This window comes from Streptomyces flaveolus (assembly GCF_014648815.1).
Taxonomy (GTDB): domain Bacteria; phylum Actinomycetota; class Actinomycetes; order Streptomycetales; family Streptomycetaceae; genus Streptomyces; species Streptomyces flaveolus.
In genome coordinates, this window is the sequence record NZ_BMRV01000003.1 from 612524 (window position 1) to 669950 (window position 57427).

The 57427-nt window shown below is 69.6% G+C and carries 45 protein-coding genes, 1 tRNA gene and 8 pseudogenes; 26 read left to right on the forward strand and 28 right to left on the reverse strand.

All coding sequences use genetic code 11. The features are described from left to right. The first annotated feature begins 176 nt into the window (after window positions 1-176). Window positions 177-803 carry a TetR/AcrR family transcriptional regulator gene (locus tag IEZ05_RS10585; protein ID WP_229869654.1) on the forward strand — a complete coding sequence of 209 codons (627 nt, stop codon included), beginning with the start codon at window positions 177-179 and terminating at the stop codon, window positions 801-803. Between the two features lie 41 nt (window positions 804-844). Here the strand turns inward: IEZ05_RS10585 and IEZ05_RS10590 are convergent, their stop codons facing one another. From IEZ05_RS10590 to IEZ05_RS10605, 4 genes are all read right to left on the reverse strand, one after another. Further along, complete coding sequence (locus IEZ05_RS10590; RefSeq protein WP_189229748.1) at window positions 845-2845, reverse strand: neutral/alkaline ceramidase; 2001 nt, start codon at window positions 2843-2845, stop codon at window positions 845-847. Between the two features lie 170 nt (window positions 2846-3015). Continuing rightward, window positions 3016-3549, reverse strand: coding sequence for a type III PLP-dependent enzyme domain-containing protein (locus tag IEZ05_RS10595; RefSeq protein ID WP_189229749.1), 534 nt, complete (start codon window positions 3547-3549; stop codon window positions 3016-3018). Window positions 3550-3563: 14 nt separating this feature from the next. Next, window positions 3564-3809, reverse strand: coding sequence for an aldehyde dehydrogenase family protein (locus IEZ05_RS10600; RefSeq protein ID WP_189229750.1), 246 nt, complete (start codon window positions 3807-3809; stop codon window positions 3564-3566). A 261-nt stretch (window positions 3810-4070) separates the two neighbouring features. Next, on the reverse strand, window positions 4071-4640 hold the full coding sequence (locus tag IEZ05_RS10605) for a TetR/AcrR family transcriptional regulator (RefSeq protein ID WP_189229751.1): 570 nt from the start codon (window positions 4638-4640) through the stop codon (window positions 4071-4073). A gap of 173 nt (window positions 4641-4813) precedes the next feature. Between IEZ05_RS10605 and IEZ05_RS10610 the strand changes: the two genes are divergently transcribed. Then, window positions 4814-7033: an MMPL family transporter gene (locus tag IEZ05_RS10610; RefSeq protein WP_189229752.1), complete on the forward strand. Its 2220-nt coding sequence runs from the start codon at window positions 4814-4816 to the stop codon at window positions 7031-7033. 157 nt (window positions 7034-7190) lie between these two features. Further along, complete coding sequence (locus IEZ05_RS10615) at window positions 7191-8159, forward strand: NAD(P)H-quinone oxidoreductase (RefSeq protein WP_189229753.1); 969 nt, start codon at window positions 7191-7193, stop codon at window positions 8157-8159. Window positions 8160-8187: 28 nt separating this feature from the next. On the opposite strand, the gene IEZ05_RS10620 is transcribed toward IEZ05_RS10615, so the two are convergent. Then, window positions 8188-9381, reverse strand: a complete 1194-nt coding sequence (locus tag IEZ05_RS10620) for a PucR family transcriptional regulator (protein WP_189229754.1) — start codon at window positions 9379-9381, stop codon at window positions 8188-8190. 145 nt (window positions 9382-9526) lie between these two features. Between IEZ05_RS10620 and IEZ05_RS10625 the strand changes: the two genes are divergently transcribed. From IEZ05_RS10625 to IEZ05_RS10635, 3 genes are all read left to right on the forward strand, one after another. Beyond that, window positions 9527-11014 (forward strand): long-chain-fatty-acid--CoA ligase, encoded by a 1488-nt coding sequence (locus tag IEZ05_RS10625; RefSeq protein WP_189229755.1) that lies wholly within the window; start codon window positions 9527-9529, stop codon window positions 11012-11014. Window positions 11015-11028: 14 nt separating this feature from the next. Beyond that, the gene (locus IEZ05_RS10630) at window positions 11029-13206 is read left to right on the forward strand and encodes a SpoIIE family protein phosphatase (protein ID WP_189229756.1); all 2178 of its coding nucleotides are present in this window, start codon (window positions 11029-11031) and stop codon (window positions 13204-13206) included. Between the two features lie 61 nt (window positions 13207-13267). Then, window positions 13268-15439 (forward strand): ATP-binding SpoIIE family protein phosphatase, encoded by a 2172-nt coding sequence (locus tag IEZ05_RS10635; RefSeq protein WP_189229757.1) that lies wholly within the window; start codon window positions 13268-13270, stop codon window positions 15437-15439. Between the two features lie 87 nt (window positions 15440-15526). On the opposite strand, the gene IEZ05_RS10640 is transcribed toward IEZ05_RS10635, so the two are convergent. From IEZ05_RS10640 to IEZ05_RS10650, 3 genes and pseudogenes are all read right to left on the reverse strand, one after another. Then, complete coding sequence (locus IEZ05_RS10640) at window positions 15527-16306, reverse strand: SDR family NAD(P)-dependent oxidoreductase (protein ID WP_189229851.1); 780 nt, start codon at window positions 16304-16306, stop codon at window positions 15527-15529. Window positions 16307-16339: 33 nt separating this feature from the next. Continuing rightward, window positions 16340-17032: pseudogene (locus tag IEZ05_RS10645) on the reverse strand (type 1 glutamine amidotransferase domain-containing protein); the annotation flags it as partial. 165 nt (window positions 17033-17197) lie between these two features. Next, entirely contained in the window at window positions 17198-18172 is a 975-nt protein-coding gene (locus tag IEZ05_RS10650) for an alpha/beta hydrolase (RefSeq protein WP_189229758.1), read from the reverse strand. Window positions 18173-18469: 297 nt separating this feature from the next. Between IEZ05_RS10650 and IEZ05_RS10655 the strand changes: the two genes are divergently transcribed. The 4 genes from IEZ05_RS10655 (at window position 18470) to IEZ05_RS10670 (ending at window position 21769) form a co-directional block, all read left to right on the forward strand. Further along, the gene (locus IEZ05_RS10655; protein WP_189229759.1) at window positions 18470-19390 is read left to right on the forward strand and encodes an acetoacetate decarboxylase family protein; all 921 of its coding nucleotides are present in this window, start codon (window positions 18470-18472) and stop codon (window positions 19388-19390) included. A gap of 360 nt (window positions 19391-19750) precedes the next feature. Continuing rightward, window positions 19751-20167, forward strand: coding sequence for an aldehyde dehydrogenase family protein (locus IEZ05_RS10660; protein ID WP_189229760.1), 417 nt, complete (start codon window positions 19751-19753; stop codon window positions 20165-20167). A gap of 23 nt (window positions 20168-20190) precedes the next feature. After that, window positions 20191-21108, forward strand: a complete 918-nt coding sequence (locus IEZ05_RS10665) for an NAD-dependent epimerase/dehydratase family protein (RefSeq protein ID WP_189229852.1) — start codon at window positions 20191-20193, stop codon at window positions 21106-21108. A gap of 430 nt (window positions 21109-21538) precedes the next feature. Continuing rightward, window positions 21539-21769: a hypothetical protein gene (locus IEZ05_RS10670; RefSeq protein WP_189229761.1), complete on the forward strand. Its 231-nt coding sequence runs from the start codon at window positions 21539-21541 to the stop codon at window positions 21767-21769. Between the two features lie 64 nt (window positions 21770-21833). On the opposite strand, the gene IEZ05_RS10675 is transcribed toward IEZ05_RS10670, so the two are convergent. The 3 genes from IEZ05_RS10675 to IEZ05_RS10685 form a co-directional block, all read right to left on the reverse strand. Then, entirely contained in the window at window positions 21834-22682 is an 849-nt protein-coding gene (locus tag IEZ05_RS10675; protein WP_189229762.1) for an SDR family oxidoreductase, read from the reverse strand. A 14-nt stretch (window positions 22683-22696) separates the two neighbouring features. After that, window positions 22697-23026, reverse strand: a complete 330-nt coding sequence (locus tag IEZ05_RS10680; RefSeq protein ID WP_189229763.1) for a hypothetical protein — start codon at window positions 23024-23026, stop codon at window positions 22697-22699. 346 nt (window positions 23027-23372) lie between these two features. Next, the gene (locus tag IEZ05_RS10685; RefSeq protein ID WP_189229764.1) at window positions 23373-23822 is read right to left on the reverse strand and encodes an Lrp/AsnC family transcriptional regulator; all 450 of its coding nucleotides are present in this window, start codon (window positions 23820-23822) and stop codon (window positions 23373-23375) included. Between the two features lie 93 nt (window positions 23823-23915). Between IEZ05_RS10685 and IEZ05_RS10690 the strand changes: the two are divergent. From IEZ05_RS10690 to IEZ05_RS10700, 3 genes and pseudogenes are all read left to right on the forward strand, one after another. Continuing rightward, window positions 23916-24728: pseudogene (locus IEZ05_RS10690) on the forward strand (LLM class flavin-dependent oxidoreductase). Beyond that, window positions 24725-25165 carry a nucleoside deaminase gene (locus IEZ05_RS10695; protein ID WP_189229765.1) on the forward strand — a complete coding sequence of 147 codons (441 nt, stop codon included), beginning with the start codon at window positions 24725-24727 and terminating at the stop codon, window positions 25163-25165. Before IEZ05_RS10690 ends, IEZ05_RS10695 begins: the two are co-directional and overlap by 4 nt. A gap of 128 nt (window positions 25166-25293) precedes the next feature. Continuing rightward, complete coding sequence (locus IEZ05_RS10700) at window positions 25294-25755, forward strand: hypothetical protein (RefSeq protein WP_189229766.1); 462 nt, start codon at window positions 25294-25296, stop codon at window positions 25753-25755. Between the two features lie 18 nt (window positions 25756-25773). Here the strand turns inward: IEZ05_RS10700 and IEZ05_RS10705 are convergent. Then, window positions 25774-26603: pseudogene (locus IEZ05_RS10705) on the reverse strand (IS5 family transposase). A 115-nt stretch (window positions 26604-26718) separates the two neighbouring features. On the opposite strand from IEZ05_RS10705, the pseudogene IEZ05_RS37060 reads away from it, so the two are divergent. Next, a pseudogene (locus IEZ05_RS37060) lies at window positions 26719-27592 on the forward strand (IS5 family transposase). Window positions 27593-27596: 4 nt separating this feature from the next. Here the strand turns inward: IEZ05_RS37060 and IEZ05_RS10715 are convergent. Further along, window positions 27597-27956 carry a hypothetical protein gene (locus tag IEZ05_RS10715; RefSeq protein ID WP_229869656.1) on the reverse strand — a complete coding sequence of 120 codons (360 nt, stop codon included), beginning with the start codon at window positions 27954-27956 and terminating at the stop codon, window positions 27597-27599. 327 nt (window positions 27957-28283) lie between these two features. Here IEZ05_RS10715 and IEZ05_RS37210 point away from each other — a divergent pair. The 5 genes and pseudogenes from IEZ05_RS37210 to IEZ05_RS10735 form a co-directional block, all read left to right on the forward strand. Continuing rightward, window positions 28284-28470: pseudogene (locus tag IEZ05_RS37210) on the forward strand (IS701 family transposase); the annotation flags it as partial. Next, window positions 28470-28613 carry a hypothetical protein gene (locus IEZ05_RS37215; RefSeq protein WP_189229767.1) on the forward strand — a complete coding sequence of 48 codons (144 nt, stop codon included), beginning with the start codon at window positions 28470-28472 and terminating at the stop codon, window positions 28611-28613. The pseudogene IEZ05_RS37210 and the gene IEZ05_RS37215, both read left to right, overlap by 1 nt. Further along, a complete protein-coding gene (locus IEZ05_RS36920) occupies window positions 28610-28738 on the forward strand; it encodes a hypothetical protein (protein ID WP_308426913.1) in 129 nt (42 codons plus the stop codon). Before IEZ05_RS37215 ends, IEZ05_RS36920 begins: the two co-directional genes overlap by 4 nt. A gap of 143 nt (window positions 28739-28881) precedes the next feature. Continuing rightward, window positions 28882-28953, forward strand: a tRNA-Gly gene (locus tag IEZ05_RS10730). 2 nt (window positions 28954-28955) lie between these two features. Next, a complete protein-coding gene (locus IEZ05_RS10735; RefSeq protein ID WP_189229768.1) occupies window positions 28956-31313 on the forward strand; it encodes a hypothetical protein in 2358 nt (785 codons plus the stop codon). A gap of 54 nt (window positions 31314-31367) precedes the next feature. On the opposite strand, the gene IEZ05_RS10740 is transcribed toward IEZ05_RS10735, so the two are convergent. Continuing rightward, a complete protein-coding gene (locus tag IEZ05_RS10740) occupies window positions 31368-33527 on the reverse strand; it encodes a cellulose binding domain-containing protein (RefSeq protein WP_189229769.1) in 2160 nt (719 codons plus the stop codon). Window positions 33528-33733: 206 nt separating this feature from the next. Between IEZ05_RS10740 and IEZ05_RS36770 the strand changes: the two genes are divergently transcribed. Then, window positions 33734-33856 (forward strand): hypothetical protein, encoded by a 123-nt coding sequence (locus IEZ05_RS36770; RefSeq protein ID WP_268255178.1) that lies wholly within the window; start codon window positions 33734-33736, stop codon window positions 33854-33856. A 226-nt stretch (window positions 33857-34082) separates the two neighbouring features. Here the strand turns inward: IEZ05_RS36770 and IEZ05_RS10745 are convergent, their stop codons facing one another. The 4 genes from IEZ05_RS10745 to IEZ05_RS10760 all read right to left on the reverse strand — a co-directional run bounded on the left by IEZ05_RS10745 (window position 34083) and on the right by IEZ05_RS10760 (window position 40391). Further along, a complete protein-coding gene (locus IEZ05_RS10745) occupies window positions 34083-35462 on the reverse strand; it encodes a cellulase family glycosylhydrolase (protein ID WP_189229770.1) in 1380 nt (459 codons plus the stop codon). 1477 nt (window positions 35463-36939) lie between these two features. Then, window positions 36940-39054: an FG-GAP-like repeat-containing protein gene (locus IEZ05_RS10750; RefSeq protein ID WP_189229771.1), complete on the reverse strand. Its 2115-nt coding sequence runs from the start codon at window positions 39052-39054 to the stop codon at window positions 36940-36942. A gap of 273 nt (window positions 39055-39327) precedes the next feature. Then, window positions 39328-39543, reverse strand: a complete 216-nt coding sequence (locus IEZ05_RS10755) for a hypothetical protein (protein WP_189229772.1) — start codon at window positions 39541-39543, stop codon at window positions 39328-39330. A 338-nt stretch (window positions 39544-39881) separates the two neighbouring features. Next, complete coding sequence (locus IEZ05_RS10760; protein ID WP_229869657.1) at window positions 39882-40391, reverse strand: GMC family oxidoreductase N-terminal domain-containing protein; 510 nt, start codon at window positions 40389-40391, stop codon at window positions 39882-39884. 59 nt (window positions 40392-40450) lie between these two features. Between IEZ05_RS10760 and IEZ05_RS10765 the strand changes: the two genes are divergently transcribed. Next, window positions 40451-41041: a DUF6461 domain-containing protein gene (locus IEZ05_RS10765; RefSeq protein WP_229869658.1), complete on the forward strand. Its 591-nt coding sequence runs from the start codon at window positions 40451-40453 to the stop codon at window positions 41039-41041. Between the two features lie 5 nt (window positions 41042-41046). Here IEZ05_RS10765 and IEZ05_RS10770 read toward each other — a convergent pair. Further along, a pseudogene (locus tag IEZ05_RS10770) lies at window positions 41047-41795 on the reverse strand (transposase); the annotation flags it as partial. A gap of 44 nt (window positions 41796-41839) precedes the next feature. Between IEZ05_RS10770 and IEZ05_RS10775 the strand changes: the two are divergent. After that, window positions 41840-42322: a hypothetical protein gene (locus IEZ05_RS10775; RefSeq protein WP_229869659.1), complete on the forward strand. Its 483-nt coding sequence runs from the start codon at window positions 41840-41842 to the stop codon at window positions 42320-42322. On the opposite strand, the gene IEZ05_RS10780 is transcribed toward IEZ05_RS10775, so the two are convergent. After that, window positions 42314-43146, reverse strand: a protein-coding gene (locus IEZ05_RS10780) for an IS5 family transposase (protein WP_373298741.1) whose coding sequence is annotated in 2 segments (ribosomal slippage) — window positions 42314-42813 and window positions 42813-43146 — 834 coding nt in all. Because the reading frame shifts where the segments join, the coding sequence is not laid out codon by codon here. The genes IEZ05_RS10775 and IEZ05_RS10780 overlap by 9 nt on opposite strands. 61 nt (window positions 43147-43207) lie before the next feature. On the opposite strand from IEZ05_RS10780, the pseudogene IEZ05_RS10785 reads away from it, so the two are divergent. Next, window positions 43208-43585, forward strand: a pseudogene (locus IEZ05_RS10785) (ATP-binding protein); the annotation flags it as partial. Window positions 43586-43770: 185 nt separating this feature from the next. On the opposite strand, the gene IEZ05_RS10790 reads toward IEZ05_RS10785, so the two are convergent. Further along, complete coding sequence (locus tag IEZ05_RS10790) at window positions 43771-44331, reverse strand: TetR/AcrR family transcriptional regulator (RefSeq protein ID WP_229869661.1); 561 nt, start codon at window positions 44329-44331, stop codon at window positions 43771-43773. A 124-nt stretch (window positions 44332-44455) separates the two neighbouring features. Here IEZ05_RS10790 and IEZ05_RS10795 point away from each other — a divergent pair, with 124 nt between their 5' ends. Next, on the forward strand, window positions 44456-45220 hold the full coding sequence (locus IEZ05_RS10795; protein ID WP_189229776.1) for an SDR family NAD(P)-dependent oxidoreductase: 765 nt from the start codon (window positions 44456-44458) through the stop codon (window positions 45218-45220). 840 nt (window positions 45221-46060) lie between these two features. On the opposite strand, the gene IEZ05_RS10805 is transcribed toward IEZ05_RS10795, so the two are convergent. From IEZ05_RS10805 to IEZ05_RS10835, 7 genes are all read right to left on the reverse strand, one after another. After that, entirely contained in the window at window positions 46061-46357 is a 297-nt protein-coding gene (locus IEZ05_RS10805) for a transposase (RefSeq protein ID WP_229869673.1), read from the reverse strand. Between the two features lie 215 nt (window positions 46358-46572). Continuing rightward, entirely contained in the window at window positions 46573-47169 is a 597-nt protein-coding gene (locus IEZ05_RS10810) for an isochorismatase family protein (protein WP_189229778.1), read from the reverse strand. After that, a complete protein-coding gene (locus IEZ05_RS10815) occupies window positions 47123-48043 on the reverse strand; it encodes an urease accessory protein UreD (protein ID WP_189229857.1) in 921 nt (306 codons plus the stop codon). Before IEZ05_RS10815 ends, IEZ05_RS10810 begins: the two co-directional genes overlap by 47 nt. A gap of 68 nt (window positions 48044-48111) precedes the next feature. Continuing rightward, window positions 48112-48807, reverse strand: a complete 696-nt coding sequence (gene ureG / locus IEZ05_RS10820; RefSeq protein WP_189229779.1) for an urease accessory protein UreG — start codon at window positions 48805-48807, stop codon at window positions 48112-48114. Between the two features lie 30 nt (window positions 48808-48837). Next, complete coding sequence (locus IEZ05_RS10825; protein ID WP_189229780.1) at window positions 48838-49512, reverse strand: urease accessory protein UreF; 675 nt, start codon at window positions 49510-49512, stop codon at window positions 48838-48840. Between the two features lie 75 nt (window positions 49513-49587). Then, the gene (locus IEZ05_RS10830) at window positions 49588-51426 is read right to left on the reverse strand and encodes an urease subunit alpha (protein ID WP_189229781.1); all 1839 of its coding nucleotides are present in this window, start codon (window positions 51424-51426) and stop codon (window positions 49588-49590) included. Next, the gene (locus IEZ05_RS10835; protein WP_189229782.1) at window positions 51410-52072 is read right to left on the reverse strand and encodes an urease subunit gamma; all 663 of its coding nucleotides are present in this window, start codon (window positions 52070-52072) and stop codon (window positions 51410-51412) included. The genes IEZ05_RS10830 and IEZ05_RS10835 overlap by 17 nt, the downstream gene beginning before the upstream one ends. Before the next feature lie 691 nt (window positions 52073-52763). Here IEZ05_RS10835 and IEZ05_RS10840 point away from each other — a divergent pair. Next, complete coding sequence (locus IEZ05_RS10840) at window positions 52764-56531, forward strand: S8 family serine peptidase (RefSeq protein WP_189229783.1); 3768 nt, start codon at window positions 52764-52766, stop codon at window positions 56529-56531. Window positions 56532-56891: 360 nt separating this feature from the next. After that, window positions 56892-57332: pseudogene (locus tag IEZ05_RS10845) on the forward strand (transposase); the annotation flags it as partial. Between the last annotated feature and the right edge of the window lie 95 nt (window positions 57333-57427).

Below are 57427 nucleotides of genomic sequence, written 5' to 3' on the forward strand. Positions count from 1 at the left end.
GCTACCGAGCGCTCGCTCGGTGCGCGATGTGCGACGATAGGGCTACCGAGCGATCGCTCGGTGAAGGATTGATGCGGCGGGAGCGCCATGTCAAGGGGTCTGCCCGCGGTGCGGGGCCGGGTGACGCTGCATACTGGCGTGCCAACGCGATGAAGAGCCGGGGCAAGGGGAGCGCTGTGACCAAGACGGACGCCGGGGCGGACTGGAGAACGTACTCGGGCAGCGGACTGGCGCCCATCCTCGAGACCGCACTGGCCTGCTTCATGGAGCACGGCTACCACGGGACGACGATCCGCACGGTGGCCGCCCGGGCGGAGCTGTCCGTGCCGGGGCTGTACTACCACTACGCGTCGAAACAGGCCCTGCTCGTCGCGATCGTCTCCTACGCCATGGACGACCTCTGGGCACGCAGCACCGCCGCCCTGGAGGAGGCGGGCGACGACGTTCAGCGGCGGCTGGAACTGCTCGTGGAGTGCCTCGTGCTCTTCCATGCCCACCGGCGCGGCCTCGCGTTCATCGCCTACAGCGAGATCCGCAGCCTCACCGGAGAGGCCCGTACCACCTACATCGCCGCCCGTGACCGCCAGCAGCGACTGATGGACCACGTGATCGAGGAGGGCGTCGAGCAGGGCGTCTTCTCCACCGCGTACCCGCGTGAGGTCAGCCGTGCGATCGTCACCATGTGCACGGGCGTCTCCCAGTGGTACCGCGCGGAAGGCGAACACACCCCCCAGGAACTCGCGGAGCGGTACTGCGACATGACCCGCATGACTGTGGGCGCGCTGTCATCTTCCCGGTCCTGAGGGGCGGTTCAGGAGTCCGGCGTGCGGCCGGGGGACGGCGTTCAGGAGACGGTGAAGGTGCGCGAGGTGCCGGTGAACGCGCTGATCGCTCCTGTCAGTCCGTTCTTGGCGTCGCCGAAGTGGGCGATCCGGTACGTGCCCGGCGGGGTGTCCGGCGCGATGTCCCAGGTGATGGTCGCGGTGGACTCACCGGTCAGGGTGTTGGTGCGCTGCCAGCGGTACGTCGTCCGCCAGTCGCCGTCATCGAGGTACCGTGCCCAGCCGCCGTCCTTGAGCCGCTGGACCTCCAGGAACGTACCGCCGCGGTGCAGGTCGTTCTTGGGGTGGCCGGTGACGAAGACCACGGTCACCCGCCGGCCCGTCCGGTAGCCGGGTGCCGCGTCGGTGAGCACCTGACCGTAGGAACGCCACAGGCCGGGGCTGTCCAGGACGACGCCGGGCTGCACGTTCAGCGTGCCGATGGCGGGGGAGGGCGGTGGCGTCCCGAGAGGAAGCCTGGTGTCCTCGCGCATCGCGGAGGCCAGCTTGGCGAACTCCTGCTGGTACGCGGGTGTGGTGTACCGGCCGAAGAGCGTGGAGGCGCCTTCGTACTGTTGGCTGTCGTACTCCTCGGGCGTGGCGACGTACTGGCTGTACCCGTTGGTGTAGCCCTGCATCAGCACGTTCTCCAGCGGGACGCCGAGTTCTTCGGCCACGGCGCGGCGGATGCGGAGTCCGGCGACGATGGTGTACTCGGCGGGGCCGCCGATGAGATACAGCTGGCCGATCTTGAGCAGTTGCAGGGGGAGGACGTCCGGTGTCGCCCGGAGCAGCCCGCCGGGAACGACCGAGGTCTTGGGGGACTGCTCGTCGGCGAGCCACTGCGGGACCGCGGAGTTGATGTGCTCGATCAGTGGCGCGAGCGGGCTGGGCGTGCCCTCGATCAGACCCGGGATGCCCGGCCCGTCCTCGACGCTGCCTGCCAGCGTGGACAGGCCGATGACGCCCGAACTGGTGTGGTGCGTCCGGCCGTCGGGGGTATAGCGGCCGTCGACCTGGACCTGGGACATGTCGACGTAGCGCAGGCGGGAGTCGATGCCGCCCCTGATCGGGGTGGTGGCGGAGGAATGGATGCGCTGGGCTGCGTTGGACTGGCGCAGGCCGATGATCCGGGTGTTCTCGAACTCGTCCTCGGTCGGCCCGGATCCGGGACGGAGGTTGAGGTTGGGCGACATGTCGCCGGCGTTGGTCTGGGGGAACGCGGCCACGAAACCGGGCCGCTCGTCGAGGTAGCGCACCCCGGCGGTGTCGTGCTCCCACGCATAGGCGGCGTACCCCTTGTTGTCCCCGCTGATCAAGGTGTTGCCGTTGGTCATCGAGGTGCCGTGGGTGGGGAACCAGCTGATCGCGCCGACGTCGGTGCCGCCCTGGCGGAAGCGCAGCACGGTCATCGCGGGGTCGATGCCGAGGGGGTAGACGTCCTTGTCCGCCTGGGGGTTGCGCTCGAAGGCCGGGCGGGAACGGTTGACGCTCGCGTCGGTGAGCTCGCCGCGGCCGAGGGTGATGGTGCCGGGTCTGAGGTCGGCGTGGGCTGTGCTGATCGCCTCGACGATGCCGTCGACCACGGCGTCGAAGTTCTGCCGTTGGAAGCCGAGGGTCGCCAGGTTGTAGGCGAGGTCGTGGCTGCAGCCGCCCGGCCCCGCGTGGGTGTGGGTGGCGCTGAGCGAGACGTTCTGTTCGCTGTAGAGGCTGCCGAACGCGCCGGTCAGTCGGGTCAGCACTGCACGGAAGACGGCGAACGGGAGGATGCCCTGGTCGGTGTTGCACCAGGCGATGCGGTTGCCGCTCGCGGGATCGACGATGACGAACGCCCGTGCACGCAGCCGTTGGTGGATGCCGCTGGTCTGCTGGTCGAACTTCGAGTAGCCCATCATGCCGCTCTCGGCGGCGGCGCCGGTGATGTCGGCGATCCCGCGGCCGACCAGGTAGGCCGACGGACCGGGCGTGTCCGCCGCCGCGGCCTTGCCGGCGCCGAGCGCCAGACCGCCGGCGGCTGCGGCCATGAGCTGAAGTCCTCGTCTGCGCGAGAGTGCTGGTGTGTCCACGGTTCCTGCCTTCACATGGGTGGGGGCATCACTCGGGGCTTGGTTCGCACGACCGCGGGCTTCGCGATCGGTGGGGCGCACGGCTCTTCAGGCGGCCGTCACGGCGGCCGACGGGCTCGTTCCGGCAGTCATCGCCAGCCTCGCATGTCGACCGGCCATTGATCGAGTACCTTCACACCGTCGATCAGATGGATGCTGTCGTGCAGCGCCACGGTGGGATCGACATGCGCGGGTTGTACCCGGACGAGGTCTCCCACGGCGGGCGGCGGCATGCCGTCGGTGCAGAACGTGGTGTGTTCGTCGGAGCAGAACCACACCTCGGCGCCGTCGATGCGAGGAAGCCCGTGGTCCAGGCTCAGCGCCTTCAGCCCGACGTCGACGACCGCCCAGCCGGACGAGACCGAGATGACCCGGCCGAGGACGAAGAGGGCTTGTCGGAAAGGCTGGCCGAGTTGCTGGTAGGCGGTGTCCATGAGCGCGTAGGAGCCGGCCTGGATCTCATGGGCCCAGCTGTTGACGGCGTACGTGCCGGTCCCTCCCGAGCTGATCAACTCGCCGCCGACGTCGGCGCTCGCGGCGAGCAGTAGCTCCATCGCCTGCTCTGTCTGTTCCCGGCGTTCCGCTTCCTTTTCCACGAGCATGAGGTGGCCCTCGTAGCCCATGACTCCGCGCACCGTCAGTCCGGACCGCCGGGCGAGGTCGGCGAGCGCGCCGGCGGCGTCCGCCCGACCTCGGGGTTACCCGTGTACAGCAGGTGGTCCCACGGCAGGGTCGGGAACGCGCGCGCCAGCTCCAGACCGCCCGTGACGACGGTGACCTGGGCCGGATCGAAGGCTTCGGCCATCATCTCGCGCAGCAGAGCCGAGCACGCCGGGGTGTACTCCGACGGTTTGATGACGACCCGGTTCCCGGCGGCGAGCATGTCGGCGAGGCGGGCGGGCCGCCTTCGCCGCCCAACACCTCGAAGAGTGGATGACGCCGGAGTCCCGGCTCTCCGATCCGGGGCTCCTGGGAACGGCGCAGGTCGAGATGGCGTACCAGCCCAAGTGGCCCACCGCTCCCACGAGGTGAACCCGCTCGTCGCCGCGTTCGTGGACGCCGCGACGACGGTCCGTGACCGCGAGCCGGGAATCCTCCGGACGATCCAGGGGTGAAGGGGCGACCGTAGGGGACGCGCGCCGGCTCAGCCCGGCTGGAGGGTGGCGGCCGCGGCTCGTATGAAGGCCATGGCGGTCTCCAGGTCCCCGGGCTCGGACTGGTGGGTCAGTTCGCCGATCACGCTCGCCACGGTGGCCGCCAGGATACGCGGGGCGAAGGCGTCGGCGCGCCAGCCCTGCTCCTCGGCGAGCAGCCGGGCGCCGTCCTGTACGACATCGGTCAACCGGCCCCGGCAGAGTCCCTTGAGCTGCGGATTGGCCTGGAGCATCCGGTCATGGAGCCCGTCCAACTTCCCCTGATGGTCGGCCTGTTCGCGCAGCCACTGCTCCACGGTGTCGATGATGCCCTGTCCTGCCGGCCTGGCACGCAGCGCTGTCGACAACTGGTCGACGAACGTGTTGAAGTGCGCCATCGCCAGTTCCAGTTTGGTCGGGAAGTACAGCGTGACCGTGCGGGGCGAGACCTCGGCCGCCTCGGCGATGTCGGCGATGCTCGTGGCGTCGAAGCCGCGTTCGGCGAACAGCTCGTAGGCGGCGGTGAGGATCGCGTCCCTGCGCCGCGCCTTGCTGCGTTCTCTGAGGCTGTCACCCGTCATGGGGGAAGATTACCACCGGTAGCTAAATTACCGTCGACTGTAAAAATGCCTTAGTGTGTAATGAGCGGTGAGGGTGTACCACTCCGTCCCTCCCGCCATGTCTGCCCCTCCCGTCACGCCTGTGTCCCCTGACGCCCTCTTGGTCAGGGTCTCGACCGGTTAGGAATGCTTCGATGGCCTCACGCCTGTACGCCTGGGCGCGCTGGATGGTTCGCCGCCGCCGTTGGGTGATCGCGACCTGGATACTCCTTCTCGCCGTCGTCGGCGGTCTGGGGGCGACACTCCACGGAAAGACGTCCACGGAGTTCACCGTCCCCGGCGTCGAAGCGCAGGAGGCGCAGGACCTCCTGAAGGCGAAGTTCCCGCCCGCCGCCGGTGGCGTCGTACGCATCGTGGTCGCCGCCCCCGAGGGGAAGACCGTCACGGACCCGGCGCAGCAGAAGGTCCTCGAGGGCGTTCTGCGCGAGGCGGCGACGGTGGACGGCGTCGTCGACGTCTCCCGGCCGGCCAAGAGCGGCGCCGTGTCGGCCGACCGGACCATCGCCTATTCCGACGTCCGGTTCAAGGACGAAGCCCCCGAGGTGACGGAAGAAGCCAAGGAAGAGCTCGCCACCGCCGTCGAGCCTCTCCGCGACGCGGGGATGCAGGTTGAGCTGGGCGGCTCCGCCATGCTTCCGCAGACCGAAGCGGGAGGCCCGGCCGAACTCGTCGGTGTCGTCATCGCCTTCGTGGTTCTCGCCGTCGCCCTCGGCTCCGTCGTCGCGGCCGGACTGCCCCTGCTGACCGCGCTCCTCGGAGTCGCCGTCGGCCTGCTCGGCACCATGTTCGTCTCCGGCTTCGTGGAGATGACGGGCACCGCGACCGTGCTCGCCCTGATGATCGGCCTCGCGGTCGGCATCGACTACGCCCTGTTCGTCATCTCCCGGCACCGCGAACAGCTCGCCGACCCCGACACCAGCTGGGAGGAGTCGATCGCACGCGCCACCGCCACGGCCGGTAGCGCCGTCGTCTTCGCCGGCGCGACGGTCGTCATCGCACTCGCCGCCCTGGCCGTCACCGGCATTCCCTTCCTCACGATCATGGGCCTCGCCGGTGCCGGGACCGTCCTGATCGCCGTTCTGGTCGCCATCAGCTTGCTCCCGGCCGTACTCGGAGTGTTCGGCGAGCGGATGCGCCCGCGCCGGCCCAAGCGGAAGAGCAAGGGGAAGAACCGCGCCCCCGGCTCCTGGGGCCTGGCCTGGGCCCGCGGCGTCACCCGCACCCCGGCCGTCGTCCTTGTCGCCGGCATACTGGGCCTGCTGACACTGGCCCTGCCTGCCCGCGACCTGCGCCTCGGCCTGCCCAGCTACGCCGCCCAGCCCGAGGCCAGTACTCAGCACCAGAGCTACGACCTGCTCAGCGAGGGCTTCGGGCCCGGTTTCAACGCCACCCTCATCACCGTCGTCGACACCGACAACATCCCGCAGGACCAGCGGCAGGGCGCCGTGACCCACCTGCGCGGCACACTCGTCGCCGACAAGAACGTGGCCGCCGTCTCGCCCCCCGTGTCCAGCCCTTCCGGTGACGTCGTGGTCATGGCGGTGGTGCCGAAGTCGAGTCCCGACGCGGAGGCCACCACCGACCTGGTCCACCGCATGCGCGACCAGGCGCCCGAGGTCGCCGGTGCGGGCGGGGCCCTCTACGTCACCGGACAGACGGCCATGGCGATCGACGTCGCCGACAAGCTCGGCGACGCACTGCCGCTGTTCATCGGCGTCATCGTCCTCCTCGCTCTGCTCCTGCTGGCCATCGCCTTCCGGTCGGTCCTCGTTCCCCTCAAGGCGGCGCTCGGATTCCTGCTGTCGGTGGGCGCGAGCCTGGGCGCCTCGGTCTGGGTCTTCCAGCAGGGTCACCTGAACGGTCTGCTCGACGTGTCGGCTGTCGGACCGGTCACCAGCTTCCTGCCGATCCTGCTGACCGGTGTGCTCTTCGGTCTCGCCATGGACTACGAGGTGTTCCTCGTCAGCCGGATGCGCGAGCACTACGAGCACCACAAGAACGCGGCCGAAGCGATCGCCCAGGGCGTTTCCAGCAGCGCACGGGTCGTCGTGGCCGCCGCACTGATCATGGTTGCGGTCTTCGGTGGCTTCGTCTTCAACGACGACCCGATCGTCAAGGCCATCGGCTTCTCACTCGCCTTCGGAGTGTTCATCGACGCCTTCGTCGTGCGCATGACGCTCGTGCCCGCCGCCATGGCCCTGCTCGGACGGCGTGCGTGGAGCATGCCCCGCTGGCTGGACCGGCTGCTCCCGGACGTCGACATCGAAGGTGCGCGTCTGCCCGCCGCGGCACCGGCCGAGCGGCCGGAAAGCGAGAAGAAGGACCGGCGACGCGAGACGGCGGCCCGGGTCTGATCGGACCGCCCGCACCGCACCACCCTGCGCCTCCCGTACGACCCGGAGGCGCAGGGTGGTGTTTTGGCGTGATTGACCCAGAATGTTGACACTGCACACTCGGGGGATTAATGTATGGGATGTAAACATTCCCCTCGTTCGTCGGAACGGAGTTGTCATGAAGGCTGTGTCGATCACGGAGCACGGTGGTCCCGAGGTTCTGCAGTGGGTGGAGGCCGAGGACCCGACGCCCGCTGCGGGTGAGGTGGTCGTCGATGTGGTGGCCAGTGCTCTGAACCGGGCGGACGTGATGCAGCGGTGGGGGCTGTATCCGCTGCAGCCGGGCTGGTCGCCGTACCCGGGACTGGAGGTCTCCGGCCGCATCAGCGCGATCGGTGAGGGCGTGACCGGCTGGCAGGTGGGCGACGAGGTGTGCGCCCTGCTGACGGGCGGAGGGTATGCGCAGAAGGTCGCCGTTCCCGCGGGACAGCTGCTCACGATCCCGAAGGGTGTCGGGCTGGCGGAGGCGGCGGGTCTGCCGGAGGTCACCGCCACCGTGTGGTCCAACGTCGTCATGACCGCGGGCCTGAAGGCGGGGGAAACCCTGCTGGTCCACGGCGGGGCCGGCGGTGTGGGGACGATGGCGATCCAGATCGCCAAGGCCCTGGGCGCCCGTGTGGTGACGACGGTGGGCGGCGCGGACAAGGTCGCCCGGGCCCGGGAGCTGGGTGCGGATCTGGCGATCGACTACCGCACCGAGGACTTCACCGAGCACGGTCCTTACGACGTGATCCTCGATGTCGTGGGCGGCGACTACCTGGAGCGCAACGTCGCATCGCTGGCCGCCGACGGCCGGCTGGTGGTGATCGGGCTGCAAAAGGGGCTGGAGGGCCGGCTCAACCTCGCCGACATCGTCTTCAAGCGGGCGTCGGTGCACGGCACGACGCTGCGGACGCGTTCGAAGGAGTACAAGGCCGAGGTCGTGTCCGAGGTGCAGAAGAACGTGTGGCCCATGATCGAGAACGGCACGGTGCAGCTGGTCGTCGACCGGACCCTGCCGATGGCGGACGCCGCCGAGGGTCATCGTCTGCTGGAGGCCGGCGGTCACCTCGGCAAGATCCTCCTCCTCAACGACGACAACGCCTGACCGAGGGGCCCGAGCGTCCTGCGAGGCGTCAACCGGCGTTTGCACGACGGTCGGCGGGCCCCTTCCCCTGGAGGCGGACCGCCAGGAGCGCCGCACCGAAGTCCGCCGTCGTGCGCGGGTCGGAGAGGGACCGGCCCGTCAGTTCCTCGACACGCCGGACGCGGTAGCGGACGGTGTTGGGGTGGACGAAGAGGCTCTGCGCCGTGGCGTTGGCCGAGCCGCCGGAGGCGAACCAGTGCTCCAGGGTGCGCAGCAGGCGGGAGCGTTCCGCGGCCGGCAGGTCGAGGACCGGACCGAGCGTCACCCGCACCAGGCGGGCCGCCTCGTCGGGAGCCCCCGCGACGACCATCGCCAGCGGGTTGTCGTCGAACCGTGCCACGCCGGGACCGGCATCCGGCAGCACGGACAGGGCCAGCCGGGCGAAGCGCAGGTTCTGCGGAGTGCTCCGCAGCGACGGAAAAGACGGACTGAACCCCACACGGGCGCGACCTCGCCGCAGAATGCGCAGGCAGACGTCCTCCGCCGCGGTGGTGGGCAGCGCGATCAGCGCGAGCTGCTGGTCCGGCAGCAGCATCCAGGCGGAAGGAAGCTCCGCCTGTCGCAGCGCCGCCTCCGCCCCGGAGAGGGGGTCCTCGCCAGGAGTGCCGACCTCCGCGACGGCGACGGCATAGGGCCCCTGCTCGGGCAGCCCCAGCTCCCGGGCCGCCTCCCACAGGGTGTGGTCGGTGACCACGCCGGTGAACAGCGCCTCCACCAGGGCGGCACGTCGTGCCTGCCCCCATGAGGACAGCTCGGCGGCCTTCTCCCGGTAGGCGCCCGCCATCGCCTCCCCGTACAGGCCGAACAGCGCCCAGAACTGAGCGGACTCCGAGACCAGCAGATCGTCCGAGACCTCAGGACGGGTGCGCGCCTCCGCGACGATCTCCGTCCACGCGAGCTCCGTGCCGATGCGGTACGCGCGCAGGGTGTCGGCCAACGGGACCCCCTGTTCCGCCCTGAGCCGCCCGGTCTCATGGGCGGCCCCGGAGTCGAAGTCGTCCTTGCGGCCGAGGTGCGTCAGAACGAAGTCCGCGTTGGCGTGACAGGAGCGTCGCAGCGACTCGAAGGAGACCAGCGACTCGTCCTTGTACGCGTCGACCTCCGAGCGGATGCGGAGCGCCATTCTCTCGGCCAGCCCGGGGAGCCGCGAATGAAGTGCCGCGGCGACGCCCGAAATATCCATCACCACAGCTTACCGGGCTCGTTTTGTCGCTGAGAACAACTCGGGGGCGTGAGCGCTGTCGTACCGGCCATATGCCGTGCCGACGGACGGCGACAATATGTCGGCGATGTAAACATGCAGTGTTCTCGTGTTACGGAGGCGGGTCATGGCCAATCTGGCAGGGTTCCTCGTGGAGACGGCGCAACGGCAGCCCGGACGTCCCGCGCTGCGCCTGGGGGAGCAGGTCATCACCTACGCGGAGCTGGACGACCGCACCGCCCGCGCCGCCGCGGTCCTGCGGGCCGAAGGCGTGCGGCCCGGAGACCGCGTCGCCCTGATGCTGCCCAACGTGCCCGAGTTCGTCGTCCTCTACTACGGAATCCTGCGCGCCGGAGCGGTCGTCGTGCCGATGAACCCGCTCCTGAAGACCAGGGAGACCGAGTTCCACCTCACCGACTCCGGCGCGGCACGGCTTTTCGAATGGCACCAAGCGCCGGGCGAAGGAGCCAAGGGAGCAGCCGCGGCGGGCGTGCGGCACACCGCCGTCGAACCCGCCACGTTCGCCGAGGCGTTGGCCGGGCACGAACCGCTCCCCGGCGTCGCCGACGCGGGCGGCGAGGACATGGCCGTCTTGCTGTACACCTCCGGCACCACCGGCCGCCCCAAAGGGGCCGTCCTCACCCATGCGGGCCTGCGGCACAACACCGAGGTCAACAGCATCGAAGTGCAGCGCATGACCCCGGACGACGTGGTGGTGGGCTGCCTTCCCCTGTTCCACATCTTCGGACAGATCTGCACCATGAGCGCGGCCGTCCGCAGCGGCGCCTCCCTCGTCCTCATTCCCCGCTTCGAACCGGGAGCCGTCCTGGACGCCGTCGCCCGCGAACGGGCGACCGTCTTCGAGGGCGTACCGACCATGTACGCGGCGCTGCTCCAGCATCCGTCGGAGGCCGACGTCTCGACGCTGCGGATGTGCATCTCCGGCGGGGCGTCGCTGCCGGTGGAGATCCTGCACGGCTTCGAGCGGCGGTTCGGATGTCCGGTCCTCGAAGGCTTCGGCATGTCCGAGACCAGCCCGGTGGTCACGTTCAACCACCCCGACCGCCCACGCAAGGCCGGCTCCATCGGCACCCCCATCCGGGACGTGGAGGTGCGGCTCGTGAACGACGCGGGCCAGGACGTGGCCCCCGGCGAGATCGGCGAGCTGGCCGTCCGGGGCCCGAACGTGATGAAGGGCTACTGGAACCGGCCCGCGGAGACGCAGGCGGCCATCCCCGACGGCTGGCTGCGCACCGGCGACCTCGCCCGGGCGGACGAGGACGGCTACCTGTACATCGTCGACCGCAAGAAGGACCTGATCATTCGCGGCGGCTACAACGTCTACCCGCGCGAGATCGAAGAGGTCCTCCACGAGCATCCCGCCGTCGCCCTGGCCGCCGTGGTGGGAGTCCCGCACGCCGAACTGGGCGAGGAGATCGCGGCAGTGGTGGTGCTCCGCCCAGGCGAGCGGGCCACAGCGGAGGAGCTGCGGGCGTACGTGAAGGACCAGGTGGCGGCGTACAAGTACCCGCGCCGGGTATGGCTGGTGGACAGGCTGCCGCTGGGCCCGAGCGGGAAGATCCTCAAGAGGGAGATCGCCTTGCCGGCGGTGTGAAGCCGCATCCCTCGATGCCCGTCCCGCAGACATGCGGTGGGAGGGACGAAGGAGGAGGATGGCGGTGTGCCGGCCGTGGCACCCCACTCCCGGAGGATGGGCAGAGGAGGGTCGACGTGGACTCCAATCCCGTGGCCGGCCCGGCCGAACCCGGGAATGACGACGCCGGCTCCGCGCCCGGCGGGCTGCTGGACGTGCTCGGAGTCGCGGCGGTGGTGCTCGACGATATGGGCCGGATCGTTCTGTGGAGCCCGCAGGCCGAGGGCCTCTTCGGCTACAGCCCTGCCGAAGTCCTCGGACAGTACGCGGCAGACCTCCTGGTGGATCCGGTGCACAAACCCCGCGTGCTCGACCTGTTCAGCCGTGTCCTGGCCGGGGAGTCGTGGGCGGGCGGCTTCCCGATCCGGTGCAAGGACGGCACGGTACGCCAGACGGAGTTCCGCAACCTGCCGCTCCAGGACGATCAGCACCACAGCTACGCTCTCGGCGTCGCCACCGACCAGACGCAGCTGCGCGACCTGGAAACCGGTCTGGCGCTGACCTCGCGCCTGTTCCACAGCGCACCCTTCGGCCTGGCCGTACTCGACCCCGACCTGCGTTACATGCTCGTCAACCCGGTGCTGGAGAAGATCCACGGCAGGACGGCGCGTGACATCGTGGGCCGCCGCCCGGCCGAGGTCATTCCCCTCCCGGACACCAGCCACATCGAAGCGGCCATGCGCCGCGTCCTGTCCACCGGCGTCCCCGTGCTGAACCAGCTCACCTTCAGCACCACCCCGGCCGACCCCGACCCCCGTCGGGAACACGCCTGGTCCACGTCCTACTACCGTCTTCAGGACCAGCGCGGCCGGACTCTCGGCGTAGCCGTCACCGTGACCGACGACACCGAACGGCACCGCGCCGCCGCCGAGGCGGCCCAGGTCCGCGGACGCCTGGCCACGCTGGCCGATGCCGGAATGCGCATCGGCTCCTCCCTCGATCTCACGCGCACCGCGCACGAACTCGCCGACATAGCGGTGGACGACCTCGCCGACGTGGCCGCGGTGGACGTTCTCGACGTCATCTTCACGGCCGCCGACCCCGCTCTGCCGGACACCGGGCAAGGTACGGCCTTCCGCCCGTTGGCCGTTGCCGCCCGTCCACCGACCGACGCCGTCCGTGCCGCCGATCCCGTAGGCGAGACAGCCGTCTACGCCGCGGACCGCCTGGTCGCCGAGTGCGTCAGGACCGGCAAGCCGGTCCTCGTGCCGCACCTGACGGCCGAGACGCTCAGGCGCCTCGGCCCCCAGCCCGATTCCGGCACCCTCGGCCGGGCCGGCGCCCACTCCTACCTGGCCGTCCCCCTCAGAGCGCACGGCTGCGTCCTGGGGGCCCTGTCTCTCCTGCGCGTCCACAATCCACGCCCCTTCGACGAGGAGGACCGCGACTTCGCCACCGAACTCGCGGACCGGGCGGCCATCAGCATCGACAACGCACGCTGGTACCGGCACGAACGCGACACCGCCCTCGCCCTGCAGCGAAGTCTCCTACCACACCGGGCCCCGGACCGCCCCGGGCTCGACATCGCCACCCGCTACAGGCCGGCCGACGACACCTCCGAGATCGGTGGCGACTGGTACGACGTGCTGCCCCTGGCGGACGGCACGACCGCGCTCGTCATCGGCGACGTCATGGGAAGCGGCGTGCCGGCGGCCGCCGCCATGGGGCAGCTGCGCACCGCCACCCGCACGCTGTCCCGTCTCGGTCTCCCGCCGGCCGAAGTCCTGCGCGGGCTGGACCAACTGGCCGAAGACCTCGAATCCCCCTTCGCCACCTGCACCTACCTCACCTGCCAACCGGCCACCCGTACCTGCGAGTTCGCCAGCGCCGGCCACCTGCCGCCCGTGGTGGTCGGCCCCGACGGCACCGCCGGACTCCTCGACCCGCCGCCCGGTCCCCCACTCGGCATCGGCGACAGCACCTTCACCGACCATCGGCTCACGCTGGACGCCGGCAGCAGGCTGCTGCTGTACACCGACGGCCTCGTGGAGACCCGGACCGACCACATCGACGACCGGATCCAATGCGTCCTGGACCTGCTCACCGGTCCCGCGCCGGGCTTGGAGGACACCTGCGACCTGCTCCTGGACCGGATGCGACACCCCGGTTCGCGCGACGACGTAGCGATCCTCCTCGCTCGCCTGAGGGCGTGACCGGACCCCGGACAGATCGCCACAACACCACGGAGTGAGGACGATCCATTACATTCGACCCATGAGGACTGATGTCGATGCCCTGCTGCGGGACATCGCACTACGGCTCAGGCCGCGCGTGGGGGAGATGGTCGGCCCGCTGGTGGCGAGCATGCGCGAGCAGGTGCCGTCGGTCTGGGCACACGACGACCTCACCGAACTCGCCACAGAGGGTGCCCACCAGCACATCGACACCGTGCTTCACTCGCTGGAGCGAGATGCCGACCTCGCCGGCGTTCAGGCTCCGCCTGCCGCGATCGAATTCGCCAGACGTCTCGCCGAGTGCGGCGGACAGATCACCGAGCTCCTGCGCGCCTACCGGGTCGGGCACGCCACCGCCCTGTCCATGGTCCAGGGGGAGGCGGCCCGCCTCGTCACCGACCCGAAGCTGCGTGACGCCGTCGTCGCGAGGCTGGTCGCGGCGTCGTTCGACTACATCGACCGCACTTCCGAACAGGCGGTGATCGCGTTCCAGCGCGCGCGTGACGACCGGCTGCAAAGGCGGCTCATGGTGGTCAACGAGGCGAGCCGGCGGATCGGCACCAGCCTGGACACCGGCCGCACCGCTCAGGAACTGGCCGAAGTGGGGACCGCGCACCTGGCCGACTTCGTCACCGTCGACCTCCTCGAAGCCGCACTGCGAGGAGAAGACGCGCCTCCCGCACAGGACGGCGCCCTGCTCGTGCGCCGCGTGGCGCAACACCCGCTGGACGGCCACTCACAGGGAGTTCCCACCGGCCACACGCACAGCTTCGCGACGGGGTCGGGCCCGGCGAAGGCCCTGGCCGCCGGGCAGCCCGTGCGCCAGGGCATCACGTCCGACGACATCCCGGCGTGGATCGCCGGCTCCGAGGCCTTCAGGAGTTCGCTCGTCGACCTCGGCACCCACAGGGTGCTGCTGGCGCCGCTGTGGGCCCGGGGCAGCCCCCTGGGCGTCGCGCAGTTCTTCCGGCACCGTGACGCCGCGCCCTTCGACGACGACGATCTGCTTCTGGCCCAGGAGGTCGCCTCAAGGGCGGCCGTGTACATCGACAACGCCCGCATGTACACCCACGAGCGCGCCACCGCCCTGGCCCTCCAGCAGAGCCTGCTCCCGGACCGCGCCCTGCGGCGCGAAGCCGTCGAGACCGCCGCGCGGTACCTGCCGTCCGGCGCGAGCGCCGGTGTGGGCGGGGACTGGTACGACGTGATCCCGCTCTCCGGGGCGCGGATGGCCCTGGTCATCGGTGACGTGGTCGGCCGTGGCCTGTACGCCGCGGCCACCATGGGGCGGCTGCGCACGGCGGTGCGGACCCTCGCGGACATCGATCTGATGCCGGACGAACTCCTCACCCACCTGGACGACGTGGTCATCCGGCTCCAGCGCGAGGAGGGCCGGGACCTCGACGAGATCAGCGCCACCTGCCTGTACCTGGTCCACGATCCCGTGACGCGGATGTGTTCGCTGGCCAGCGCAGGACACCCGCTGCCCGCTGTGGCGTCGCCGACGGCCGAGGCACGGCTCGCGCGAGCACACTTCGTGGACGCGCCGATCGGCCCGCCGCTCGGCCTGGGCGGACTGCCCTTCGAAACCCACCGGTTCGAGTTGCCGGAAGGCAGCCTCGTCGCCCTGTTCACCGACGGCCTCGTCGAGAGCACGTCTCACGACCTGGACGCCGGCCTGTCCACACTTCTCCAGGTCCTGGGCGGGTCCGGTCCGTCGCTGGAGGACGTATGTGACCGCCTCCTGCGTGCTCTGCTGCCGTCCCGGCCGAAAGACGACGTGGCCCTCCTCGTGGCCCGTACACGCGCACTCCACGCCGACCACGTCAGCACCCTGGAGCTGTCGTGTGACCCCTCGGCGGTCGCCCGAGCACGCACGTACGTGACCGACCAGCTGGCCGTGTGGAAGCTGGACGCTCTGGCGTTCACCACGGAGCTCATCGTCAGCGAACTCGTCACGAACGCGATCCGCTACGGACGAGAGCCCATCAGCATGCGCATGATTCTCCAGTCCACGCTGACCTGCGAAGTCGCGGACGCCGCCAGTACCGCTCCTCGGCTGCGCAGGGCCAGGACCTTCGACGAGGGCGGACGAGGCCTGTTCCTCGTCGCCCAGCTCGCCACCAACTGGGGCACCCGCTACACCCGCGACGGAAAGGTGATCTGGGCGGAACAACTCCTGCCGGGCTCGCCCGCGGACGGAATCACCTGACGGCTCACGGTACGAGGGGCCGCGGGCCCGGGTGGCACACCGAGACGGACGGGAGGTGGCCGGGCAGGGGCTGTCGTCTCCGCGTGGTCAGCCGATCGTGCGCCGGGCGACAGCGAGGGTCAGCCGGCGCGGAGCGAGAGCGGCGGCACGTGCCGAGAGGCGGTTCGCCCATCCGGAGACGATGCTCGCCGGGCCGTTGCGTCGCTCCAGGACGTCGAGCACGAGGTCGATGACCTGCGAGGGGGTCTGGAAGCGGCCGACGGCGAGGCCCTCCCCGCCCGCGACGTCGAAGAACTCCGTGCGGGTGGGGCCGGGACTGATGGCCAGCACACGCAGGCCGCTGCCGCGCGTCTCGGAAGCGATGGCTTCCGTGAGGGACAGGACGTACGCCTTGGACGCGCCGTAGACCGCCATGCCCGGCGTCGGCTGGTAGGCCGCGGTGCTCGCCACGTTCAACAGGAACCCGCGCCCCGACGCGAGCAGACGCGGCAGGAGCAGACGGGTCAGCTCCGTCAACGCCGTCACGTTCACCGAGATCAGCGAGGAGATCCGCTCCGGGTCCTCGTCGACGAAGTCGTCGCCGAGGCCGAAACCCGCACAGTTCGCCAGGGAGTCCACGGTGATCCGGGCCGCGTCCAGGTCCGCGACGAGCCGTCCCGACGCTCCGGGGGCCGCCAGATCGGAGGTGACGGCCTCGGCCCGGACGGCGTGGATCCTGGCCAGCTCGGCGGCTAGTCCGTCGAGCCGCTCACGACGACGGGCGACCAGGACCAGGTTCGCGCCCCGCGCGGCCAGCCGGCGGGCGAGCTCGGCGCCCAGACCGGAGCTGGCTCCGGTGACGAGTACGGTCGTCCCCCGGTAGGACAGCGGCCGTCGTCCGGTGGTCGTGGACGGTGTCCGGAGCGCCTCGACGAGCCTGGTGGCGAGGGCGGTGGCGGACTGGGGGTTCTGGCCCGTGTACAGGTTCCCGTCGACGACGACGTACGGGCGCAGCGGCACGCGGCCCTTGTCGTACTGGACGCCGGCCTCGATCATGCGATCCTCGAGAAGCCACTTGGCCTTGCGGGAGAAGCGGTTGAGGCGTTCCTCGGTGTTCGACAGGCCCGTCATGCGTCGGCCGGCGAAGGGATTCGAGCCGTCGGGATCGCGCGCGGCGAGAATGGCCGCAGGGGCGTGGCACAGCAGGGCGAGGGGCCGGCCGGAGGCCAGACGTCGGGTGAGCAGCTCCCCGGAGACCGGGTCGGCCGCGAGATCCTCCATCGGGGCGTGTCCGCCGGGATAGAAGACGAGGTCGTACTGGGACTCGTCGACGCTGTCGAGGCCGACCGGGTGGTTCAGTTCGTCGGCGATCGAGTCCAGGTAGGCGCGGACCTTCTTGCGGGTGCCCGGCAGGCCGCCGGCCGGACCGAGGCTCAGTTCGTCGAGGGTGGGCGCGACGCCGCCGGGGGTCGCGACGGTGATGTCCCATCCGGCCTCGCGGAAGACGCGGTGGGGCTCGGCGACCTCCTCCGCCCAGTAGCCGGTGGGGTGAACGGTCCCGTCTGCCAGGGTCCACCCGTCGGCGGCGGAAACGACGAACAGCACGCGGATCATGGGGTGTTCCTCTCGATGCGGTCTCGGCACACGTTCATGCGAACGACGTTCCCTGCGGCAACCCGCCGGTCGAGCTCGACCGCGTCACCCCTCCCGGGCCGCGCCGAGCGCAGGACCGCCCGGCGCGGCACGCGTGCCAGGCCAGGCGGCTGACGGGAGGAGCCCTCAGTCGTCGTGGAGAGCCGTCCTGAGTGCGTCGACGGCGAGTTTGCGGGCGACGTTGGCGGCGCGGGTGTCGCGCAGGCTGTCCAGGAGGAGGAAGTCGTGGACCATGCCCGCGACCCGGACGGACGTGACGTCGACGCCGGCCTCGCGGAGCTTGTTGGCGTACTGCTCACCCTCGTCGCGCAGTACGTCGGCCTCGTCGGTGATGACCAGGGTGGTGGGCAGCCCGCGGAGCTGGTCGAGGGAGGCCTGGAGCGGGGAGGCGTACACCTCGGCGCGCTGGGAGTCGTCGCTGGTGTAGGCGTCCCAGAACCACTTCATGCCGTCGCGGGTGAGGTAGTAGCCCTCGGCGAACTGGAGATAGGACGGTGTGTCGAAGTCGGCGTTGGTCACCGGGTAGAGGAGAACCTGCGCCTTGAGGTCGATGCCGCCGCGTTCCTTGTTCATCAGCGCGAACACCGCGGACATGCAGCCACCGACCGACTCGCCGGTGACGGCGATGCGGGAGGTGTCCAGGCCGTGCTCCGCGCCGTGCTGATGGACCCACTGGCCCACGGCGTAGTTCTGTTCCACCTGGGTGGGGTACTTCGCTTCCGGCGCACGGTCGTAGACGGGGAAGACGCCCGCCGCCCCGGCGCCCACGACGAGTTCGCGGAAGATCCGGTCGTGGGTCTTCTCGTCGCCGAGGACCCAGCCGGCGCCGTGGATGTAGACCACGACCGGCAGCGGCCCGGTGGCACCCTTGGGGCGGATGATTCGGGTGCGGACCGTGCCCCACTCGCCGGCGTCCACGTCGACCCACTCCTCGTCGACGTCGGGCCGGGGCACGCTCTGGTCGCTCTGGAGACCGAGCAGGATGTCGCGGCCCTTCTCCGGAGGGACCTCGTAGATCCGGGGGTGAGGGTCTGTGGCCTCGCACAGCTCCTTCGCGGCCGGTTCGAGGTACGGGGTGATCGGAGGGGGAAGATCGGTCATGTCCACTCCATTCACGGACACACACGTGCCCTGCTCGCGTGGTCGAGGCAGACTGTGCTCGCGCCTGCCCAGCGCCTTCGTGCCGGGTTCCATGCTTCGCCTCCCCTATCCCTGCTGCAAAACCCGCCTTCCGGTCCCGCATGCAGGCGGTGACGGTCGCGCCGAAGATGGGAGTGCGAGGTCAGTTGCGCCCCCGACCGCGGCAGCGGACGCCACCACCGAAGTGAGCACCGCAAACATTTGGGTGTACGGTTGTTGGCAGTCGCTGAGACCGGGACAAGGATGTGAGCAGCCGCCATGGACGACAGGCAGGCGTCGAAGGCCCAGGACACGGTCGAGGTCACTCTGGGTGAGCGCACCGTGCGCGTTCCGGCGGGTGGTCTGTTCGACCGGTACCGGATGCAGGCCGACCTCGATCAGGTGGCGAGGGATCCTCGCGTGGCCGGGGTCGAGTTCTTCAGGAACCAGCCCAAGGTGCAGGTGCAGTCGAACATCGGGTCGACCTTCACCCCGAACTTCTCCTACGCGATGTCGAACGCCCGGCTGACGATGATCGCCCGCACCCGCGCCATACGGCGCCGGCTCCCGCGAGAGCTGGAGCCGCTGCAGATCGCACCCGGCTTCGGCCTGGTCTCCGTCATGCTCTTCCGCTACGACGTGGCCGACATCGACTTCTCCACCGAGGCCGCCGTCGGCATCGCCGTCAAGCCCGCCCGGTACGGCCGTCTCGGCGCCGTCGACCTCCTGGCGGCACTGAAGAACGACCACCTCGACTCGTACGTCCTCTCACTGCCGGTGAACACCGACATCGCCCAGGTGCGTGGCCACGACGGGTACGGCTTCCCGAAGTGGGTGACCGAGATCGCCATCGACATCGACGACCGCACGACCTTCGGGCGGATCACCAACGATGCGGGCGGGACCGACCTCGAGCTGAGGGCGCCGACGCCTCGGCAGACGAAGCACCGCAGCGGGACCGCGGTGTCCTCCCTGAACTCCTACACCGAGTTCGGCGGTGGCTGGCACACGACGTTCAGCCAGACAAACGCCCTGTCCTCCGGGACGCAGATGTTTCCCCGCGACATCGACCTCACGCTCGGCGAGGGGCGCCTGTCGGACGACCTCCGTTCCCTGAGCCCGGTGCGCAACCTGCGCCTGGACGTCATGACGACCGGACAGCTCGCCCTGCACATGCCCACCGTCATCTCCATCGGCTGACCTTGTCCGCCGCATCGAGTCGACAGCCGACAGCCGATAGTCGCAGGGTCACCCGTCCGGGCCGGATCGCCGTCGGCGGACGGCTGCGTCCGGTTCCTCTCGCCGACTCCCCGACTCCCTGACTCATCGGAAGGGCAAGGGCATGACTACGACCTCCTCCATCCACCGCAGCACACCGCGCATCGACTCCCGCCGCCTGGAGGCCCTGGCCCGACGCGTGCAGGTCGCCGATCCCACGTCCACCCAGGGCGTCACCAACGCCATGACGGGTGACGTGCTCGGAACCGTCCCCCACGGCACGCCGGAGGACATCGTGGCCGCGGCCAAGCGGGCCCGCAGCGACCAGAAGGCGACGACATCATGGAGGTGTACGCGCACGAGACCTTCGGGCCCGTCGCCTCCGTGTACCGCGTCGCCGACGAGAACGAGGCCGTCGCCAGGGCCAACGACAGCGAGTACGGCCCGAACTTCAGCGTGTGGACCTCCGACGAGCGCCGCGGACGGCGGGTCGCGGCGCGACTGCAGGCCGGAACCATCAACGTCAACGACGCCTACGCCGCGGCGTGGGGCTCGGTCGACGCACCCATGGGAGGCATGAAGGCCTCTGGCCTTGGCCGTCGTCACGGCGAGCACGGCATCTTGAAGTACACCGACTCCCAGACCGTCGCCGTCGAGCGCGTGATTCCCGTCGGAGCACCCGATGGGGTGGACCCCGTCTACGCCCGCGTCGTTTCCGCGGGCCTGAAGATCCTCAAGCGTCTTCCGGGCATCAAGTAAGACACGAAAGAGTGATGAATTCCATGCATACCGTCCTGGGCGCCAACGGGCCGATCGGCGAAGAGCTCACTCGTGAGCTGTACCGCAACTTCACGCACGACATCCGGCTGGTCAGTCGCAACCCCAAGAAGATCCACGACGCCGATCAGCTCGTCAAGGCGGACCTGACCGACCCCGAGGCCACGGACCGGGCCGTCGAGGGCAGCGAGGTCGCTTACCTCACCGTGGGCCTGCCCATGGACTCGCAGCTGTGGGAGCAGCAGTTCCCCGCCATGATGCGCAACGTCATCGACGCCTGCGCGAAGTACGGCACCAAGCTCGTGTTCTTCGACAACACGTACATGTACCCGGGGACGACCACCCCGCAGACCGAGTCGACCGGTTTCGTACCGAACGGCCGCAAGGGCCGGGTGCGCGCGCAGATCGCGACGATGCTGTTGGACGCGATGAGCGCCGGATCCGTCGACGCGGTCATCTGCCGCGCGCCGGAGTTCTACGGCCCCGGCAAGACCAAGAGTCTGACCAACTCGCTCGTCTTCGACCGGATCAAGGCGGGCAAGCGGCCTTTCGTCCCCGTCAGTGCGAAGACCGTCCGGTCCCTCATCTGGACGCCGGACGCCAGCCGGGCCATGGCCCTGATCGGCAACACCCCGGACGCCTACGGCCAGACCTGGCACCTGCCCATCGACCCGCACCGCCTGACCTACGCCGAGATGATCCAAGTCGCAGCGCAGATCACCGGTCGCCGGATCCGGTACACCGTGCTGCCGCTGGCCGTGTTCACCGTCGGCGGGCGCTTCGTCGGGCCGCTCGGAGAGGTCAAGGAGCTGCTGCCTCGCTACCGCGGTGACAACATCTTCGACGTCTCGAAGTTCACGACGCGTTTCCCCGACTTCAGCGTCACCTCCTACGAGGAGGGCATCGCCAAGATCCTCGGCTGAGCTCCTCCTCGCTCCCGCCGGCTCCAGCGACACCGGACCGGCGGGACACCTTCTGCGACCCTGTGCGCCTACGCCGTGGTGGCGCGCGCTTTCGGCGGAGAGGTAGGGGGCCGGGTCGAAAGAGTCGTTCCGGCGGCCGGCCCCCGCCGTGCCCACCCCGACGGCGACGACTGACGGGCACGCTCCACACACCGCCGCTACTGACCGCGGTCGCCCACCATCAGAACCCTTTCGCCCGCGACCCGGACCGGCGGGAGAGATAAGCCCCGCTGCCAGCGCCCGGCCCCCGGGGCGGGCACGCTCGCGCTGCCTGCCGCCTCCGGGGCCGCCGCGTACGGGCTGATTGCCGGCTAAGCCTCCGGCCCGTCACGGTCCTCATTGCGGAACCCCCGCCTCCCCGCCTCGGGATGCGGGTGCCCGGCCGAGCGTTATGGCCGCCGCCGCGGACTCCTGTACCACCGTCGTCAAGCAGGGCGTCTTCGTCTCCGGGCCGTTCACCGTCCGGAGCCCCATCACGGACCACCTCGACTTCGTCACCCTCGCCCCGCTTTCGCCCTCAGCGCCTGCAGGCGAGCTGAGCGAGACCATCGGGCCCCGGCGCCTGCGCCGCACCCAGGAAGGCGCTGGACGCACTGACCGGGAACCCCCGGTCACCGTCTGACCGAACTCCGGCCCGGGCCTCCATCCGCTCCGAGCTGGACGGCATGGCGAGGGGACAGCCTGCTTCAACCGGTACGCAGAACGCGCTCCAGTGGTGTGGCGGGGTGACCGGTCAGGTCGTCGATGGCAGTGGTCACGGTGGCGAGGGAGCCGTCGGCGATCGCGGTGTAGGTGGAGACCCACGCGTCGAGCTGCCAGCGGGGGACACCGTGGCCAGCCCGGGAGGCGTACGCGTCCTCGACCGTCTCCGGCACATAGGAGACGGGCCGCCCGGTGACCGTGCTGATCGTGGAGGCCACTTCAGTCATGGTGAGCGCCTCGGGCCCTGTCAGCTCGTAGACATGACCCGCATGCGGGGTCGGCTCGCGCAGTACCGCGACGGCGGCGTCGGCGATGTCGTCCTGGGCGACCACGGCGGCCCGCCCGTCATCGGCGGGGCCGCGAATGACGCCGTCTTCGCCCACGAGGGCGGGCATGAAGTCGGCGTAGAGATTGTCGCGCAGGAAGGTGAAGGGCAGCCCGCTGGCGCGGATGTGCTGTTCGGTGTGCCAATGGTCACGCGCCAGGGTGAAGGTTGCGTCCGGTGCTGCTCCGTAGAAGGAGATGTACACCAGGTGCGCGACGCCGGCCCGGGCCGCGGCGTCGATGAAGGTCCGGTGCTGCTGAAGGCGGTCGGGGGTCTCCGAGGCGGAGACCATCAGGACGCGGTCCGTGCTGCGCAGACCCCGCAGGACGGCGTCGTGATCGGCGTAGTCGCCGGGTACCGCGGTGGCGCCCGGCAGCTGGGGCGCACGGGCAGGGGTGCGGGCCAGGAGGGTCTGCGCGATCCCCGCGTCAGCCAGTCGGCGGGCGATGCGTCCGCCCAGGCGGCCGGAGGCACCGGTAACGGCGAAGGTGGCCTCGGTGGGAGCCATCGTGGTTCTCCTTGCTACTGGTTGGGCGACTGCGGGCGGGCGAGCGGGGAGATCACCCGGTCCGCGGAGAGAGCGATGGACAGGGCACGGCCGGCGAGCTGCTGAGGGACCTCCGGATACCCGTCGTTGATCCCTATCAGACGCGTGTGGGGGCGGCTCTGTGCGACGCGCTCGGCGGACAGGCGAATGACACCGGGGGTGTGGAAACCGGCGCCGATCTCCAGGACGAGATGTGCTGTCTCACGACATGGCTTCCTCGCTGTCGGCTTGGCGGGCGTAGGACGTGAGGCGGTCGGCGAGACGCTGACGCTGCGCCATGAGTACGGCAACAGACGCTTCTTCACCGCCCGCGGCTATACCAGCCTGCCCCGCCCGGCCGTCGACTTCCCGCCCACCGGATTGTTCACCGACCACGACCCCGCCTGGAGTACGCCATCAAGCGCCTCACCCCCACTGCCGGCTTCACCCGCCGACGCGGCTACACCATCCTCACTGGCTTCCTGGACCGACCCCGTCCCCGGCCATGGCCCCGCCCCCGCGGCGCCGCACCTCTACCACCGCACTGCAGCCCCCCGTGCGCCCGGCGCCTGCTGGTGCCGGACGAGTTGTGGGGCCGGGGCAGACGCAGAGCACAGAGACAGGGTTCCGGACGACTGCTGATGCGGCCACGGACGGATGGCGGGCCGGTTGTCAGTTCGGGGCGATGGGGCCGCGGTAGGGGAGAGTCTGGCTGTAGACGACACTCGTGGTGGTGCTGCCGAAGCCGGCGAGTTCGTCCATGAGGGTCTCCAGGTGTTCCATGGAGGTCGCGGCCACCTTCAGGGTGTAGCAGTCGTCTCCGGTGGTGCGCAGGCACTCCAGGATCTCGCGGCGTTCAGCGAGGAGACGGCGCAGCGGTTCGTGGCGGTTGCCCGGATATTTGAGGCGGACAACCGCGAGGACGGGGTAGCCGACCTTGGCCAGGTCGATCTCGGCACGGTAGCCCGTGATGATGCCCAACGCCTCCAGATTGCGGACGCGTTCGGTGGTGGCCGATGGGCTGAGGTTCACGCGGCGGCCCAGTTCGCTGAGGGAGATGCGGGCCTCCCGCTGCAACTGTTCAAGGATCGCCCAGTCGACGTTGTCAAGATTCCCGGCCATGCAGCGAAAGTACCAACAAAATCACGGAGAAGCAGCAGCTATCCAGGGAGCTTTCGGTTCCGCGAGCCGTGATCACCGCAATAGCCTCGGGCCATGCAACTCGGCGTCAATGTAACGAATTTCGGCCCCGGGACCGATCCCGGCATCCTGCGTGAATGGGCGCGGCTCGCGGAGGGCCTCGGCTTCGGCGCCCTCATGGTGTCGGATCATGTGGCCATCACCCCGGACGTGGCCGAGCGATACCCGGAGCCGTTCTACGAGCCGTTCACCACCCTGTCGTGGCTGGCCGCTCTCACCACCACGGTGCGGCTGGGCACGACCGTGCTCGTCCTGCCGTACCGGCATCCCCTGCTGGTGGCCCGCATGACCGCCAACCTCCACCAACTCAGCGGTGGTCGCTTCGTCCTCGGGGCGGGCGTCGGCTGGGCCCGGCAGGAATTCGAGGCGCTGGGCGTGCCTTTCACCGCGCGTGGCCGACTGACCGACGAGTGTCTCGGCATCCTCCGGTAAGCCTGGGACGCGGGCCACCAGGAGGGCCACGTTCCTGTCTGGATCGGCGGCCACAGCGAGGCGGCCCTGCGGCGCGCCGCGAGGTTCGGTGACGCCTGGCACCCGCTGCGGCTCTCCCTCCCCCAGATGCGCGCGATCCTGCGACGGCACACGCTGCCGGGGTTCGCGCCCCGCATCGCCCTGCGCGTCACCAGCGCACCGGTCGACGCCTGCGACCGGCCCGCCGGCGTGGGCACCGTCGAACAGATCCTCGACGACCTCGACCAGTTGCGCCTGCTGGGCGCGGACACCGTCGTACTCGACCCCTACCAGGCAGACCCGGAAGAGACCCGCCGGCCCGACGCGGCATGGCGGGCACTGACCACCGTGGCCACCCACTGGAGCACTCGAACATGATCACCTCGGCCGACGAGGCCCTTCTGCGGCGTGCCATCGGCATCGCCGCCCACGCACTCACCCTGGGCGACGCCCCGTACGGTTCTCTTGTGGCCGGACCGGACGCCACCGTGCTCGCGGAAGCCCACAACACGGTCCAGCGGGACAACGACATCACCGCCCACCCGGAACTGAAGCTCGCCCGCTGGGCGGCCCGCGAACTCGACCCGGACACGGCTGCCCACTGCACCCTGTACACCAGCTGCCAGCCGTGCGGCATGTGCGACGGCGGCATCGTGCGCTCCGGCATCGGCCGGGTCGTCTACGCGCTGTCGACCGAGCAACTCGTCGCGCTCAACCCGCCATCGGGCGCCTGGCCGACGGTGCCGCACGACGGTCCGGCCCTCCACGAAGAGGCGCGCGACCCCGTAGCGGCCTATTACCGGCCCACCCGATGACCACGACCGGCAGTGCGTTCGGCACCCGAAGAGAATCGACATGCCCTAGAGCCTGTCTCCTTGATGAGTCGATCCACTGATCTGCGCCCCCTGAATGCTTGCGGCATCGCGCATGGAAGCCTGTCCACATGGACACATTCGAGGACCGACTCGACGGCGGGTGGAAGTGGTGGGAGGCCGCCATCGAAGAAGCGCAGGAAGGGCGCTGGGTCCGTGACGCCGTGGAACGCCAAGTCATCAAGGACATCGCTGCCGCCACCAACCCTCTTCATGGTGGGCGGATGGCCCCGTTCACCGAGGACTCGTGGCACGTACGCATCGGGAGGATCGCGAACTGGGCCGGGGTGATGCGGCTCGCGGCCAGATCAGGCGGCTGGGTGCTCCAACCGGTCGCCGGACGCATCCCGTCGAACCCTGCTGGCATGACCGAGCTGCTGTCTGGCATCTACGCGGTCGGCGAGCAGGGAGAAATCTGGATGCAGCGGCTCCTGAAGGGCGAACTGCCGTCAGAGGACCAGATCGCGAAGGCTGAGGGCTTCCTCACCGGGCCGGGGTCGATCGAGGACCTTGAGCTGTTCTTCTACGACTGAAAGGCCGTCCCTTCATCGTCACCGCCGTGCCCAGATGAGGATGGCGGCAAGGTGGAGTGCGGCCTGGTAGGCGATGGCAAGCTTGTCCGTTCGCATGGCCAGGCCGCGCCACTGCTTCAGCCGATTGATGCATCGCTCGACCGCGTTGCGTTGCCTATACGCCTCGGCGTCGAAAGCCGGTGGGCGACCACCAGCGCGGCCTCGCCGCAGACGGTGGCCGATCTGGTCGGACGGCTGGGGAATGACAGCGCGGATTCCGCGTCGACGGAGGTGATTTCGGATCGCGCGGGATGAATACGCGCGGTCCGCCAGCCCGGCGTCGGGACGGGTCCTCGGTCTTCCGGGGCCGCTTCGCAGAACCCGGATGCCGGCCATGACGGTCTCGAAGGCTGGGGCGTCGCCCGCCTGGCCTGCGGTGATGCGGAGGGCCAGGGGTCGTGCTTGGCCGTCGCTGGCGAGGTGGACCTTCGTACTCAGGCCGCCGCGGGAGCGGCCGAGCGCGTGATCGTCGGGTTCGGCCCGGCCTGGAGCCCCCTTTTCCTCGCTCCGGCGGCATGCTGGTGAGCCCGGCAGACGGTGGAGTCCACCGACACGGTCCAGCTGATGTCGTCAGCACCCTCGGCCTCTGCCAGGACCGCGGTAAGGATGCGTTCCCAGGTGCCGTCTATGGCCCATCTGATCAGCCGTTTGTGGGCGGTCTGAAACGAGCCGAGTTCACCGGGCAGGTCCCGCCAGGGCTAGCAGGTTCGGTACTTCCACGCGATGGCCTCCACGGTTCGGCGGTGATCGGCCCACCGCCGACCACGGACCGGATCGGCCGGCATCAGCGGCTCCATCCGGTCCCACATCGCATCGGTGATCACTAGCCGGACAGACACGTCCGATCAACGGATCAACCGATCAAAGAGACACGCTCTAGGCCGTGTATCGAAAGTGGATCTCGGGCTGTGAATGATCACGTTCATGGGTCGGGGAGATCTCACGGACGAGCAGTGGGCGGTGCTTGAGCCGTTGTTGCCGAAGGGAGCCAGGGCAGGGCGGCCGCCCGTCTGGCCCCGGCGGCGACTGATCGACGGCGTACGGTTCCGGGTCCGGACCGGTGTTCCGTGGCGGGACGTTCCTGTCGAGTACGGACCGTGGAGCCGGGTCTATGACCTGTTCCGCCGGTGGCAGCGAGACGGAACCTGGCACAGGGTCCTCACCCGGCTCCAGTCCCTGGCCGATGCAAAGGGGCGATCACGTGGGACCTGAGCGTCGACTCCACAGTCTGCCGCGCCCACCAGCACGCGGCCGGGGCCCGCAGGCAGGGCGACCTGCAAAAGGACCCCCCGGTGGCGTCTTCATCGAGCCCTGTGATCACGGGCTGGGACGCTCGCGTGGCGGGTTCACTACCAAGCTGCACTTGGCCGTCGAGCAGGGCCAGAAGCCCCTGTCGATCGTGATCACGGCCGGGCAGCGCGGGGACTCGCCGCAGTTCGAACCAGTGCTGGACAAGGTCCGAGTACCCCGCCTCGGGCCAGGCCGGCCACGTGTGCGTCCCGATCGAGTGAGTGCTGACAAGGCGTACGCCTCCCGCAGGAACCGTGCCTATCTGCGTCGCCGCGGGATCCGCTGCACCATCCCGGACAAGGTCGACCAGGCACGCAACCGCCAGAAACGCGGCTCCCGCGGCGGTCGGCCGCCGCACTTTGACCCGGCCGACTACCGCCAGCGTCACGCGGTCGAGTGCGGGATCAACCGACTCAAGAGGCACCGCGCTGTCGCCAAGCGGTACGACAAGCTCGCCGTCCGCTACGAGGCGACAGTCCTGGTCGCGGCGATCAACGAGTGGCTGTAATCCTTCACTGAAAAGGCATGGGGGTCCACGGCAACGCCTCCCGCCATCCCTGTCGATCGTGAGCCCAGTCCATCATCACCTTGGCGGTCGACTCTTCCGGGCCGAACACTTCATGGAGCCTTGGAACGTGGGCCTGGTAGTGCTTGTCTGCACTGCCTTCACGGTACTCGACCTGGTAGCTGAAGTCGTCGTTCAGGTACACCTGAATGTAGTGCTGATCCACAGGCTCCAGATCGAGTCTTTTCAGGATCACAAACCGGTGCGACAGATTCATCTCAGACAGCAGGTCATGGACAGCCTCCTCGGTCGGATCGTCCACGGTACGACCGCCCGCTTCAACTACACGCAGCACTGGCTTAAGCATGCACGCGACTGTACCGACCCACAGGATTCAGCTGCCCAGCGGTGCACTTCCGCAACATGCCCTAGCCCTCCTGGCCGCCCACCCGGCGGTCTCCTGCCCGTCCCCGACTGCACAGCCGCCCAGAAGGCGTGGAAGCACGCCCACCACAAACGCAAAGCCGACAGCGTCTTGCCCACCAACTCCGCACCCCGACCCAGCGGACCGCCCACTCCAGGCCACCACACCCGCGGCGGAGCACCCCTCACCCCCGGCACCCTCGCCCGCCCGCGGCTTCTGTACGAACCTGGCCGACGCCTGCAAATGCCTGGCCGACCTCTACACCCGGGTGACTGTGCCTACGGAAAGGAATGGCGCATGCGTCGCGCCATGGAAGAAGCCGGCATCGGCTACGTCCTGGCCGTGCCGAAGTCCCAGCACCTTCACGGTCCATTCAGCCGTATCGACCAGGCAGTCGCCGATGCACCCGAAGGCATGGGAACGCCACTCCTGCGGCGACAACCCGCCCGCAGCGCGATGACGGAGCACACGTTCTGCACGATCGGCAAGACCAGGTCGTCAACGGCTCGGACGATCACCAGCACGGGCGCCGTCCGTACGATGGCCCCGTGGACCAACACCAATCCGCTGCTCGGCTTCTTCACCGATGCACGGGTGTGAAGACCGGCTCCGGCCTGGAGGCCGGGTACTGCCTCGCCTTCTCCGCCACCCGCAGCGGCAAGACGGTCTACGGCGTCACCCTCGCCCCCCACCATCGCCACGACCCGCAAGGTCGGACGCGGTGACGCTGCTCAACTACGGCTTCGTCAAGCAAGCCTGACGGGTGTCGCCGCACCTCTCGCAGGGCACGTCGTGTTCGCACGACGCTCCCTGTCCGTTGCGAAATCCGTTTGTCCGACCGGCGACAGGCGCCTACGCTCGGCCCCATCGACGTGTAGCTCAGCAGCAGAGCGCCGGGCTTCCTACCCGGAGGGCGCGGGGGCAGCACCCGCCACGTCGGCTATGAACCACGACGCTGAGCAGCAGCTTTCCGCCCAGGCGAACCCCGGCTACGCGGCCGGCCAGCTGGCCGCCGCGCTGCGGACCGCGGCCGTCCACGACAACCATGACACCCGGCGCCGCGCCGAGGAACGAGGCCGCAAGTGGCGCGCCGTGCTGGCGGGCATGGCGGACGGTCTGCTGACCGTCGGCTCCCGCACCCCGGTCGCCGGGCTGCCCGCGTGGGTGACGCCCGAGGTCGTCCGGGGCGGCTTCGCAACCGGTGAGCCGAGCGCGGGCGGCCCACTGCTCCCTCATGAGATCGCCGCCGCTCGGCGGTCAGGCGTGCCCGAGGAACGGCACGCGCTGTTCTCGTACTTCCTCTCCGAGCACGGTCTGACCGAGCTGCACAGGCTGCTCGACAGCGGGCACTACGAGATCGCCGTGCCCGAGGAGGCGGCCCTGCTCACCGTTGCGTGGCTGGTCCGCGCCGGCGAGACGGATGCCGCGCTGGACCTCGTACAGGAACTGGCGCCGTTCGCCGGGCGGCTGCGGTTCGCGCCGCGGCCCACGGACCGGCCCGCGCCCGCGCCCGATGCCGTCCACCGCTTCACCGTTGCCGAGGCCCGCGCGGCACTGGCCCGACGGCGGCCCAGCACGGCCGTGGAGACCCAGCGGGAGGCCCTCGCCGTCTGGCAGCCCTTCGGGGACGAACTGCTCGCGCACTGGCTGGAGGTGACCGGCGACGACGGCTGGATCCACGTCCCGCCGCCCGACCACGCCTGGCACGCCCGCTCCGCCGCACTCCTCGCTCGATATCGCGAGCTGGCCCGGGACCACACCCTGTGCACCAAGCACCTCAGCGCGAAGGAAAACCTCGGCGTCCTGCGCGGCGCGCTGGAGGAGGTCGTCGCCGGGCGGGAGCCGGCCGCGGGGCGGCTCGGACTGTTGCGCACCGCGCTCACCTCGATGGTGCGGCGGCGCGGGCTGCCCGGTTCCCCGCCGCACCGCGCCCTGCGCCGGGAGCAGGCCGTCCAGGCGGCGCTGCCCCCGCACCACGCGCTGGCCCGGCTGGTGCACGACCGGCTGGCCGGGCTGCCCGCGCACGGCGGCATCGAGTGCATCGAGCCGTTCCTCGCGGAGGTGAGCAGCCCGGAGGCGTCCCGCACCGGGCTGCCCGCCGGCACGACTGTCCCTGCCGCGGTACGGCGTCCTGTGGAGGCCGCCCTGAGCGCGCCGCTCGGCACGCTCGTCGAGCGCGGCGTCGTGTCGTCGGCGGAGGTGCTCGCCACATTCGTGCCGCAGCTCGTGGCCACCACCACCGCACAGGCCTACCCGGACCCGGCGCTGCGCACCCTGGCCGCCGCACACTATCGGGCCTTCCGCAACCGTCGCTCGCTGCTGCTGCTCAACCTGGAGCGGCAGGTGCGGGCCGAGGAACTGCCGTGGGTGCGGGCCGTCGCCGCACACCGCGTCTCCGGGAAGGCCGAGGACGTCGCCGCCGCCGCGCTGCGGCAACTCGGCGGCCTCGCCGTGCAGGCGTTCCCGGCCACGGTCCTGCCGAACCCGATGGTCAGGGAGCTGTCCGTGCTGGCCCGGCAGGCGGACCTCGGCGCGCCCCTCGTGGAGGAGCTGGCCTCGGACATCTTCATGGGCACCTTCGCGCCCAAGTTTCTCACCGCCGCGCGCGTCGCCGCCGAGCTGCTGGGCGGTGGGTCCCTGTACGAGCGCTACTACGCCATCGACTATCGCGCCCTGCGCAACCTCGCGATCGTCGAGGCCGGTGAGGCGGCCCGGAGCTCGTCCGGGGCGCGTATGACACCGGGGTTCGCCGAGCTGTGCAAGCGGCGGGCGGCGCAGCTCCAGCCAGGCGTGGACAGCGGTGCGCGGAACCGCTCGGGTGGCGGCTCCTGGGTCGCAGCGAACGGCACGGTGATCGAGCAGGCACAGATCCTCACCACGCACAACCTGGCCACCTTGGTGCACGGGGTGGGCATCGCCCCCGAGACGGGCTGGGACGACCTGGCCCGGCGGTCCTTCACGACCGTGTGTCGGCTGACCGCGCGCCTGCACCACAACCCGCGGCCGCTGGGCGGGATCAAGGACGTCGCCTACGCCTGGCGGCAGATGCTGTTTCATCTGTCGCTGTGCACCCCGGGTGGGCGGTCCCGCGTCCTGGCACGCCTGCCGGAGGAGGCGGCCCGCCACCCGTGGCATGTCGCGGCCCGGCTCGCCCCCGCGCTCACCGGCCTGGGCCAGGTCGCGGAGGGCGGCTCGGCGCGCGAGGGCGAGGGGCGGATGCTGCTGGGCTGGAGCACCGGCGACCACTGGCTGCGGCCGGACCCGGTGCTTCCCGCGCAGGCGCCGGTCAGGCGCAGGTGATCAGACGCCTGGCCTGCTCCAGGACCGGAAGGCGGGCCGGGCCGCGGGCGATGGTCAGGGGGTGCGGCAGACCGTGCCGTTGAGGGTGAACGTCGTCGGCGCGGGGTTGGCACCGTCGTTGGCGCCGACGAAGCCGAAGGTGGCGGTGGAGCCGCCGCGCGGAGCCAGCTGGGCGTTGGCGCCGTTGTCGGTCACATGGACGCGCGTGCCCGAGCTGGTGACGTTCGCGTTCCAGGAGCTCTGCACGGACTGGCCGGTGGAGGGCCAGGTGAAGTCCAGGGTCCAGCCGTTGATCGGGGCGTCACCGACGTTGGAGACCGTGACGGTGGCGACGAATCCGCTGCCCCAGCCGCTGTCCACCCGGTAGTTGACCAGGCAGCTGCTGTCGTGCGGAGCCGTGGTGGCGAAGGTCAGAGGCTCGGAGGGGCGCGAGAGACGGCCGTCGGCGTCCCGGGCGAGGACGTTGACCGTGTGCTCGGAGCCCGGCGGCAGGTTGTGCAGCGCCGCCGAGGTGGAGGTCGAGGTGGCCAGCAATTGGGCGTTGGTGCCCAGGCGTTCGTACACCTCGTAGCGCACCGCCTTGCCGTTCGCGGGAGCCGTCCAGCTCACCGTGGCGGTTGAGCTGCCCACAGCGGTGGTCTTCGGTGTGCCGGGTGCGCCGACCGAGGCCGTGGCGGCGTGCGGGGCGACGGTGACCGTGGTGATCGAGTACGGCGGCAGCACCTGGTCGCCCCCGGCGGTGGCGGCCACCCGGGTGACATCGGTATCGCCGCGGCCGTAACGGTGCACGACCGGTGCCTGGGCAGTGGGCGTGTATCCGCTGTAACTGATGTCGGCAGTGCGGGAGTTCAGCGGGTCCTTGTTGATCAGCATGACGCTCAGGGTGCCGTCGGCCCGGTGCACGGCGTGCGCGGAGACCTGGTCGCTGTCGGTGGAGGAGGCGACCATCGTGTCACCGGGACGACCCAGCTTCGTCAGCGACCTGATGCCGAAGTACGGGTGGAACGGCGTGTTCACGGCCGGCTGGCAGACGTCGCCGACGCAGCCGCCGCTGGAGAGCAGGCCGAAGTCGTTGAAGTCGGTGTCGCCGTCCACCGTCTCCACCTTGGTGGGCCCGTTGTGGACGTTCCACCAGTCGACGTTGAAGACACCGTTCTCCAGCGCCGTCATGTAGGTGTCCGCGGCGAACAGGCCGTTGGGTCGACTGTTCATCTGGACGTTGGAGTTGACCTCGGTGAGCGCGATACCGATCTTCGACGAGCGGTCGCCGGCGTACCGGTCGATCTGCCGCCGGACCTCGCGGAGCTGCCCGGGCAGCCGGGCGGTCCGGTCCAGGGCCTCGTCGGCGGTGGCGCCGCCCGGGTAGGAGTGCACGATGGCGAAGTCGATCGTCCCGGCGACCGCGGACAGTACGGTGTGGTTCCAGTCGGCCGAGTCACCCGGGCCGACGATGCCGTCCGGCCAGTCGCCCGGCGTGGTCAGCACGGCGCCGATCTTGATCGTCGGGTCGACCGCCTTCATCGCCTCGGCGTAGGCGAGGACGTTGCGGGCGTACTCGCGCGGGCTCTTGTCCGGGTGGTCGTCGGCCTCCCAGCCGCTGCCGTAGTGGCCATTGCCGTAGATCTCGTTGCCGATCTCCCAGTACTTCGCCCCGTAGCCGCGGGTGACGTTGGCGTACCGGACCCAGTCGGCGGCCTCCTGCGGGGTGCCGGTGCCGTAGTTGGCGATGATCATCGGCTGGGAGCCGGAGGCGCGGACGCTGCCCATGAACTCGTCGAAGGTGGTGCCGGGCGCCACGTAACCGCCGGGGGCCGTGTGGTCCTTCCAGTGGTAGATGTCGCCGTAGGATCCGCCCGGGTAGCGCATCATGCCGACGCCGGCCTGGCCCAGCAGGCCGGTCACCTCGGGGTCGTTCATGTGCGAGTCCCAGAGCGCGTGGTTGACTCCGAACGCCGCCTTGTCGATGGTGCCGAGCCCCACTCCGGCGTTGACGGAGACCTTGACGGTCGACGCCTCGTCGGCGGCCGTTGCCGTGGCGGCCGGGTCCGCGGAGGTCCGGCCGGTCTCGGCGGGCGCCGGGGGAGCGGCGGCGAGGGCGGCGGCCGCGGCCAGGGCGCAGACGAGCGCGGCGGCGGGGCGTCTGCCCGCGGTTCTTCCGGCTCTGCGAGGCGATCGGCCCAACCGGCCGGCGGCGGGCAGGTGTGCGAGCGGCATGACGTGTCCTCCTCGGTCGAGCGCCGCGTCGGTCGGCAGGACGCCCGGTGTGACTGGTCGGTGGGGTGCCTTCGGCGGAACGTTGATGGGAGCGCTCCCATGAATGATGCGGAGGAGGCATGACCACGTCAATGGTGCGGACGAGGATGACCTGATCTCCCGTCACCCGTGCCGCCGTGAGCCATCGGCCTGCGTGCTCCGAATGCATGATCCACCTCGCCATGACCGGCCTCATGGCCCGCCGCCTCACCGACGAGAACGCCCTCTCCGGCCTCGACCCGACACCACAGACCAGCCGGACTCCGCGCCGCTCGCGGACAGGACGGTGAAGCCGGACGCGAGGAGCGCCACGGTCGTGAGGAACACCGCGGCGGTCCAGGGACGGCGCGGGCGGCGCAGTAAGCGACGGAGAAGGGTGGGCATGGGTACCTCCGGTGGGGCGAAGGGGCGAAGGGGGGAGCGCCCCCTCTTTATCGGGAGCGCTCTCCGTATGTCGGTGCCTCGCTGTCTTGGTGTGTGAGCGCCGCGTACCGGTCTCCCGGTACGCGGGTGGGGTCAGTTGGTCGGGAAGTTGTCGGTGGTGCTGATCCGGTTCTTGACCAGCGCACCGGACTCGGTCAGCACGCCACTGCCGCTGTAGTCGCCGCCGTCGCAGGTGCCCGGCTTGAACGCCGCGCTGCTCTCGTCGGCGTCCGAGTACGTCCAGTTGGCGTAGCTGATCTTCAGCTGGTCAAGGAGGTCCAGCCAGGCCGTGGTGCTCGTCCGGTCCAGCGCTCCGCCACCGGTGGCGCTCACCGTGCCGAACTCGGTGACGAACAGCGGCAGTTTGGCGGCCGCCCGGCTCACCGTGGCGCGGTAGTTTTCCTTGTGGCTCGCGGCGTAGAAGTGGAACGCGTACATGATGTTGGAGGCGTTGACCGGGTTGTTGACGACCTCGGTCTCGTTGGAGCCGTCCGAGACGCCCAGCGAGGACCAGCCGCGCGTGCCGACGATGACGACGGCGTCGGGGTCGGCGGCCCGGATGACCGGGATGACCTGCTCGGCGTAGTTCTTGATGGTGGTCCAGCTCACGCCGTTGGGTTCGTTGGCGATCTCGTAGATCACGTTCTTCTTGGCGGCGTTGCGGGCGGCGACGGACGCGAAGAACGTCTTGGCCCGGTCGATGTTGAAGTTCGGGTCGCCTGGGGTGAGGGTGTGGAAGTCGATCAGCGCGTACATGCCGCGGGCCTCGGCCATGTCGACGTAGCTGTTCACGCGACTGGTGAAGCCGGCCGGGTCGGTCTCATAGCCCTGCTCCTGCACGTACATGGCGATGCGCAGCAGGTCGGCCTTCCAGTTGGTCGCCAGGGCGTCCAGGGAGGCGCTGTTGTAGCACTTGCTGAACCACTGGATGCCGTGCGTGCTCATGCCGCGCAGCTGGATGGGACGGTTGTACTGGTTGCACAGGTTCACACCGCAGACCTTGAGCTGCCCGTTGACGTCCACGGGGGCGCCGGTGCCCGGGTCGGGCGGGGGCTCGTCGCCGCCGCCGACGGAGCCCGTGCAGGCCACGCCGTTGAGCGTGAAGGTGGCGGGCTTGGGGTTGCTGCCTGTGAAGCTGCCGGTGAAGCCGAGGTCGGCACTGCCGCCAGTGGCCAGCGTGCGGTTCCAGTCCAGGTTGGTGGCACTGACAGCGGAACCCGACTGCGACCAGGTGCTGTTCCATCCCTGGGTGACCTTCTGACCGGCGTCCGGCCAGGTCCACTTGAGTGTCCAGCCGTTGACCGGGTCGCCCAGGTTGGTGACCTTCACCCCGGCCTGGAAGCCGCCCTGCCACTGGCTGGTGATCGTGTAGTCGACCTTGCAGCCGGTGGCGGCCACCGCCTGGGGGCCGGCCAGGGTCATCAGGCCCAGGGTCGTCGCGCAGGTGGCCAAGAGGGCCAAAGTGCGTTTCAACGTTCCTCCTTGTGCTCGTACGAAGCGAAGCGAACGGGAGATGCCACGACGGAGCATTATGGGAGCGCTCCCAAAAGTGCGTCGGCGCGAGAACGTACACCGGTGCGTCGATCGCGTACAGGGATTGGACCGTCGAACGGTTTCGACTTCTGGCCGGCCGATCCCACCCCGGGTGGGGCGAGCGGATGCGCGCGGTGCGGTGCGGAAGGGGGCAGCGAGATCCTCGTCAGCCTCATCGACGAGTTGCTCGCCGTGTGGGACGGCAAGCCGGCCCGGGGGTATGGCGGCACCGCCGCCGTTGTCGCCTACGCGACACGGCAGGGCATTCCCGCGCGGATCGTGTGGCCCGAAGGAGCCGGCGGTGGCCCTGTTCGTCACGGCAGGATGTGCCCGGACCGGCACAGGAGACCTTCGCAGTCCGAGACGAGCGGGAACAGGCCCCTCGACGGGGGCGGCTTCGCCGCGCTCAGCGCATGCGGCAAGCACGGCCACAGCCTCCTGCCGGGCCCGCGCCCCCAAGGAATCGGCCACCCCGCAGATGGTGATCCTCAGCTACGGCAACACCAGCGCGGGCGCCATGGACCCGGGGCGGCTGTCGATCGGGCTGTCCAGCGCTGCCGGAAGCGGACAGCCGCTGACCTTGGATAGGCCGCTCGGAAGCGGGGACTGAGCGTGGAAGTCGAAGGACCTGAGGGGGTGGTGCTGGCCACCCACGGCATACGCTCAAGGTCACTGTCGTGCTCACGGGTGGTGAGCTCACGGCCGGCGCCCGGCCCCTGGACATCGAACTCGTCCTTCTGCCGCGGCGGGGTGCTCAGGACCCGACGTCGAGGACGTCGTGCCGAACAGCGCAGCGCCGGGGGAGGGCTCCTCCACTCTCACGGTGAGCGTTAGCGACCCGGCGATCAGCAGGCACCGGGCCGCCCATGGCCACGATGCCTAAAGCGACCTGCTCATCGCCTCATGGCCCCCGGACCCCGCCGCAGCAGCCGACGGCATCGACACTGGCACCGCCGCCCGCGTGACCACGCTATTCGCCTCGTTAGGGGGAGGAACGCTGGACAGATCGGTCGAATGGTCCCACGATCGATCTAGGCTTGGCTGCGGGCTGTGCCGGAGTGAGAGTGTGAGCAGTCCGGCAAAGGATCAGGTGGTGGTCCAGTCGCGTAGTTGCCGGGGCGATCCGGGCGACGCCGAGTGCTCCGGAGGGCCGCGTCGCGTACCAGGGCGACGGCCGCCTTGGGCGGGTAGCCGTCGTAGACCGCCTGGGTGAACTGGCCTGCCACCCGAGCGAACACAGACTCGAACTCGGCTTGTCGATCGACGCCTTCAGCTATCACCTCCATACCGGAAAACCGCCAGCTCAGGACACGAAATCCGGCTGGTGTACCAGGGCGTCGACATGGCTGGCGATTCCGGGGTGGCCGCAGGCCCGGCCGTGGGATGCGCGCCGTGCCTGCGGGTGTGTGAGGAGAAGTCAGACGTAGTACGGGTGCATGAAGTGCGTCTGGCCGTATACGAAGCTGTTCGGTGAGGACTCCCAGCCCAGGAGGGCGCCGTTGAACATGGCGTCGGGCTTGGTTGTCCAGGTCCACAGGCGGACGACGCCGGTGGACGAGTCGCCGTACATGGCGCCGAGGTCGTCGCGGCCGTCGCCGTTGTAGTCGCCGACCACCAGCTGCATCAACGAGACGTCGAGGCGGCCGCTCAGGGTGAGCTTCGGCATGGGGCCGAAGGCGGTGCCCGTGGAGAGAAGGGTTTGGACCGTGTCCGTGCCGTCAGTGTGGTCGTACCAGAACATCAGGTCGTCGCGGCTGTCGCCGTCGAAGTCACCGGTGCGCGGGCGGGCGCGGTTCCAGTCGAACGTGGTGGCCGCCGGGCCCGTCCACCACGTCGCCGGGGTGGTGAAGACACCGGTCGGCGTGGTGGGGAAGACGTACGTCTTGATGCTGTTGTCACCCTGGCCGTAGAGGAGGCCCACTTCGTCGCGGCCGTCGCCGTTGAAGTCGCCGGTCACGAACTTGGAGCGGGAGGCCAGCCAGGTACCCTTGGGGCCGGACCACTCGGACGGGATCAGCCGTACGACACCACCGTTGCCGTTCGACGTCAGCGTCCACAGCTTGGTGACGCCCGTGGTCCTGTCCACGTTCCAGATCGCCACGTCGTCGTAGCCGTCGCCGTTGAAGTCGCCGGCCAGCGGGGTCATGTAGGTCTCGTGAAAGGTGACGTGGTTCGGGACAACCTCCCACGCCTTGCTCGGCTCGCTGTAGGTGCCGTCCGCCTTGCCGAGCGCGATGAACAGCTTGACGCTGCTGTCGCCGTAGCCCTGGATCGCCATGAAGTCGGCGCGGCCGTCACCGTTGAAGTCGCCGGTGGCGCGCTTCATGTGCTCGTTGCCCCACTGGCCCACGGCCGAGGTGTACGTCTTCTTGTAGCCGCTGAGGCTGCCGTCCGGCTTGCCGGAGAAGCTGTACGTGGCGTCCGTGCCCTGCGGGAAGACGTACCAGGCCGACATGTCGCTGCGGCCGTCGTGGTCGAGGTCGCCGCGGACGGCGGTGTTGCTGGACCACACAGCGGCACCGGACGCGTCGCGGATGACGAAGTCGCCGGTGTCCAGGAGGGCCGCTCTGCCGCCGGTCGCGCTGGTGCCGGACTGNAGAGTCGTGGTGCCTCCAGCGTCGCGGACCACGAGATTACCGTCCGCGCCGAAGTGGGCCGTCGCGCCCGCGTTGCCGGCCGTGCCCGTGGACCACAGGCTCTTGCCCGCGACGGACGAGACGACCAGGTCGCCGTCGTCGCGCATCGCCACCCGGGTGGAGGCCGACACCAGTACGTCCCCCGCCCGGAGCGTCTGGCCGGCCGCTAGGGCTGCGCCGAAGCGCATGCCGTCCGTGCGGGTCGCCAGCGCGCCCGTACGCGTCTCGGACGAGCCGAAGCAGCCACCCTGCCAGGAACGGGTGTTGATGCCGACCAGCTCCAAGCCGCCGCCGGACTTCTGGCGCAGGAGCGGGCCGCCGGTGTCGCCCGCGCAGATCGCGTCGTCGGCGGTGGCACCCGAGAGGGACAGGTCTCCGCTCGTGACGGCGTCCACACCGAAGGTGGCGGCGTGCAGCTTGTCGGGGCGCCACTCGGTCTTCGTACGGCCGAAGCCCGCCGCCTTCAGGACCTCCCCCTGGGCCACGGGCGTGGCGGCCAGCGGGACCGGGGTGACGCCGGTCGCCGGGGTGGTGAGGCGGGCCAGTACGAGGTCGGTGCCCTCGCGTGGCACCAGCTCGACGACCTCGCTGCCATGGCCGCCGGTGCCCAGGAGGTCGTTGCGGCCGACGGTCGCCACCGTCTTCAGGGCGGGCTTGCCCGCGGCGACCGTGCCGCCCGCAACCGGGTCGGCAGCGAAGCACGCGGCGGCCGTGAGGACCCACTGCGCGTCGATGAGCGCGCCCGAGCAGGCTCGTGTCTGGTCGCCCTCACCGATGTGCAGGTTCGCGGTGAACGCGTACGAGGCGTCGGTGACGGCGGCGCCGACCACCGCGTTCGCGGGGATCGCGGTGCCGAGCAGACCGGCGGCGACACCGGCGGCGACTATTCCCGTCATCCAGGCGGAACGAGGGGATCTTCCGGTCACAGAGGTTCCTATCTGTTCTGTCGGAAAGGGTGAACAGCGGCCCGAAGGGGTTCTCCGGGTCGCTCAGCTCCTCCACGGCGGGGCCGAGGAAGCGCATAACCCGAGCCGGGCCGACGTCATCGACCCGGCGCCCCCAAAGGACCGACGGGCCCCCGGGGTGGGCTATGGGATGGTCGAGGTGCGCGTCGACGGCGGCGCCGACCGCGCATCCGGCGACGGTGACGGCCAGGTCAATCTCCTGGGTCATCGTGTAGTCCGCAGTGGGCGCCACCGCGAAGCGGTGGAGCAGCGTCCCCCTGGCTGACCGGTCGACCGGGGGTCGTTGTGCAGGTCGTGGGTGAACTCCCGCTGCTCGCCGAGGCCGTCGGCGTGCAGCAGGAGGCCGCTCGTGTGATCGGCGGGCAGGCTGCTGACGCGGTCCCGTTCCCTCGAGAACACCAGGACGTCACGGTCTGTCATGCGGGTCCGCCTCTTCACGGACGCGGAGAGGGCGTCGTTTTCGTTATGTGACGAACGAGAACGCGGAACGCCCTCATCACCGAACTCTACGTGAAAGTCGCCGAGTTGTGGGGTCCTCATGGCTGGACCCGGGCCCCGCGGTCTGAAGCGCCACCCGGTTCATCGACCCGCCGGCCCGCCTGAGCCCCGTACCGTGCAGGCGAGGCCAACACCACCTCGTCTCATTTGGCTAGTTTGTGGTGCCAGTTGGGGGCGCAGGCGATGGTGGATCAGGCCGAGAAGTGTTGGGCCTTGCGTTCCTAGTACTGCAACGGTGCTTGCCGTGACTGGTGGCCAGGTCAGGGGATGTGTCCGCGTCGTTTGTAGTGACTGGTTCGGGCCTGGTGTTGTCGTCGTCGGCGCCAGGTTGACCAGTGCAGGATGTGCTCGACGGGTGTGGGCCGGCGGTGGGTGAGGCGGGTGAGGCCGTGCCCGGTCGGCGCGCCGAGCCCTTCCTGGTGGAAGAGCACGGGAGCGGCGTGGAACTGCACGTCGGGAGCGTCGAGTTCGGGACGGCTGCGGAAGAAGCCACCGTCCTCGCCGACGTTGGAGGTCAGGGGGCCGCGCCCCTCGCTCTGCAGGAGGGCCGCGTTCTCGGGGCTCGCCGCGCAGATGAGCGACTCGGCGTCGGTGAGGAAGTTGAGCAGCGTCATGTAGTGGTCCTGGAGGCCCTGTCCGACCGCCAGATCGCGTACGACCTCGATGCCGAAGGCGGACAGGGCGGCCGCAGGACCGATGCCGGACAGCATCAGCAGCTTCGGGGACTCGTAGGCGCCAGCGGACAGGAGCACCTCGCGCTCGGCGCGCACGATCTGTCAACGCTGACAGCTTGGGAAGTCTGTCGGTGGCGTGTGGCAGCATCCGCAGCATGACGAGTACAGAGAGAGGCCGCGGACTGGACTTGTTCCGAGAGGGCGATTTCCCCATCTATACGCTGACCTTCGTGCGGGATCTGCCCCCTGCGGAGCTGCTTACCCGCATGGGGGTAGATCCGGAGACTCTGGCGCTTCGCGCCGCCATGGATCTGTCGGACGACTTGGGCGACGACCTTTTCGACGATGAGGAACCCGTCGTCACCAGCGGCATCGACGGCTCGTGGACGTGGGCATGGGAACAGGGCGGCGTGCACGGACTCGATGAGAGGATCCTGAGTCACGTCTCCGTGGGGACTGAGGCCGTCGTGCTCCACTACAACGAGAAGCCGATGCACTGGTTCAAGTACGCGGTAGGTGGCGAGATCATCGTCGACTTCCACACCCTCCAGGCCATCGAACCGGCGGGGCAGGACCCGGCAAGACTTGATGACGTCATGAGGCCCCTCGGGCTCATCCGTGGCCAGGTCGCGCCCCTGCACAGCGTCCTGGCACTGGTAGAGAACGCTTTTGACATCCGGCTGAGGCAGCCAGACGACGTAGACGACGAGCGTTGGAGCGGCAGGCTGCTTCCCCTGCGGGACTGAAAGCCTCAAGCGGCGGCCCCCAGCGCAGGAGTTCCAGAGGGCGGGAAGTCCGTGCCCTCGTCATAGACAGTGCGCTTGGTGAGGGAGTGGTGGAGGCATCCGAGCATGCGGTGGAAAAGGTTGCGCTGGGCGGCGGTATGGCGGTCTCCGTCGGCTCGTCGCCTGTCGTAGTGGGCCCGGGCTCCCGGTGAGGCGATCAGGCTGGCGAAGGCCCAGACGTAGCCGACCGAGGCCAGACGCTGGTTCTTGACCCTGCGGGCCATGACCGCGAGGTGTTTGCCGGACGCCCGGGTGACCGGTGCGGCCCCAGCGAAGGCTTTGAGGACTTTCGTGTCGGTGAAGCGGGATGGGTCATTGCCGATCTCGGCGAGTACCCGGGCGCCGGCAATAGACCCGAGTCCTGGAAAACTGGAGATGATCTCGGCGTCCGGGTGCGCATCAAAAGACTCCTCCGTCGCTTGGGTGAGGTCATCGACGCTGGTGCAGGCGGCATCGAGCTGTTTGAGAAGGGCGATGGCCTGACGGCCCACGGCCTGCTCGACCTGCGGCAATTGGCGCATATGAGGGGCGCGCAGTGCGTCTCGAAGCCGTTCGGCTTCCGTCTCGATGCCGCGCTGGCGGCCAGCCTTTTTCAGAAGTGAGCGCAGCTGGGTGCGGGTGAGCTTGGCTGCCTGCTCGGGGGTGGGGCCGCAGCCAGCACGGTGCGGGCGACGCTGCTGCTGATCCCCTCGCGGTGGTGCTGGAAGGCGGCTAAGACGTCGTTTCTTTTGGCGGTTCGCGGTGTGCAGGGATACTGCTGTGGTGCTGTTGACGTGGATTGCTGAGGTGGCGGACGAGCCTCTGGTGCTGGAGCCGGCTGACCGGCGGGTGGAGTTGGAGACCAACACCTGGTCGCTGAGTGCGGCTGACGAGGACAGGAGTTCGTTGTCCGTCGCTGAGGTGGTGGCTGCCTTCGAGCGGACTGCTGCTGCCATCCGGGAACGCATTCGCGATCTGGGCTTCTCTGGGGTGGCGACGTTCTACGTGTGGCACGACAAACAGGCAGGTCAGCTCCGGTGCTCGACCGGATCTGTGCCCCCGGATGCGTTGCCATTCAGCGGTACCTATGTGGCTTCCGACGACCTCGGTCCGATCGTCGAGGGATTTCTGGCCGACAGCGAGCCAGGCTTCATCGCCTGGTCGGAGCTGGACAACGTGCAGAACCTCTCGGAGCAGACCAAGACCGAGCCGGAGATCAGGCCCTTCGGTGTCTGGGTCAGCAGTGTCGAAGCCTCATACTGACTGGTCCTGCCCCTCTACACGGACGAGTCGGCGGTGACAGAGGAGGGTTGCGGCTATGCCGACGAAGGCAAGGAAATGTTCTGCCTTGCGTTCGTAGCGGCGGTGGAGTCGGCGGCAGCCGGCGAGCCAGGAAACGGTCCTTTCAACAACCCATCGGTGGCGGCCGAGCCGCTGTGAGGACCCGATCCCTTTGCGGGCTATGCGGTGGCGGATGCCGCGCTTGCGGAGCCATCGGCGCAGGTGGTCATAGTCGTCGCCCTTGTCGGCGTGCAGCTTCGCCGGGCGGCGGCGACGGGGTCCGTGGGGAGATCGAATGGGCGGGATGCCGCGCACGAGCGGCTGAAGGCCCTGGCTGTCGTGCATGTTGGCAGCCGAGATGCCCAGCGACAGTGGGAGTCCGTTCCGGTCCGTGATCAGGTGGATTTTCGATCCCAGCTTGCCGCGGTCGGTCGGATTCGGTCCGGTCAGTGGCCCCCCTTTGCTGCCCGGAGGCTGACGGAGTCGATCGCGCACCGCGACCAGTCGAGCTCGCCGCGGGCGCCGAGTTCGTCGAGGACGACGCGGTGGAGCCTTGCCCAGACGCGGGCCCGGCTCCACTGAGCGAACCGCCGGTAGACCGTCTGCCAGCTCGGACCGAACACCGGGGGGAGTTGCCGCCAGGTGCAGCCCGAGGTGGCCACGAAGACGATCGCGGCCAGGGCCTCGCGGTCACCGGCCCGCCGCCGGCCCCCGCCCTGCGGACGTATCAACTCCGTTGGCGGCACCACCCGCCGAAACAGCTCCCACAACTCGTCCGGCACCAGCCGCTCAATCAGATCCGTCATGCACGGTTCAACGAACGATCACGCCAAAAGAAACGATGCCTAAGGGCTGTCTCGTAAATGATCCCGCCACGCTGCCCGCCGGTTCATGACCGAGGTCCAGGCCGTCCACGGCATCCCGGTCTCAGGCCGTGCGATAGGGGCCGTCCAACTGGTCGTCAGCGAGCTGGTGACCAACGCCTACAAGTGCGCGCCCGGCCCGTGCCTGCTGGACCTGGAGGTCAGCGGCGGCGCCGTGGAGATCAGCGTGTGGGACAGCGACCCGATGCTCCCGGCGGCCCGTGCCACGGACCCGGGCCGGATCGGCCAGCACGGGCTGGAGATCGTCATGGGCGTGTGCCGCAGCTTCGAGGTGCGCCGCGAGCCGGTGGGCAAGCGTGTCAGAGCGACCGTCGTGCTGGCCGACGACCCCGGCGGGCATCCGGCTGGCTGCCTGCTCTGAAACCGTTCTGGCCGCGGGCGTGCCACGGGCAGGAACCTGTAGGCGGTATCAGGGGGTGCCATCAGAGGCACTACCCGACTGGCTGTGTTCACGAGTGTCGACAGCGATTGTTCAGCACTTCGGGAGGCACCGACACCGCGCTGTGTTCGTTGGTCAAGAGGGATGACAGCCCGGTCCGTGGCGCTTCAGTCCTTCCGGCGGGTGGCGACGGCGTCATCACCGAAGGACGCGGTGAGTGCCCGTGCGATCAGGTCGGGCAGTTTGGTGTGTCCGTCGTCTTCGACCCAGCGCGTCAGCGCCGTGTGCATCGCGGCGAGGCAGGCACTGGTCGCCGCCTGGGCGCGGAACGCGGCGTCGGGATCGGTCGCGTTATCCCCGAGGGCGTCGACGATGGCCTGTTGCAGCGCGTACTGGCTGTCCAGGTGCCGGGCCCGCAGCGCAGGCGTCGACACCATGAGCCGGAGACAGTCCAGCAGGAACCGTTCGTTCGCTGCCTGTTCGTCTCCGTTGCCGCCGGTCGAAATCGTGGCCGCGTCGATGAGCGCGCTGCCGACGCGGCGCACCAGGGGCTGCGTTGCGGACGACGCTGCGACGTACTCGGCGATGAGCTGGGCGGGCTGGTCGATGAGGACGAGGTCCTCCTTGGTAGGGAAGTGCCGATACACGGTCATTGCGGAGACGCCGGCGGCCTCGGCGACGTCGGCCACCGTTACCGCGTCGTAGCCGTGGTCGGTGAACAGGCGCACCGCGTGCGCCTGGACCAGGCGCCGCGTCTCGGAACGCCGTCGTTCCCGCAGGGTTGGTTGCCGCTCACTCATGTGCTAGACACTACCATCATGTTAGTAACTAACAATAAGATGGGGTGAAGGCATGGGCGAGCTGATGGGCAGAACGGCTCTGGTGACGGGCGCGTCGCGCGGCATCGGGCAGGCAATCGCGACTCGGCTGGCGGCCGAAGGGGCCACGGTCATCGTGCACTTCGGCACGGACGAGGACGGGGCAGCGGCAACGCTCGACGCGATGGAACACGTCGGCGGGACCGGCTTTGCCGTCCGAGCCGAACTGGGCGTCGACGACGACGTCGAGACACTCTTCGCCGGCGTAGAGGCCGGCTTGGACGGTCGGCCGCTCGACATCGTCGTCAACAACGCGGCGGCCGCACCAGCCGGCGCGCTCGGCGTCACGACGCGGGCGGAGTTCGACCACTTGTTCGCGGTGAACGTGCGGGCACCGTACTTCATCATCGAGCGTGCACTGCCTCTGTTGCGCGAGGGCGCCCGGATCATCTCGATCTCCTCGGTGGCGACCCGGATGGCCAACTCGTCCCAGACATCCTTCGCCATGACGAAGGGCGCGATCGAGACGATGACCAAGACCCTCGCAAGCCAACTCGGTCCTCGGGGGATAACGGTGAACGCAGTCGCTCCTGGGGCCACCAGGACAGCGAGCAACGGAGCTGTCTTCGACGTGCCGGGCCTCACCGAACAGATCTCCGGCATGACGGCACTCAGCAGGCTGGGCGCACCCGACGACGTAGCCGACGTGGTCGCCTTCCTCGCCTCCGATGCCGCCCGCTGGGTCACTGGACAGATCCTCGACGCGAGCGGTGGCCTGTTTCTCGGTCCACGCATCTGACCAACGAAGATATGGCGAGGGCAGCGCTCGCGTAACTCCCCACAGCGTTCCGGCTCCGCGGCATCCGGCCACGGAGCCCGCGCAGGAACTCGTTCGGCGGGCCGACTCGGCCGGAACCTGCGCTGCCCGAAGCCGTGGACCGTTCGATTTCTGCGGCGCTTCGAGTGCCGCCCGATCTCGTGTACAGATGCTGTCGGTTCTCGTGAACAAAGCCACGTTCTCGAAACTCACCTACAAAGCCAATCCCCCCGAGCCAGGGCGGAGGCCCCCTCGCACCGTGCCCCCGACATGGGGCCGGGAACGCCGCCCGACTTCGCGCAGGAGACGCTCGACTTCGACTGACCCGACGACAGCGGGGCCGGGCAGCGGCACCCTGCCCGGCCCCGCTGCTCGTTTCCGGCTGCTCACTGGCTGAGGCGGATGCGCGGCCCCCACGCGACTCGAGGTCGTCCAGGAAGACGGTCTCCAGCTCTCTGCCAGCTGAAGGTCGCCACCCGCCACCAGCGGAGATGCGTGACCCGACTTGTCGAGACGATGAAGTCGCGTATCCATGCTCCCACGGGCCCAGGCAGGCCGCGGACCCCGGCCCGTCGCCGTGCTGGCCGACCGCGTCTACTCACCCCGCCCCGTCCGCGCTCACCCGCAGCGCCGCCGAATCCGCGCGGTCATCCCGCAACCCTCCGACCAGATCGGCCACCGCCGGCGGCGAGGCAGCCGAGGCGGCCATCCACCCGGCGTCGACCGCGAGGCCTACAAACAGCGCAACACCGTCGAGCGATGCATCAACCGACTCAAGCGGCGGTGCGGCCAGGCCATACGAACCGACAAGCTCGCCATCGCCTACCAGGCCCCACTCCGCCTCGCCGGAATCCTCATCTTCTGGCCGGGGCCGCTGGCGGTGATGTTGAACAGGTAGCAGCCCAGGGAGTTGATGCGCCGGTCCTTGAGCAGGGACAGACGCACGACGCCCTCGTCCTTGATGCCGTGGCCATCGGCCCGGAGCGCCGCGACGGCAGTGTCCAGGTAGTGCGTGATCCACAGCACCACGGCGTTGAGCACGAGACCCAGACTGGCCAACTGGTCCTCCTGGTCCTCGCGGTACCCCTGACGGAACTGGCCCCGTCCGCCGTGCCAGATCGCCGGGCCAGGCGGTGGGGGGACGGCTGCAGGGTCAGCTGCCGGTTCATCAGGTGCCGCTAGGTGTCATCGACCGGGTCGACCGAGGCAGCAGGTGCATGGTCTTGTCGATGCGGCCGTTACTCGGCGAATCTCTGGTCCGACAGGTCGCGGAAGCGCAGGGCGAAGCGGAAGCCGAGCTACTCTCACCCCAGTCTGTTCGTTGAGGCCAGGTCCTAACCTTCTGCGACTACTGGCGTGCCGACGAGTTCCACGCCGGCTTGCCGGAGTTCGTCACGGGCCTGTTGGATCGTGCCACGGTTCACGCCGGCCGTCAGGTCCAGCAGGACTCGTGTGGAGAATTCTGCCGCGGCGGCGTCCAGGGCGGTGGCCTTCACGCAGTGGTCGGTGGCGATACCGACGACGTCCACGGCGGTGACGCCCTGCGCCCGCAGCCATGCGGTCATGCCGGTTCCGTTTTCGTCGGCGCCTTCGAAACCGCTGTAGGCGGCCTCGTACGCTCCCTTGTAGAAGATGTTGTCGATTGCTCCGGCGTCCACCGCGGGGCGAAATCCCGGGTGGAAGTCGGAGCCTTGCGTGCCGGCCACGCAGTGCACCGGCCAGGAGGTCTTGAAGTCGGGGGTGTCGGAGAAGTGCTCACCGGGGTCGATGTGGTGGTCGCGGGTCGCTACGACGCGCTGGTATCCGGCCTGTGCCGCACGTCCGACGAGGTCGCAGATCTTCACGGCGATCTCGGCCCCGCCCCTCACAGCGACACTGCCGCCCTCACAGAAGTCGTTCTGCACGTCCACCACGATCAGCGCTCGTCCCATGTGCCTGTCCTTCGGTTCGGTGTTCAGTTCGCTCACGGTTCTGCTGCTCACCCTCGGTCTTCGGTCTCCGGGTCTCTTGAACGTACTCGAGGGCGGTGTCCAGGAGGTGGCGCAGTTGCGCCGGGGTCGGGGCGACGGCGGTGGCGAGGAGGGCCTGGGGGGCCGCGAGGGGGGTCAGGACCGCTTGCCCCTCTGTCGGGTCGTCGCCGATGATCCGCGGCTCCGGTGGTGCGTCCATGTACGGGTCCACCAGGAGAAGCTGTCCGGTGGCGCGATGGGTGTCGAGGACAGCGGGGCCGTCCCATGCCGGTGCCGGGTCGCCGTAGGCGGTGTGCTGGTCGAACAGGGGACGCCCGTCGCGACGTACGGCCAGGCGGGTGGTGAGGTGGCCCGGCGGCTCGCACGAGCGGCCCAGAAGCTGTTCCTCCCGCATCAGCAGGCGGGAGGTGGGGGAGAGGTCCACGGTGAACGTCTGGTGCAGGGTGCTGCCCCGGGTGCTGATCAGGAGTTCGGGCAGCCAGTGCAGCAACGCGTGGTCGCCCACTCGGATCCGTACGTCGTATGTGGCCGGTTCGGTGGTGGAGCCGCGCAGGGCGATGGTGGCGGCTGCGCTGGTCACCTCCAGTCGGGCGTGTGTCTCGGCGGTGATCTCGAGGGCGAGTCGGTCTCCGCCGAGCGGCGCGCTCATCGCGCCGAGGATGCAGACGCGCGCCTGCTCACCGCGGGCCCGTAGCCGGCGCAGGTGGAAGGGGCCGTCGTTGTGCAGGAGGGGGACGGTCGTGGTCCGGCCGTTGTGGGTGGCACGGATTCGGGCGGTCGCGGCGACTCCGGAAGGGTGAGCCGGGGGGTGCCCGGCCGGGCGCGGGCCGTACAGGCCACGGCCGGCTCGCAGCGGATTGTCGGTCAGCGGTCTTGCGGGCGGTGTCTGCGCGTCGGTGACGTTCACCGGGCGGAGTCGGCGCGCCAGGCGGCGAGGCAGCCGGTGACCCAGTCGGCGACTGGTTGGACGCCGTTGGGGGCGGTGAGGCTGGTGAAGGCGTACGGCAGGTCCTTGCGCTGCTTGCGGGTGTCGGCCCTCATGGTGTCCAGGTCGACGCCGACGTAGGGGGCCAGGTCGGTCTTGTTGACGACGAGGAGGTCGGCGGTGGTGATGCCGGGACCGCCCTTACGGGGAATGTCGTCGCCGCTGGCCACGTCGATGACGAAGACCTGGGTGTCGACGAGGCCGCGGGAGAAGGTCGCGGTGAGGTTGTCTCCGCCGGACTCGATGAACACCAGGTCCAGCGGGCGCAGGGTCTGTTCGAGGTGCTCGACGGCTTCGAGGTTGGCGGAGATGTCGTCGCGGATGGCGGTGTGCGGGCAGGCTCCGGTCTCCACGGCGGTGATCCGCTCCGGTGGCAGGACGGCCTCGCGGCGCAGGAAGGCGGCATCTTCCTGGGTGTAGATGTCGTTGGTGACCACGGCGATGGAGAGCCGGTCGCGCAGGGTGCGGCACAGTGCGGCCACGGTCGCGGTCTTGCCCGAGCCGACGGGCCCGCCGAAGCCGATGCGCAGGGCGCGGCGGCTGCCGTCGGCGAGCAGCGGCTCGGCGCTGTGTGTGTGGCGGTGCGGCATGGTCACGGGGTGGTCGAGATGCACAGGGATGCTCCAGGCAACGGTCAGGGCTGGTCAGGATGCGAAGAGCCGGACGGCCCAGGTGGCGTGCTGCTCACCGGTGATGTCCAGCAGGGGGGCGGAGGCGGCGGGCAGGGCGGCGACTCCCTCCGTCGCCGTCCTGCCGGCCGCGTGGGCCGCGGTGTCGGCGACGGTGTCGAGTTCGTCGGCGAGACGCGCCAGTACGCCGGTGGCGTAGAACGGGTCGAGGCTCAGCAGGCGTACCGCGGCGGTCGCCGGGCCGCCTACGCTCTCGTAGGCGGCGGCCTGGGCTGCGTCGAGCGGAGTGAGTCCGGCGGCGCGTGCGGTGACGCCGAGTACGACCGGCTGGTGGGCGCCCTGGGGTCGGTGGTGGGCGAGGTGGTCGAGGTCGGCGCTGGGCCAGGTGGCCCGGGCCGCGCGCAGCAGTTGCCGGCCCAGGCGGCGTGCGACCTTGCGCAACGCCGGTGCGGGGGTGCGGGTGTCGGCGGCCTCGTCCAGGGCGAGGGTGTCGTACCCTGCGGCGGCCGCTGCGGCGAGGCCGGCCGACACCAGTCCTGCGGTGTGCAGCCGCCCGCGGCAGAACGCCTCCAGGCTCGCGGTGTCGTGGACTCGGCCGGAGGCGACGGCGGCCTCCATCCCGCCGGAATGGGCGTGCCCGCCGGCGGGGAAGCGGCCGTCGGCCAGGACGAGCAGGGCAGTGCGGCTCATGGGTGGCGGGACCGCCTTTCGAGGGGGGCGGCCGGGGCTGGTCTCGTGCGGCGTGACCAGCCCCGGCCGTGGTGGTCAGAAGAGGAAGTACCGCTGCGCCAGGGGCAGCTCGGTGGCGTAGTTCCGTCCGACTTCCTGCCCGTCGACCGTGGTGCGGACGTCGGAGGTGGTGGCGCCGCCGATGGTGACGTCGAAGGTGTCGGGGTCGATGTCGATCTCCGGAAGGGCGTTGTTGTGGATCATGTCGGCCTTGGTGACCTTCCGGGTGGAGCGGATCGCGCGCAGGGGCTTGAGCAGCCCCGTGCGGGAGAGTTCACCGTCGAGGGCGTCCTCGGCCACGAAGTTGAAGGAGTTCGCCGCCGGAGCGCGGCCCGTGAAGCCCCAGACGGGACGCGGGAGGTAGGGCTGCGGGGTGGGGATGGAGGCGTTGGCGTCGCCGATCTGGGCGTAGGAGATCTGGCCGCCCTTGATGACCATGTGCGGCTTGACGCCGAAGAACTTCGGCTCCCACAGCACGAGATCGGCGAGTTTCCCGGTCTCGACCGAGCCGACTTCGTGGTCGATGCCGTGGGTGATGGCAGGGTTGATCGTGTACTTGGCGACGTAGCGGCGGGCACGGAAGTTGTCGGCCTGCGCGTCGTCCTCGCGCAGGTGGCCGTAGCGGGACTTCATGACGTGCGCCGTCTGCCACGTTCGCATGATCATCTCGCCGATGCGGCCCATGGCCTGGGCATCGGAGGACATCATCGAGATGGCGCCCATGTCGTGCAGCAGGTCCTCGGCGGCCATGGTGGAGGGCCGGATCCGTGAGTCGGCGAACGCCATGTCCGCGTCGACCTCCGGATTGAGGTGGTGGCACACGATCATCATGTCGACGTGCTCCTTGACGGTGTTGACCGTGAAGGGACGCGTCGGGTTCGTCGACGCGGGCAGCACGTTGGGTTTGCTCGCGAGGCTGATCATGTCGGGGGCGTGGCCGCCGCCGGCGCCCTCGATGTGGAAGATGTGCAGGCTGCGGTATTTGGCCTTCTTGTCCTTGCGGTCCTTCTTCGTCGCGGCGAAGGTGCTCTGCACGAAGCCGGCCTCGTTCAGCGAGTCGGCGTGCAGCGCGACCTGGACACCGGTCTCCTCGCACACGGTCAGCGCCGCGTCGATCACCGCCGGGGTGGCACCCCAGTCCTCGTGGATCTTCAGACCGAGGGCGCCGGCCGCGACCTGGTCGTGCAGCGCCTTCTTCGAGACGGTGCTGCCCTTGGCCAACAGGCCGATGTTCACCGCGAAGCCGTCCAGTGCCTCGAAAGTCCGCTGGATGTGCCACTTGCCCGGCGTCACGGTGGTGGCCGTGCTGCCCTCGGCCGGTCCGGTACCGCCGCCGATCAGCGTGGTCACTCCCGACGCCACCGCCTCATGGATCTGCTCCGGGCACAGGAAGTGCACGTGGGTGTCGACCCCGCCCGCGGTCAGGATGCGGCCCTTGCCGGAGATCACCTCCGTCTCAGGCCCCACGACGAAGTCCGAAGCCCGCGGATCATCGTTGGGGCGGGGCGTCATGGTCTCCGGGTTGTACGCCTTGCCGATGGCCCGGATGCGGCCGTCGCGCAGCCCGACATCGGCCTTGACCACCCCCCAGTGGTCCAGGATCAGCGCACCGGTGATCACGGTATCCACCGGCTCGCGGGGATCGTCGCGGGGGGTGTGCGACTGGCCCATCGACTCACGAATCACCTTGCCGCCGCCGAAGACCATCTCGTCGCCACTGCGCCCCGGGCCACCGCACCAGTCCTCGTCGATGCGCAGGACGAGATTGGTGTCGGCGAGCCGGACCCGGTCGCCGACGGTCGGCCCGTACAGGTCGGCGTAACGGGAACGCAGCAGCGGGTCCCAGGGCTTGTCCCTGTCAGTCCTGTCCGGCATCGAGGTGCTTCTCCTCTTCGCTCTTGTCGGCCCGGAGCCCGTGGACGATCCGCTCGCCGGCGATCGGCACCAGCATCACGGTGCGCTTGTCGCCGGGCTCGAACCGTTCGGAGGTGCCGGAGGGAATGTGCAGCCGCATTCCGTGGGCAGCCTCCCGGCGGAACTTGAGCCCCCCGTTGGCCTCGGCGAAATGGAAATGGGATCCCACCTGGATCGGACGGTCCTTGGGGTTGCGCACCTCCAGGGGCACGGGCGTCGCGCCGTCGTTGAAGACCACCCGGTATTCGTCCTCGTCCGGCAGCAGTTCCGGCTTGCCGGGATGGACGTCCGCCTCGGTGGACGCCTCGTCGAACGGATCGCTGATGGTCACCAGCTTCGTCCCGTCCGGGAACGTCGCCTCGACCTGGACGTTGTCGACCATCTCCGGTACACCGTCCATGACCTCGCTGCGCTGCAGCACATGGCGCCCCGACTCCATCACCGCGTCGACCGTCGCCCCGGCCCGCGCCTCCTCGTAGACATGCACGCTCAGCAGCGCCATGACCTCGGGGTAGTTCAGCAGCAGGCCGCGCTCACGCCGCCGCTGGGCGACATCGGCCGCCACGTGGATCAACAGACGTTCCTGCTCATGCGGAGTCAGATGCATACAGATCCCCCTTCTCCTGTTCGTCGCTTCGCCCGGGCGGCAGGCACCACGACGACGAACGAAGATGCCACCCGCCGTACCTGCCGCAGACCGATCCTGGGACAGGACAGAACCCAATGGCTCTAAAAAGGGCAGGTCGGCCCTGATGGAGTGAACCGGGATCACAGGGTGCATGTGGGGCGCAACGCCCGCGTGTAGGGGGAGAGGCAGCTCGGGAAGCTGTATGTCCGGTAAGGGAAGGGCAGAGGGGGGTGGCCGCGGATCCGGCTGGTGTCGGGTGTCGGCGGGGTGGATGTGCTGCTGCGCGGGTGGCTGGCGGAGGTCCGTCCCCAGGTTCGGTGCTGGCGCCGGCTCCGAGGCGCCGATGTTCCCCGGCGAGCGCCGTGATCGACAGGGTCTGCTGGTGCGGGTGGGCGGTGAGACGCTGCGTGCCGGGCTGGTGGGAGCGATGCGGGAGTTTCTGCCCGTGTGGGCGGGCCGTTTGTCGCCGTGTGTTTTGCGGCCGCCATGCTTCCCTGTCGTGCGGAGTTGCCCGGCCGACCGTGGCGGATAGCGGCCACGGCGTAAACCCGCCGTGGCTCATCATCCCTCCACCGCCCGTCGCGCTGTCAATCTGGCGTCACCGCAGCATCAACAACGTCCGGAACGCGGGCTCTTGCGCCCTACCGGTCGGGTCTACTTGGGGAGATCGATGCGTCCGATATCGCGTACGGCACTGGGGGCGGCCACAGCCGCAGTCCTCGCCGTCTCGGTGATCGCACCGTCCGTGGCAGCGCCACAGGACGACGTGATCACGAAGAGACCGCTGACCGGCAGCGCGGCTGCCGCCACCGATGGGAACAAGCCGGTCACCGTCACGCTGGTCACCGGCGACAAGGTGCTGGTGACCACCGACGGTTCGGGAAACGCCTCGGCGACCGCCCTGGCCCGTGAGGACGGCACCGTCCCCCTCGTCCAGACCCGCCGCTCGGGGAAGGATTTGTACGTCTACCCGGACACCGCGGTGAAGGCGCTCGCCGAGGACACCGTCGACGAGGAACTCTTCAACGTTACCGGGCTCATCCGCCAGGGGTACGACGACGCACACGCGGACGCCGTACCGCTGATCGCGACCTACTCCGAGAACACCGCACGCAACGCGCCCGCCACCCCGCGCGGCGCCGAGCGCGGCCTCGCGCTCCCGTCCATCGACGGCGTGGCGCTCAAGGCCGACAAGAAGCAGACCGCCGGATTCTGGTCGGATGTCACCGGTGCCCGGTCCCGCTCCGCCGCTGCACTGAAGAAGCTCTGGCTGGACCGCAAGGTCGAGGCCAGCCTCGACCGCTCCACCAAGCAGATCGGCGCCGACCTCGCCTGGGCCGCCGGGTACGACGGCAAGGGCACCAAGGTCGCCGTCCTGGACACCGGCGCGGACGCCGAACACCCGGACCTCAAGGGCCGAATCGCCGCGTCGAGGAACTTCACCGACTCCGACACCACCGACGACCGCCAGGGCCACGGCACCCACACGCTGTCCACCGTCGGCGGCACCGGCGCGGCCAGTGACGGGAAGAACAAGGGCGTCGCTCCCGGCGCCGACCTGCTCGTCGGCAAGGTACTCAACGACAGTGGCTCCGGCGACTCCTCCTGGATCATCGCCGGCATGCAGTGGGCCGTCGACCAGCACGCCGACGTCGTCTCCATGAGCCTGGGCAGCCAGACCCCCACCGACTGCACCGACCCGATGAGCCTGGCTGCCGAGGAACTCGGCAGAAGCAAGGACACCCTGTTCGTCATCGCGGCCGGCAACTCGGGCCCAACTCCGAACACCGTCTCCTCCCCGGGCTGCGCACCCAGCGTGCTGACCGTCGGCGCCGTCGACCGCGACGACTCCACCGCCCAGTTCTCCAGCCGCGGGCCCGCGATCGGCGCGCACACCCTCAAGCCCGAGATCGCCGCCCCCGGCGTCGACATCTCCGCCGCCGCGGCAGGCGGCCGTGGCATCTACGCCTACCGGTCGATGTCCGGTACCTCGATGGCCGCCCCGCACGTCGCGGGCGCCGCAGCCATCGTCAAGGAACGCCACCCCGACTGGACGGCCCAACAGGTCAAGGCGGCTCTCGTGTCGTCCGCCAAGAGCGACATCCCCGGTGACGTACGCGAGACCGGCGGTGGCAGGCTCGATGTCAAGGCCGCCATCGACGCTACGCTCATCGGCGCACCCGCCGTCCAGGGCGGCACCTTCAACTGGCCGCAGGACAAGACAGACCGCACCACTGTCCGGATCCCGTACACCAACACGGGCGACAAGCCGGTGAAGCTGTCGCTCACCCTCCAGAGTGTCACGGGCAACGACGGTTCGGCCGTCCGGTCCTCCGTCGCCGCACTCGGAGCGAAGAGCGTCACCGTGCCCGCCGGAGCGACGGCCGAGGTCCCGCTGAAGCTCGACCCGACCGCCCGCCTCCAGGACAGCCAGTACGGCGACGTCACCGGCCGGGTGCTGGCGACTGCCACCGGGGGCGTCAAGGTCTCTACCCCCTTCTCGATGTACATCGGGGCCCAGACCGTCACCCTGCGCGTCAAGTTGATCGACCGCAACGGCCAGCCCGCCGCCGGCTCGTCCTCACTCGATGTCATCGGCACCGACACCGCCACCGGCGAGCGCCGCTTCAACGACGGCTCGACCGACCAGGTCTACGAGGTGCGCCCCGGTGCCTACTTCGTCTCCAGCTTCATCGTCTCGGCCGACGCCGAGGACGCCACGGGAAGACTCGTCAGCTCCGTCGGCTACCTCGCCAGGCCGCAGCTGAACGTCACCAAGGACACCACCTTGGTGCTCGACGCCCGCAAGGCGCACCGGATGAAGCTGAGCACCGAGGACAGGGTCACCGAGACCCGCAGCGCCACCCTCGCCTTCGGCCGCAGCTGGGACGACGTCTGGCTGCACTCCGGGTCCATCGCCGGCGGCAGCGTCATCAAGGACTATCTGGTCGACATCCAGGGCCGGGCCCGGGACGGTGACTTCGAGTTCGACAGCTTCTGGCGTGCCTACGCCCCGCAGATCGAGCAACTCAAGGTCGTCGGAGGCGCCACACTGCACCCCACCCCCGCCTCCAGCGGGTCCGTCAACCTCGACGGAACAGGGCAGGCCGCACTCGTCGACGTCGGCACCGGTACGCCCGACGAACTGAAGGCCGCCGGGGTCTCCGGCAAGATCGCCCTGGTCCGTGTGGCGGACGACGGCCTCGTGGTCACTCAGGCTCGCAACGCCAAGGCCGCCGGCGCCGTCGCGATCATCGCGCACCGCCCGTCCGCGGGTCCGTGGAAGCCGTCCGTCGGATACGGCGCGGCGCCCCTGCCCTCGCTCGGGATCGAGACGGACGAGGCGGCCGCTCTGGCCGCCTCGCTGGCAGCCGGACCCGTGAAGCTGAGCTGGAAGGCCACCGCGGCCAGTCCGTTCGTCTACAACCTGGCCTTCGCGGAGACGGGCACTGTCACCGCGGACCGCACCTACAAGGTCAAGGACAGGACGCTCGGCAAGGTCGAGTCCGCGTACGAGTCCATGGGCGTCAAGGCGGACTTCGGCGACACGCTGCTCGCCGCCCGTCCCTACGGCGCCACGTTCGGCGTCGGCGCCTTCGACAGCGTTGCCGCCCCAAGCACGCGCACCGAGTACTACTCGGCGGGCGACAGCTCCTGGCAGCGCTACCTCTCCTCCAGCTTCCCCTGGGGAGAGTCCATGGTCGACCGGGCGCGCACCTACCAGGCCGGTTCGCACCGCACCGAGAAGTGGTACGGGGGCATCCTCGTTCCGTCCGCGCCCCGCGACAGCCAGGGCAAGGAACTGCTCGCTGCCGAACGCCAGGACAACCTGATCGGTGTCGCGCCTGGATTCTGGAGCGACAGTGAACACAGCGGTCTCCAGGGCTCCTTCGGAGACACGGGCAGCATGCGGCTCAGCAGCGGTGGCACGGTGCTGGGCGAATCCGGCTGGCCGTCCGGGGTGTTCACCGTTCCGGCCGAGGATGCCGCGTACGAGCTCAGCATGACGACGATGAAGCTGGGTCAGCCCGCCGCCGTGTGGAAGCGGTCGACCATGACCCAGACCACCTGGAAGTTCCGTTCACACCGGGACGAGAACGCCTACTCCCAGGGCATCCCGCTGCTCTTCCCGCGCTACGACCTGCCCTCGGACGGCATGAAAACCCTGCCGGCGAAGGACGGCCAGAGGATCGGCCTGAGTGCCTCGGGCCACGCCGGCTACACCCCCGGCAAGCTCACGGCGGCCAAGGTCTCGTACTCGTACGACGGCGGTGAGACCTGGACCGCGGCCGCCACGGCACAGCAGGACGGCCGTTGGACCGCGACCGTGAACCACGCGGACGCGGCCGGCAAGCCGGTCACGCTGCGCACCGAACTGACGGATGCCCACGGCAACTCCGTCGTCCAGACGGTGACCGACGCCTACGCAGTGCGCTGACGTCGAGCCACCCGGCCGGTCCGCCAGGCGTCTTTCCCATGACTGCACTGCGGACCGGTCGGCTGGTGCCGGCCGCCGACCGAAGCTGCCCGCCAGAGGGCGCTTCGCCTTACCGAACCAGTAAGGCCCCCACGTCACTCCGAAGGCACCGTGGTGGGCAGGACCGTCCCCCTGCCCTTCTTCAGGATGATGGGCCGGTCCTCGGTGATGCCGTGGCATTCCGCGTCACCCTTCAGCACGACCCGGGGCTGAGAGGTAAGCAGGCGCGCGTCAGGGGAGGCAGCTGGCCCGTACGCAGCTGTGTGGCCTGACAGCTGAGCAGGGTGGAGGTGAGCGGCGGGCCTGACGGCCCGCCCGACCCGGGGCAAGTACGGCTCGAAGATCCACTTGATCACCGAGCGGACCGGTCTGTCTCTGTCTGTCGGAATCTCGGGGGCGAACCTGCACGACGGCCAGGCTCTGATTTGCCTGGTGAAAGGCATACCGCTGATCAGGTCCCGCCGAGGGCACCGACGAGGCAGGCCGGACAAGCTGCATGCCGACAAGGGCTACGACTACTCCCACCTGCGGCGATGGTTACGGGGATGCGGCATCAACCACCGCATCGCCCGCATGGGGATCGAGACCTCGCAGCGACTGGGCCGCCACCGCTGGGTCATCGAACGCGCCATGGCCTGGCTGGCCGGCTGTCGACGCCACCACCGACGCTGCGGACGTAAGGCGGACCGCTTTCTGGCCTTCCTCAGCATCGCCTGCGCCCTCATCTGCTGTCGCAGGCTCGAGAGCCAAGTGCGCCGCTAATAGACGCCGAGGCGCTGGTCGGTCCCGTACGGCGAGCGTATCCGCACGACGAGGAAGGCCAGGCCAACGCTGGTCAGATCTGCGCCTAACAGGTT

Bases quoted from the DNA above. Each gene is read 5' to 3' on its own strand.
- IEZ05_RS10590 (WP_189229748.1), bottom strand. From the start codon at position 2,845: ATGGCCGCAGCCGCCGGCGGTCTGGCGCTCGGCGCCGGCAAGGCCGCG.
- IEZ05_RS10595 (WP_189229749.1), bottom strand. From the start codon at position 3,549: ATGGGCTACGAGGGCCACCTCATGCTCGTGGAAAAGGAAGCGGAACGC.
- IEZ05_RS10600 (WP_189229750.1), bottom strand. From the start codon at position 3,809: ATGCTCGCCGCCGGGAACCGGGTCGTCATCAAACCGTCGGAGTACACC.
- IEZ05_RS10605 (WP_189229751.1), bottom strand. From the start codon at position 4,640: ATGACGGGTGACAGCCTCAGAGAACGCAGCAAGGCGCGGCGCAGGGAC.
- IEZ05_RS10610 (WP_189229752.1), top strand. From the start codon at position 4,814: ATGGCCTCACGCCTGTACGCCTGGGCGCGCTGGATGGTTCGCCGCCGC.
- IEZ05_RS10615 (WP_189229753.1), top strand. From the start codon at position 7,191: ATGAAGGCTGTGTCGATCACGGAGCACGGTGGTCCCGAGGTTCTGCAG.
- IEZ05_RS10620 (WP_189229754.1), bottom strand. From the start codon at position 9,381: ATGGATATTTCGGGCGTCGCCGCGGCACTTCATTCGCGGCTCCCCGGG.
- IEZ05_RS10625 (WP_189229755.1), top strand. From the start codon at position 9,527: ATGGCCAATCTGGCAGGGTTCCTCGTGGAGACGGCGCAACGGCAGCCC.
- IEZ05_RS10630 (WP_189229756.1), top strand. From the start codon at position 11,029: ATGCCCGTCCCGCAGACATGCGGTGGGAGGGACGAAGGAGGAGGATGG.
- IEZ05_RS10635 (WP_189229757.1), top strand. From the start codon at position 13,268: ATGAGGACTGATGTCGATGCCCTGCTGCGGGACATCGCACTACGGCTC.
- IEZ05_RS10650 (WP_189229758.1), bottom strand. From the start codon at position 18,172: ATGACCGATCTTCCCCCTCCGATCACCCCGTACCTCGAACCGGCCGCG.
- IEZ05_RS10655 (WP_189229759.1), top strand. From the start codon at position 18,470: ATGGACGACAGGCAGGCGTCGAAGGCCCAGGACACGGTCGAGGTCACT.
- IEZ05_RS10660 (WP_189229760.1), top strand. From the start codon at position 19,751: ATGGAGGTGTACGCGCACGAGACCTTCGGGCCCGTCGCCTCCGTGTAC.
- IEZ05_RS10665 (WP_189229852.1), top strand. From the start codon at position 20,191: ATGCATACCGTCCTGGGCGCCAACGGGCCGATCGGCGAAGAGCTCACT.
- IEZ05_RS10670 (WP_189229761.1), top strand. From the start codon at position 21,539: ATGGCCGCCGCCGCGGACTCCTGTACCACCGTCGTCAAGCAGGGCGTC.
- IEZ05_RS10675 (WP_189229762.1), bottom strand. From the start codon at position 22,682: ATGGCTCCCACCGAGGCCACCTTCGCCGTTACCGGTGCCTCCGGCCGC.
- IEZ05_RS10685 (WP_189229764.1), bottom strand. From the start codon at position 23,822: ATGGCCGGGAATCTTGACAACGTCGACTGGGCGATCCTTGAACAGTTG.
- IEZ05_RS10695 (WP_189229765.1), top strand. From the start codon at position 24,725: ATGATCACCTCGGCCGACGAGGCCCTTCTGCGGCGTGCCATCGGCATC.
- IEZ05_RS10700 (WP_189229766.1), top strand. From the start codon at position 25,294: ATGGACACATTCGAGGACCGACTCGACGGCGGGTGGAAGTGGTGGGAG.
- IEZ05_RS10715 (WP_229869656.1), bottom strand. From the start codon at position 27,956: ATGCTTAAGCCAGTGCTGCGTGTAGTTGAAGCGGGCGGTCGTACCGTG.
- IEZ05_RS37215 (WP_189229767.1), top strand. From the start codon at position 28,470: ATGACGGAGCACACGTTCTGCACGATCGGCAAGACCAGGTCGTCAACG.
- IEZ05_RS10735 (WP_189229768.1), top strand. From the start codon at position 28,956: ATGAACCACGACGCTGAGCAGCAGCTTTCCGCCCAGGCGAACCCCGGC.
- IEZ05_RS10740 (WP_189229769.1), bottom strand. From the start codon at position 33,527: ATGCCGCTCGCACACCTGCCCGCCGCCGGCCGGTTGGGCCGATCGCCT.
- IEZ05_RS36770 (WP_268255178.1), top strand. From the start codon at position 33,734: ATGATCCACCTCGCCATGACCGGCCTCATGGCCCGCCGCCTCACCGAC.
- IEZ05_RS10755 (WP_189229772.1), bottom strand. From the start codon at position 39,543: ATGACAGACCGTGACGTCCTGGTGTTCTCGAGGGAACGGGACCGCGTC.
- IEZ05_RS10765 (WP_229869658.1), top strand. From the start codon at position 40,451: ATGACGAGTACAGAGAGAGGCCGCGGACTGGACTTGTTCCGAGAGGGC.
- IEZ05_RS10795 (WP_189229776.1), top strand. From the start codon at position 44,456: ATGGGCGAGCTGATGGGCAGAACGGCTCTGGTGACGGGCGCGTCGCGC.
- IEZ05_RS10810 (WP_189229778.1), bottom strand. From the start codon at position 47,169: ATGGGACGAGCGCTGATCGTGGTGGACGTGCAGAACGACTTCTGTGAG.
- IEZ05_RS10825 (WP_189229780.1), bottom strand. From the start codon at position 49,512: ATGAGCCGCACTGCCCTGCTCGTCCTGGCCGACGGCCGCTTCCCCGCC.
- IEZ05_RS10830 (WP_189229781.1), bottom strand. From the start codon at position 51,426: ATGCCGGACAGGACTGACAGGGACAAGCCCTGGGACCCGCTGCTGCGT.
- IEZ05_RS10835 (WP_189229782.1), bottom strand. From the start codon at position 52,072: ATGCATCTGACTCCGCATGAGCAGGAACGTCTGTTGATCCACGTGGCG.
- IEZ05_RS10840 (WP_189229783.1), top strand. From the start codon at position 52,764: ATGCGTCCGATATCGCGTACGGCACTGGGGGCGGCCACAGCCGCAGTC.